The organism is Mesorhizobium sp. 01N446, assembly GCF_056399285.1.
The window spans coordinates 1-55,943 of record NZ_JBFTRA010000017.1; the positions used below are offsets into that span (position 1 = coordinate 1).

The 55,943-nt window shown below is 62.0% G+C and carries 54 protein-coding genes (1 of these 54 running past the window's edge); 19 read left to right on the forward strand and 35 right to left on the reverse strand.

Annotated features, from left to right (window positions below; all coding sequences use genetic code 11):
* The 5 genes from AC1DPX_RS33980 to eno form a co-directional block, all read right to left on the reverse strand.
* A partial coding sequence (locus AC1DPX_RS33980; RefSeq protein WP_477242324.1) for a biotin/lipoyl-containing protein occupies positions 1-740 on the reverse strand: 740 nt, incomplete at its 3' end.
* Between the two features lie 18 nt (positions 741-758).
* Complete coding sequence (locus AC1DPX_RS33985) at positions 759-2,144, reverse strand: pyruvate dehydrogenase complex E1 component subunit beta (protein WP_202354473.1); 1,386 nt, start codon at positions 2,142-2,144, stop codon at positions 759-761.
* Positions 2,145-2,157: 13 nt separating this feature from the next.
* Positions 2,158-3,195 carry a pyruvate dehydrogenase (acetyl-transferring) E1 component subunit alpha gene (gene pdhA / locus AC1DPX_RS33990; protein ID WP_202354474.1) on the reverse strand — a complete coding sequence of 346 codons (1,038 nt, stop codon included), beginning with the start codon at positions 3,193-3,195 and terminating at the stop codon, positions 2,158-2,160.
* 192 nt (positions 3,196-3,387) lie between these two features.
* Positions 3,388-3,711, reverse strand: a complete 324-nt coding sequence (locus AC1DPX_RS33995) for an FtsB family cell division protein (protein WP_477242326.1) — start codon at positions 3,709-3,711, stop codon at positions 3,388-3,390.
* A 159-nt stretch (positions 3,712-3,870) separates the two neighbouring features.
* On the reverse strand, positions 3,871-5,145 hold the full coding sequence (eno, locus tag AC1DPX_RS34000) for a phosphopyruvate hydratase (protein ID WP_202354476.1): 1,275 nt from the start codon (positions 5,143-5,145) through the stop codon (positions 3,871-3,873).
* 199 nt (positions 5,146-5,344) lie between these two features.
* Here eno and AC1DPX_RS34005 point away from each other — a divergent pair, with 199 nt between their 5' ends.
* Positions 5,345-5,470, forward strand: a complete 126-nt coding sequence (locus AC1DPX_RS34005) for a hypothetical protein (RefSeq protein ID WP_274609307.1) — start codon at positions 5,345-5,347, stop codon at positions 5,468-5,470.
* A gap of 61 nt (positions 5,471-5,531) precedes the next feature.
* Here the strand turns inward: AC1DPX_RS34005 and AC1DPX_RS34010 are convergent, their stop codons facing one another.
* The 6 genes from AC1DPX_RS34010 to AC1DPX_RS34035 form a co-directional block, all read right to left on the reverse strand.
* Entirely contained in the window at positions 5,532-5,897 is a 366-nt protein-coding gene (locus tag AC1DPX_RS34010; RefSeq protein ID WP_202354477.1) for a PRC-barrel domain-containing protein, read from the reverse strand.
* A gap of 84 nt (positions 5,898-5,981) precedes the next feature.
* Positions 5,982-6,185 (reverse strand): dodecin family protein, encoded by a 204-nt coding sequence (locus tag AC1DPX_RS34015; protein WP_027045027.1) that lies wholly within the window; start codon positions 6,183-6,185, stop codon positions 5,982-5,984.
* 84 nt (positions 6,186-6,269) lie between these two features.
* Positions 6,270-7,130, reverse strand: a complete 861-nt coding sequence (gene kdsA / locus AC1DPX_RS34020) for a 3-deoxy-8-phosphooctulonate synthase (RefSeq protein WP_202354478.1) — start codon at positions 7,128-7,130, stop codon at positions 6,270-6,272.
* Positions 7,127-8,017: a VOC family protein gene (locus AC1DPX_RS34025; RefSeq protein WP_477242328.1), complete on the reverse strand. Its 891-nt coding sequence runs from the start codon at positions 8,015-8,017 to the stop codon at positions 7,127-7,129. The genes kdsA and AC1DPX_RS34025 overlap by 4 nt, the downstream gene beginning before the upstream one ends.
* 92 nt (positions 8,018-8,109) lie before the next feature.
* Positions 8,110-8,400, reverse strand: a complete 291-nt coding sequence (locus AC1DPX_RS34030) for a Dabb family protein (RefSeq protein ID WP_202354480.1) — start codon at positions 8,398-8,400, stop codon at positions 8,110-8,112.
* A 168-nt stretch (positions 8,401-8,568) separates the two neighbouring features.
* A complete protein-coding gene (locus tag AC1DPX_RS34035) occupies positions 8,569-8,703 on the reverse strand; it encodes a hypothetical protein (RefSeq protein ID WP_257784390.1) in 135 nt (44 codons plus the stop codon).
* A gap of 282 nt (positions 8,704-8,985) precedes the next feature.
* Here AC1DPX_RS34035 and AC1DPX_RS34040 point away from each other — a divergent pair, with 282 nt between their 5' ends.
* Together AC1DPX_RS34040 and AC1DPX_RS34045 are read left to right on the forward strand one after the other, a co-directional pair.
* Positions 8,986-10,242, forward strand: a complete 1,257-nt coding sequence (locus AC1DPX_RS34040; RefSeq protein ID WP_477242330.1) for a class I SAM-dependent methyltransferase — start codon at positions 8,986-8,988, stop codon at positions 10,240-10,242.
* 176 nt (positions 10,243-10,418) lie between these two features.
* On the forward strand, positions 10,419-10,733 hold the full coding sequence (locus AC1DPX_RS34045; protein ID WP_477242332.1) for a hypothetical protein: 315 nt from the start codon (positions 10,419-10,421) through the stop codon (positions 10,731-10,733).
* Between the two features lie 66 nt (positions 10,734-10,799).
* On the opposite strand, the gene AC1DPX_RS34050 is transcribed toward AC1DPX_RS34045, so the two are convergent.
* Together AC1DPX_RS34050 and AC1DPX_RS34055 are read right to left on the reverse strand one after the other, a co-directional pair.
* Positions 10,800-12,779, reverse strand: a complete 1,980-nt coding sequence (locus tag AC1DPX_RS34050; protein WP_477242334.1) for a bifunctional 2',3'-cyclic-nucleotide 2'-phosphodiesterase/3'-nucleotidase — start codon at positions 12,777-12,779, stop codon at positions 10,800-10,802.
* 149 nt (positions 12,780-12,928) lie between these two features.
* Complete coding sequence (locus AC1DPX_RS34055; RefSeq protein WP_477242336.1) at positions 12,929-14,194, reverse strand: NAD(P)/FAD-dependent oxidoreductase; 1,266 nt, start codon at positions 14,192-14,194, stop codon at positions 12,929-12,931.
* Positions 14,195-14,358: 164 nt separating this feature from the next.
* On the opposite strand from AC1DPX_RS34055, the gene AC1DPX_RS34060 reads away from it, so the two are divergent.
* On the forward strand, positions 14,359-15,012 hold the full coding sequence (locus AC1DPX_RS34060) for a 5-formyltetrahydrofolate cyclo-ligase (protein ID WP_477242338.1): 654 nt from the start codon (positions 14,359-14,361) through the stop codon (positions 15,010-15,012).
* Here the strand turns inward: AC1DPX_RS34060 and AC1DPX_RS34065 are convergent.
* Positions 15,009-15,482 (reverse strand): Lrp/AsnC family transcriptional regulator, encoded by a 474-nt coding sequence (locus AC1DPX_RS34065; protein WP_010909317.1) that lies wholly within the window; start codon positions 15,480-15,482, stop codon positions 15,009-15,011. The two genes, AC1DPX_RS34060 and AC1DPX_RS34065, sit on opposite strands and share 4 nt — an antisense overlap.
* A gap of 157 nt (positions 15,483-15,639) precedes the next feature.
* Between AC1DPX_RS34065 and ald the strand changes: the two genes are divergently transcribed.
* Together ald and AC1DPX_RS34075 are read left to right on the forward strand one after the other, a co-directional pair.
* Positions 15,640-16,755 (forward strand): alanine dehydrogenase, encoded by a 1,116-nt coding sequence (ald, locus tag AC1DPX_RS34070; RefSeq protein ID WP_010909316.1) that lies wholly within the window; start codon positions 15,640-15,642, stop codon positions 16,753-16,755.
* Between the two features lie 223 nt (positions 16,756-16,978).
* Positions 16,979-18,256, forward strand: coding sequence for an outer membrane protein (locus AC1DPX_RS34075; protein ID WP_477242340.1), 1,278 nt, complete (start codon positions 16,979-16,981; stop codon positions 18,254-18,256).
* Positions 18,257-18,482: 226 nt separating this feature from the next.
* Here AC1DPX_RS34075 and AC1DPX_RS34080 read toward each other — a convergent pair whose 3' ends face one another.
* The 4 genes from AC1DPX_RS34080 to sseA form a co-directional block, all read right to left on the reverse strand.
* Positions 18,483-18,950, reverse strand: coding sequence for a DUF1203 domain-containing protein (locus tag AC1DPX_RS34080; RefSeq protein ID WP_202354491.1), 468 nt, complete (start codon positions 18,948-18,950; stop codon positions 18,483-18,485).
* 183 nt (positions 18,951-19,133) lie between these two features.
* Positions 19,134-19,691, reverse strand: a complete 558-nt coding sequence (locus tag AC1DPX_RS34085) for an OmpA family protein (RefSeq protein ID WP_477242342.1) — start codon at positions 19,689-19,691, stop codon at positions 19,134-19,136.
* Positions 19,692-19,807: 116 nt separating this feature from the next.
* A complete protein-coding gene (locus AC1DPX_RS34090) occupies positions 19,808-20,371 on the reverse strand; it encodes a GNAT family N-acetyltransferase (RefSeq protein ID WP_477242392.1) in 564 nt (187 codons plus the stop codon).
* A gap of 5 nt (positions 20,372-20,376) precedes the next feature.
* Positions 20,377-21,258 (reverse strand): 3-mercaptopyruvate sulfurtransferase, encoded by an 882-nt coding sequence (gene sseA / locus AC1DPX_RS34095; protein ID WP_477242344.1) that lies wholly within the window; start codon positions 21,256-21,258, stop codon positions 20,377-20,379.
* A gap of 193 nt (positions 21,259-21,451) precedes the next feature.
* Between sseA and AC1DPX_RS34100 the strand changes: the two genes are divergently transcribed.
* Genes AC1DPX_RS34100 through AC1DPX_RS34110 form a run of 3 tightly spaced genes read left to right on the forward strand, consistent with a single transcriptional unit; the run spans position 21,452 to position 23,561 of the window.
* Positions 21,452-21,883: a hypothetical protein gene (locus AC1DPX_RS34100; protein ID WP_477242346.1), complete on the forward strand. Its 432-nt coding sequence runs from the start codon at positions 21,452-21,454 to the stop codon at positions 21,881-21,883.
* Positions 21,883-22,743: an alpha/beta hydrolase gene (locus tag AC1DPX_RS34105; protein ID WP_477242348.1), complete on the forward strand. Its 861-nt coding sequence runs from the start codon at positions 21,883-21,885 to the stop codon at positions 22,741-22,743. Before AC1DPX_RS34100 ends, AC1DPX_RS34105 begins: the two co-directional genes overlap by 1 nt.
* A gap of 29 nt (positions 22,744-22,772) precedes the next feature.
* A complete protein-coding gene (locus AC1DPX_RS34110; RefSeq protein ID WP_477242350.1) occupies positions 22,773-23,561 on the forward strand; it encodes a Stf0 family sulfotransferase in 789 nt (262 codons plus the stop codon).
* Positions 23,562-23,570: 9 nt separating this feature from the next.
* Here the strand turns inward: AC1DPX_RS34110 and AC1DPX_RS34115 are convergent, their stop codons facing one another.
* Positions 23,571-24,773: a cytochrome P450 gene (locus AC1DPX_RS34115; RefSeq protein ID WP_477242352.1), complete on the reverse strand. Its 1,203-nt coding sequence runs from the start codon at positions 24,771-24,773 to the stop codon at positions 23,571-23,573.
* Between the two features lie 218 nt (positions 24,774-24,991).
* Between AC1DPX_RS34115 and AC1DPX_RS34120 the strand changes: the two genes are divergently transcribed.
* Positions 24,992-25,936, forward strand: a complete 945-nt coding sequence (locus tag AC1DPX_RS34120; protein WP_477242354.1) for an Lpg1974 family pore-forming outer membrane protein — start codon at positions 24,992-24,994, stop codon at positions 25,934-25,936.
* Between the two features lie 51 nt (positions 25,937-25,987).
* Positions 25,988-26,845, forward strand: coding sequence for an alpha/beta fold hydrolase (locus tag AC1DPX_RS34125; protein WP_477242356.1), 858 nt, complete (start codon positions 25,988-25,990; stop codon positions 26,843-26,845).
* A gap of 46 nt (positions 26,846-26,891) precedes the next feature.
* Here AC1DPX_RS34125 and AC1DPX_RS34130 read toward each other — a convergent pair whose 3' ends face one another.
* A complete protein-coding gene (locus tag AC1DPX_RS34130; RefSeq protein WP_477242394.1) occupies positions 26,892-27,635 on the reverse strand; it encodes an alanyl-tRNA editing protein in 744 nt (247 codons plus the stop codon).
* Positions 27,635-28,669: a cysteine synthase A gene (locus tag AC1DPX_RS34135; protein ID WP_477242358.1), complete on the reverse strand. Its 1,035-nt coding sequence runs from the start codon at positions 28,667-28,669 to the stop codon at positions 27,635-27,637. Before AC1DPX_RS34135 ends, AC1DPX_RS34130 begins: the two co-directional genes overlap by 1 nt.
* 226 nt (positions 28,670-28,895) lie before the next feature.
* Between AC1DPX_RS34135 and AC1DPX_RS34140 the strand changes: the two genes are divergently transcribed.
* Positions 28,896-29,717, forward strand: a complete 822-nt coding sequence (locus AC1DPX_RS34140) for an SDR family oxidoreductase (RefSeq protein WP_202354496.1) — start codon at positions 28,896-28,898, stop codon at positions 29,715-29,717.
* A gap of 93 nt (positions 29,718-29,810) precedes the next feature.
* Positions 29,811-30,785, forward strand: a complete 975-nt coding sequence (locus tag AC1DPX_RS34145) for an alpha/beta hydrolase (protein ID WP_477242360.1) — start codon at positions 29,811-29,813, stop codon at positions 30,783-30,785.
* 114 nt (positions 30,786-30,899) lie between these two features.
* On the opposite strand, the gene AC1DPX_RS34150 is transcribed toward AC1DPX_RS34145, so the two are convergent.
* On the reverse strand, positions 30,900-32,321 hold the full coding sequence (locus AC1DPX_RS34150) for a DEAD/DEAH box helicase (RefSeq protein ID WP_477242362.1): 1,422 nt from the start codon (positions 32,319-32,321) through the stop codon (positions 30,900-30,902).
* A gap of 397 nt (positions 32,322-32,718) precedes the next feature.
* Here AC1DPX_RS34150 and AC1DPX_RS34155 point away from each other — a divergent pair, with 397 nt between their 5' ends.
* Positions 32,719-34,251: an acyl-CoA carboxylase subunit beta gene (locus tag AC1DPX_RS34155; RefSeq protein ID WP_032930196.1), complete on the forward strand. Its 1,533-nt coding sequence runs from the start codon at positions 32,719-32,721 to the stop codon at positions 34,249-34,251.
* 40 nt (positions 34,252-34,291) lie between these two features.
* On the opposite strand, the gene AC1DPX_RS34160 is transcribed toward AC1DPX_RS34155, so the two are convergent.
* Positions 34,292-36,292 carry a hypothetical protein gene (locus tag AC1DPX_RS34160; protein WP_477242364.1) on the reverse strand — a complete coding sequence of 667 codons (2,001 nt, stop codon included), beginning with the start codon at positions 36,290-36,292 and terminating at the stop codon, positions 34,292-34,294.
* Positions 36,289-37,827 carry an NAD(P)H-hydrate dehydratase gene (locus AC1DPX_RS34165; protein WP_477242366.1) on the reverse strand — a complete coding sequence of 513 codons (1,539 nt, stop codon included), beginning with the start codon at positions 37,825-37,827 and terminating at the stop codon, positions 36,289-36,291. Before AC1DPX_RS34165 ends, AC1DPX_RS34160 begins: the two co-directional genes overlap by 4 nt.
* A gap of 355 nt (positions 37,828-38,182) precedes the next feature.
* Here AC1DPX_RS34165 and AC1DPX_RS34170 point away from each other — a divergent pair, with 355 nt between their 5' ends.
* A complete protein-coding gene (locus AC1DPX_RS34170; RefSeq protein WP_006205430.1) occupies positions 38,183-38,521 on the forward strand; it encodes a P-II family nitrogen regulator in 339 nt (112 codons plus the stop codon).
* A 61-nt stretch (positions 38,522-38,582) separates the two neighbouring features.
* Complete coding sequence (glnA, locus tag AC1DPX_RS34175) at positions 38,583-39,992, forward strand: type I glutamate--ammonia ligase (RefSeq protein WP_202354501.1); 1,410 nt, start codon at positions 38,583-38,585, stop codon at positions 39,990-39,992.
* Between the two features lie 786 nt (positions 39,993-40,778).
* On the opposite strand, the gene AC1DPX_RS34180 is transcribed toward glnA, so the two are convergent.
* Complete coding sequence (locus tag AC1DPX_RS34180) at positions 40,779-42,200, reverse strand: APC family permease (RefSeq protein WP_477242368.1); 1,422 nt, start codon at positions 42,198-42,200, stop codon at positions 40,779-40,781.
* Between the two features lie 148 nt (positions 42,201-42,348).
* On the opposite strand from AC1DPX_RS34180, the gene AC1DPX_RS34185 reads away from it, so the two are divergent.
* Both AC1DPX_RS34185 and AC1DPX_RS34190 read left to right on the forward strand, forming a co-directional pair.
* Complete coding sequence (locus tag AC1DPX_RS34185; protein ID WP_202354503.1) at positions 42,349-42,951, forward strand: TetR/AcrR family transcriptional regulator; 603 nt, start codon at positions 42,349-42,351, stop codon at positions 42,949-42,951.
* 42 nt (positions 42,952-42,993) lie between these two features.
* On the forward strand, positions 42,994-44,151 hold the full coding sequence (locus AC1DPX_RS34190) for a DmpA family aminopeptidase (RefSeq protein ID WP_477242370.1): 1,158 nt from the start codon (positions 42,994-42,996) through the stop codon (positions 44,149-44,151).
* 120 nt (positions 44,152-44,271) lie between these two features.
* Here AC1DPX_RS34190 and AC1DPX_RS34195 read toward each other — a convergent pair whose 3' ends face one another.
* Positions 44,272-45,312, reverse strand: a complete 1,041-nt coding sequence (locus AC1DPX_RS34195) for a glutamine synthetase beta-grasp domain-containing protein (RefSeq protein ID WP_477242372.1) — start codon at positions 45,310-45,312, stop codon at positions 44,272-44,274.
* A gap of 313 nt (positions 45,313-45,625) precedes the next feature.
* Between AC1DPX_RS34195 and AC1DPX_RS34200 the strand changes: the two genes are divergently transcribed.
* On the forward strand, positions 45,626-45,817 hold the full coding sequence (locus tag AC1DPX_RS34200; RefSeq protein WP_096445691.1) for a DUF2735 domain-containing protein: 192 nt from the start codon (positions 45,626-45,628) through the stop codon (positions 45,815-45,817).
* Between the two features lie 79 nt (positions 45,818-45,896).
* Here the strand turns inward: AC1DPX_RS34200 and AC1DPX_RS34205 are convergent, their stop codons facing one another.
* The 9 genes from AC1DPX_RS34205 to AC1DPX_RS34245 form a co-directional block, all read right to left on the reverse strand.
* Entirely contained in the window at positions 45,897-47,786 is a 1,890-nt protein-coding gene (locus tag AC1DPX_RS34205; RefSeq protein ID WP_477242374.1) for an MFS transporter, read from the reverse strand.
* Between the two features lie 180 nt (positions 47,787-47,966).
* On the reverse strand, positions 47,967-48,758 hold the full coding sequence (locus tag AC1DPX_RS34210; protein WP_477242376.1) for an ATP12 family chaperone protein: 792 nt from the start codon (positions 48,756-48,758) through the stop codon (positions 47,967-47,969).
* Between the two features lie 12 nt (positions 48,759-48,770).
* Positions 48,771-49,643, reverse strand: a complete 873-nt coding sequence (locus AC1DPX_RS34215; RefSeq protein WP_477242396.1) for a DMT family transporter — start codon at positions 49,641-49,643, stop codon at positions 48,771-48,773.
* 47 nt (positions 49,644-49,690) lie between these two features.
* On the reverse strand, positions 49,691-50,671 hold the full coding sequence (locus AC1DPX_RS34220; protein WP_202354508.1) for an RluA family pseudouridine synthase: 981 nt from the start codon (positions 50,669-50,671) through the stop codon (positions 49,691-49,693).
* Positions 50,672-50,732: 61 nt separating this feature from the next.
* Positions 50,733-51,107, reverse strand: coding sequence for a fluoride efflux transporter CrcB (gene crcB / locus AC1DPX_RS34225; RefSeq protein WP_477242378.1), 375 nt, complete (start codon positions 51,105-51,107; stop codon positions 50,733-50,735).
* A gap of 47 nt (positions 51,108-51,154) precedes the next feature.
* Positions 51,155-52,810, reverse strand: a complete 1,656-nt coding sequence (locus tag AC1DPX_RS34230; RefSeq protein ID WP_477242380.1) for a hypothetical protein — start codon at positions 52,808-52,810, stop codon at positions 51,155-51,157.
* Between the two features lie 246 nt (positions 52,811-53,056).
* Positions 53,057-53,887 carry an aspartyl/asparaginyl beta-hydroxylase domain-containing protein gene (locus AC1DPX_RS34235; RefSeq protein ID WP_477242382.1) on the reverse strand — a complete coding sequence of 277 codons (831 nt, stop codon included), beginning with the start codon at positions 53,885-53,887 and terminating at the stop codon, positions 53,057-53,059.
* Between the two features lie 176 nt (positions 53,888-54,063).
* A complete protein-coding gene (locus AC1DPX_RS34240; protein WP_477242384.1) occupies positions 54,064-54,735 on the reverse strand; it encodes a DUF930 domain-containing protein in 672 nt (223 codons plus the stop codon).
* A gap of 5 nt (positions 54,736-54,740) precedes the next feature.
* Positions 54,741-55,943: the 3' portion of a replication-associated recombination protein A gene (locus AC1DPX_RS34245; RefSeq protein WP_477242386.1), read on the reverse strand. It continues 105 nt past the right edge of the window; 1,203 of the gene's 1,308 nt are visible here — the last part of the coding sequence; its start codon lies beyond the right edge, outside the window; the stop codon is at positions 54,741-54,743.

Below are 55,943 nucleotides of genomic sequence, written 5' to 3' on the forward strand. Positions count from 1 at the left end.
AAATGCGGAATGGTGGATTTTGCCTCGACCAGGCGGCGCGCAATGGTCTTGCGCATATTGTCGTGCGGGATGAGGTCGTAGGAGCCCTGCTCGAACAGCTTCAGCACCTGATCGTCCGACATCGGTTTGACCGCCGGCGCGGAAGCAGCAGCCGGTGCGGCAGCCGGAGCCTTGGCGGCGGGTGCCGCCTTGGTACCACCACCTGCAATCGCCGCCTCGACGTCGGCCTTGACCACGCGGCCATGCGGGCCGGTGCCGGTCACGGCCGAGACATCGACGCCCGCGTCCTTGGCGATGCGGCGCGCGAGCGGCGAAGCGAAAGTGCGCTCGCCAGCCGCGTGGCCATTGGCGGCCGGAGCCGGCTCTGCCTTTGCCTGTGCAGGTGCCGCTGCGGCTGCCGGTTTCGGCGCCTCTGCCTTTGGCGCCTCGGCTGGCGGAGCTTCGGCTTTCGCCGGTGCGGCACCACCACCGCTTTTGGCGGCAGCGCCCGCATCCTCGCCCTCGGCGGCGAGCACGGCGATCAGCGCGTTGACCTTGACGCCTTCGGTGCCGGCGGGAACGATGAGCTTGGCGACGGTGCCCTCGTCGACGGCTTCGACCTCCATCGTCGCCTTGTCGGTTTCGATCTCGGCGATGACGTCGCCCGGCGAAACCTTATCGCCTTCCTTGACCAGCCACTTTGACAGATTGCCCTCTTCCATCGTGGGCGAGAGCGCCGGCATGGTGATGTTGATTGGCATTTTGTCCTCCCGGCCGGTTCAGCGATACGTGACGGCTTTGACCGCCTCGATGACCTCGCCGACATTCGGCAAAGCCAGCTTTTCGAGGTTGGCCGCGTATGGCATCGGCACGTCCTTGCCGGCAATGGTGATGACCGGCGCGTCGAGGAAATCGAAGGCGCGCTGCGACACCTGGTTGGCGATGTGGTCGCCGACCGAGCTCTGCGGGAAGCCTTCCTCGACCACCACAAGGCGGTTGGTCTTCTTGACCGAGGCGATGATGGTGTCGAGGTCGAGCGGCCGGATGGTGCGCAGATCGATGACCTCGGCGTCGATGCCCAGGCCGCGCAATTCGGCTTCGGCCTTGACCGCATAGGTCATGCCGATGCCGAAGGAGACGATGGTGACGTCCTTGCCTTGCTTGTGGATGCGCGCCTTGCCGATCGGCAGCACGAAATCATCCAGCTTCGGCACGTCAAAGGACTGGCCGTAGAGGATTTCGTTCTCGAGGAAGATGACCGGGTTCGGGTCGCGTATGGCTGCCTTGAGCAGCCCCTTGGCGTCGGCGGCGGTATACGGCATCACCACTTTCAGGCCAGGAATGTGGCTGTACCAGGCGGCGTAGCACTGCGAGTGCTGGGCGGCGACGCGGGCAGCGGCACCGTTGGGTCCGCGGAACACAATCGGCGCGCCCATCTGGCCGCCCGACATGTAAAGCGTCTTGGCGGCCGAGTTGATGATCTGGTCGATCGCCTGCATGGCGAAATTGAAGGTCATGAACTCGACGATCGGCTTCAAGCCGGCCATCGCAGCACCGACGCCGACGCCGGCGAAACCATGCTCGGTGATCGGCGTGTCGACGACGCGACGCGGTCCGAATTCCTGCAGCAAGCCTTGGGTGATCTTGTAGGCGCCCTGATATTCGGCGACCTCCTCGCCCATGACGAAGACATCGCCGTCACGGCGCATCTCCTCGGCCATGGCATCGCGCAGCGCTTCGCGCACCGTGGTCGAGACCATCTCGGTGCCTGCCGGAATGTCGGGATCGGCGGCAACCTCGGTCTTCGGGGCGGCCGCGACTGGTGCTGAGGCCTCGCTCTTGGCCGCAACCGGCGCCGGTGCAGCCGTTTCAGCCTTGGCGGGCTCTTCGCCGATGCCTTCGCCGGCTTGATCGGTGTCTTCGCCTTCAACCGCAAGCACGGCGATCACAGCGTTGACCTTGACGCCTTCGGTGCCGGCGGGAACCACGATCTTGGCAAGCGTGCCTTCGTCGACGGCTTCGACTTCCATCGTCGCCTTGTCTGTTTCGATCTCGGCGATGACATCGCCGGCGACGACCTTGTCGCCTTCGTTCTTCAACCACTTGGAAAGATTGCCCTCTTCCATGGTCGGCGAGAGAGCGGGCATGAGAATTTCGATCGGCATGTCCTGGCCTCCCTTACAGTACGATATCGGTCCAGAGCTCGGACGGATCCGGCTCCGCGTCGTTCTGGGCGAATTCGGCGGCGTCGGCGACGATGTCGCGAACCTCCTTGTCGATGGTCTTGAGCTCGTCCTCGGTCGCCCACTTCTTCTCGGTCAACCGCGCCTTGACCTGTTCGATCGGGTCATGCTCGGAGCGCATCTTCTGCACTTCTTCCTTCGAGCGGTATTTCGCCGGGTCGGACATGGAGTGACCGCGATAACGGTAGGTCTGCATTTCGAGGATGATCGGCCCGTTGCCGGCGCGGCACCATTCGGTGGCCTGATCGCCGGCGGATTTGACCGCACGCACATCCATGCCGTCGACCTGGATGCCGGGAATCTTGAACGAGGCGCCGCGATGGGAAAAATTGGTTTCGGCCGATGAGCGCGACACCGAGGTGCCCATGGCGTAGCGGTTGTTCTCGATGATGTAGATCACCGGCAGCTTCCACAGCGAGGCCATGTTGAAGCTTTCATAGACCTGGCCCTGGTTGGCCGCGCCGTCGCCGAAATAGGTCAGCGAAACATTGTTGTTCTCGCGATAGCGGTTGGCGAAGGCCAGGCCCGTGCCAAGCGACACCTGCGCACCGACAATGCCGTGGCCGCCGTAAAAATGCTTCTCCTTGGAGAACATGTGCATGGAGCCGCCCTTGCCCCTGGACAGGCCGCCACGGCGTCCGGTCAACTCGGCCATGACTCCACGCGGCGACAGCTCCATCGCCAGCATATGGCCATGGTCGCGATAGGCCGTGATCATCTGGTCGCCGTCGATCAGCGCCATCTTCATGCCGGTGACGACAGCCTCCTGGCCGATATAGAGATGGCAGAAGCCGCCGATGAAGCCCATGCCGTAGAGCTGGCCGGCCTTTTCCTCGAAGCGGCGGATGAGCAGCATGTGCCGGTAGGCGGCAAGCTCTTCATCCTTGGTGAATTCAGCAGGCTTGGGCGCGGAAAGCCCTGATTTGGCGTCGGATTTCGATTTGGCAGGCGCTTTTCTGGCTGCGGTGGCCATGCATCACTCCCTGTTGGCGTCTCTTTGCGGACATTAGGGCAGGATGACTCTGCCCTGGGAAGATCAGCTCTCCCCACCGATTTATGCAAGGCTAACACGCGTCACAGCGTTGCGCCATGACGAATTTGCATAGCTGGCATGCGCCTAAGCGATTAAAATCATTGAAAATATTGGCGATTAACTGAAATTCAGTTATTTAGATGTGACCGGCAACATGATGGTGATTTCGTCAGCCTGGGACAGGTTGAGCGCCTTGCGCGCCTGCTCGTCGAGCATGTCCTTCTCCAGCGTACCGTCATGCATGAGCCGAACGCGCCGTTCCAATTCCATCCGGCGCGCCTTGATCGCATCGAGCTGGGCCTGCAGTGCAACCGTCTGGGCTTCCAGCTGATATTTCGAATTGATGCCGAATTCGCCGTGATAGGCGTGGAAGCCGAAATAGGCCAGGAACACCACGCAAAGCGAAGGGATGATCAGCCGGCCGGTATTTCTCTGCTTGTGCTGACGCGTCCACATGACCGATTCCCCATGGCCGCAAACTCGAACGACCCGGACCCTTTTTCGCCTGATTGTGCTTAACGGACGGTTACGGAGACCGACCCGGGCGACCAGCGAAATGAAAAAGGGCGGGAATGATCCCGCCCTTCGCAATATTCGAGTTTCGGTGTCTTCCGATCAGCCCTTGATCACCGACTTGCCGGCGTAGCGCGCCTGCTTGCCGAGCTCTTCCTCGATCCGGATCAGCTGGTTGTACTTGGCCATGCGGTCGGAGCGCGACAGCGAACCGGTCTTGATCTGCCCGCAATTGGTTGCGACGGCGAGATCGGCGATGGTCGAATCCTCGGTCTCGCCCGAACGGTGCGACATGACGGCGGTGTAGCCGGCCTTGTGCGCGGTCTCGACGGCATCGAGCGTTTCCGTCAGCGAGCCGATCTGGTTGACCTTGACCAGGATCGAATTGGCAACCCCCATGCGGATGCCGTCGCGCAGGCGCGCCGTGTTGGTGACGAAAAGGTCGTCGCCGACCAGCTGCGTCTTCTTGCCGATCAGGTCGGTCAGGTACTTCCAGCCTTCCCAGTCGTCCTCGGCAAGGCCGTCCTCGATCGAGATGATCGGATAGTCGGCAGCGAGCTTGGCGAGATACTTGGCCTGCGCCTTGGGATCGCGCGTCTTCTTCTCGCCCTCATAGACGTAATTGCCGTCCTTGAAGAACTCGGTCGCGGCGCAATCGAGGCCGAGCGCGATTTCCTCGCCCGGTTTGAAGCCGGCCTTCTCGATCGATTCCATGATGAAATCGAGCGCTACAGGCGCGCTCTTCAGATTCGGCGCGAAGCCGCCCTCGTCGCCGACATTGGTGTTGTGGCCGGCATCCTTCAGCTTCTTGCGCAGCGTGTGGAAGATTTCGGAACCCCAGCGCACGGCTTCACGAAGCGTGGGAGCGCCGACCGGCATGATCATGAATTCCTGGAAGTCGATCGGGTTGTCGGCATGGGCGCCGCCATTGATGATGTTCATCATCGGCACAGGCAGGATATGCGCCTTGGTGCCGCCGACATAGCGATAGAGCGGCAGGCCGGCGGCGTCGGCCGCGGCCTTGGCCACCGCCAGCGAAACGCCGAGAATGGCGTTGGCGCCGAGCCGGCTCTTGTTGGGCGTGCCGTCGAGCTCGATCATAGTCTGGTCGATATGGATCTGGTTTTCGGCTTCCATGCCGCCGATTGCTTCGAACAGCTCGCCATTGACCGCCTCTACGGCCTTCAGCACGCCCTTGCCGAGATAGCGTGCGCCGCCGTCGCGAAGCTCGACGGCTTCGTGGGCGCCGGTCGAGGCGCCCGACGGCACCGCGGCGCGGCCCATCGAACCGTCTTCGAGCACAACATCGACCTCGACGGTCGGGTTTCCACGGCTGTCCAGGATTTCACGTCCGACAATGTCGATGATGGCGGTCATTGCGATGTCCCCGATTGATCTGACGAAAGGTCGCGCCCGTCTTAGCCAAAGCGACGCAAAAGGCAATCCGGCCATAGCCGAATAGTGCCGGCGGCCCGATTCACGAAGCGCAAATTTCTGTCATCATAAGTCATGCGGCGGGGCACGCATTCCGGGTTATGGCTGGTGTCGCGCGGGGCGAAACATGAGGAGTTTCGCCATGTCCGAGTTGAGCGGTATCGTGAGTCTGTTCCTGATCGCGGCGGCATTCCTGACGTCATGCGACAACAACCAGTCGCCACCGAAGGCCAGTGCGCCTTTACCGGCGTTGAGCACCAGCGAATAGGCGCTGGCGTTGAATCAAAAAGGGCCCCGTCGAAACGAGGCCCTTTTTGATTGTCGTGCCGTCAGTGCCAGTAGGGCGTGACCTTGTAGTACTGATAGGATGCGTCGCGCGCGCTTTCACCGTCGGCGCCGGCCAGTTCGTTGATCGAATAGGCGGGTGCGGCCTTCAGCTGCTCCTTCGAGAAGGGCACGACATAGCCGCCCTTGTCCTCGTCGTAGTCGAGACTGGCCCACGGAATGGCATGGTACTTCTCGCCGATGCCGAGAAAGCCGCCAAAGCCGATCACCGCGAACATGATGCCATTCGACGTCTTGTCGAGCATGATGTCCTCGATGCTGCCGATGCTCTTGCCTTCGGTGTTGTAGACGGACGTGCCGATGACGCGCGAAGCGGCGATGGCTTCGGTGTGGCCTGTCTGGGATGTCATGGTGTGCTCCTCGTTGTCGTTGAACTCTGCTTTGACAATGAGGCGCGTGGGTGAAAGTTCCCGACTTTTTTCGGCGTCGGCCGATCACTCCGCGAGGATGAAAGTCACCTTCATATTGACGCGGTAGGCAGCGATCTTGCCGTCCTCGACGACGATCTTCTGATCCTGGATCCAGGCGCCTTCGACGTTCTTGAGGGTTTTCGACGCGCGCGCGATTCCCTTCTCGATGGCGTCCTGAAAGCTCTTCTTCGATGACGAGGTGATTTCGGTGACGCGGGCGACGGACATGGCTTCCTCCTGCCAAAACGCTTATTTGCCGGCCAAGCGTACAACCGCCCCCTTCCGACCACAAGCACCGGCGGGAAGCGAGGCCTAGCGGCCCTTGGCTATCCGGTCGAATGCCATGAGCTTTTCCAGAAGCGCCGGCATATCTTTCAGCGGCAGCATGTTGGGCCCATCGGAAGACGTCGAATTATCGGGATCCTGATGGGTCTCGATGAAGACGCCGGCGACACCGACGGCGACGGCCGCGCGGGCCAGGGTCTCGACGAAACGGCGCTCGCCACCAGACGAACCGCCCTGCCCGCCCGGCTGCTGCACCGAGTGCGTGGCGTCGAAGATCACCGGCGCGCCGATCTCGGCCATGACAGGCAGTGCGCGCATGTCGGACACCAGCGTGTTGTAGCCGAAGGACGCGCCGCGCTCGGTGGTCAAGACGTTGGCGTTGCCCGAACCGGTGATCTTGGCGACCACATTCTTCATGTCCCAGGGCGCAAGGAACTGCCCTTTCTTGACGTTGATCACCTTGCCTGTTTTCGCCGCGGCAACCAGCATGTCGGTCTGGCGCGACAGGAAGGCGGGGATCTGCAGCACATCGACATGCGGCGCGACGATCGCGCACTGCTCCTCGGTGTGGACATCGGTCAGCACGGGAAGCGAGAATTCCTTGCGCAGTTCGTCGAAGACCGGAAGTGCGGCGTCCATGCCGGCGCCGCGCGTCGCCGACAGCGAGGTGCGGTTGGCCTTGTCGTAGCTGGTCTTGTAGACGAGGCCTATGCCGAGCTTATCGGTCAGTTCCTTCAGCGCGCCGGCCATGTCGAAGGCATGCTGGCGCGACTCGAACTGGCAAGGGCCGGCGATCAGCGCCAAAGGCGCATTGTTGTTGAAGACGACATTGCCGACGGTTACCGACGAATTGGGCGCCATTGGATTGGGCGCTTGGGGCTTGCTCATGGGATCTCCCGGAAGATGAATGCCGCGCCCTGCCCGGATGCCGGCGGCACGACAATGTCCGTGCCCGCTATATCGTACTTGATGGCATTGGCTGCAAGCAGGCTCAACGTGGCATCGAAGCTGCGGACGGCAAAGACGATCGCTGCGAAGCGCAGCTTCGTGGGTGAGCCTGCCGCAATACCAAAGCGGGCGGTGAGGGATTTGAGATCGAGCACGCTCAAGGTTGCATTCGGCAGGAAAAACGCCCCGCCCTCGCCGCTGGCGGCAGGGTCGTTCACCGCCACGGAAATCAGCCTGGTCTGTTCGGCGGGCTGGTCGCTGACCGCGACCACCTCGAGGATCCCGCCGGCGCCATTGGCGTGGGTCTGCAAAGCCGTACGGTCCACCTTTGGCGCATTGATCCGCTGGCAGGCAAACAGGAACGCATCGGTCGCGCCGCTGGCCGCAGCAAAGGCGAGTTTGAACGATGCGGTGTCGCTTTTGCCCGACGTATCGGTGAAAGCGCGCGAAAAGCTCAGCGTGTCGCCAGCCGACAGTCCGGTTTCGACATAGCGCGCATGGTCGGCATCGGCATTGTCGGTGCCCAGAACCACCGCGGAAAATCCCTCATCGCCGCGGCTTTCGCGATACAGGCGGTCGCGCGCGACGAAGACGTTGCCTGCGGCCGTCGCGTCGATCGCTGCCCGTTCATTGCCAATCGCGAGCGGTTCCAGATACGTGCCGTCGGCGAGGAAGACGCAACAGTTTTCCGTTCCAAAGGGATGGATACCGGTTGGCGCGACGACGAAGCCCAGCGAAGTGAGCCGGGCTCGCGCCACCTTGAGACTACCGGTCGGCAGAACGAGATGGTCAAGCGGATGCGTGCCGGTGGCTGGTCTGTCGGTCATCGGGGCGCGGTGTGCATCATTCCGCAGAGCGGTTCAAGGCTATTTCCCGTCGGCGGCCGCCGGCTTGTCGAGAACCAGAACCGCGGCCGGGATCAGCTGCCTGCCACGACGTCGGCGGAATAGCGCAGTTCGCGCATCGGTTTGACCTTGGCCGTGGTCTGCGCATAGAGCGGATGAGCCTTGTAGGCGGCCAGTGCTGCGTCATCGGCGAACTCGGCGTAGACGACGACATCAATTTCATCCGACAGCGGGTCGACCTTGGTGTTCAAAGTGACCTCGAAGAGGCTGGAATGAGGGATATTGCCGAGTGCCAGCAGCCCGGTGCGCACGGACTCCACATCCTCCTTGCGCCGCGCGCTGAAGAAAACGATATGCCGGATCAATCCCGCCTCCTCGATCTGAATGCGGGGGTCTTTTGTGACGGCGGTTTCCGCGCGTCAACCGTTCACGGCGCCACGCGTCCTTGCGACGCGCCCCAAACGGCGCGAACCCATCTCGCGGCTACGGGGACGTCGCATGACGTCCCAGACCGCTCTCTTCGGGAGGGATATTCAGGCTTTGCCGGTGACGTAACGCACCACGTGGTTGAGCTCCCTGACCGAGATGTCGAGATAGCGGCCCTGGTTGTAGAGACCGTCCCAGATCAGGAAAAAAGCGATTGCCGCAATGACGATTACATAACGCATGGCTAAAGCTATCGCACATGCTCTGCGGCGGCCATAGACGTTTTTTGATTGTAGACAGCAGCAACTTGACGCAAGGGGCGGATGGCAAACGCCACGTGGCACAGCCCAGCCAGTGGCCTGCCTCTTGAAGTTCCCCCTAATCACGTGGAAGATTGTGGCAGGCATTCGCTGGGAGCACTGGGAGCTACCGGGACCAGGCCAGACATTCGAACCTGGCGAATGATCCAAGAGAACCGTGACCCGGCAATTTACGCCGGCACCACGGAAATCCAGGGGCATGAAATGGCAGACGGGGACCATCACAGCGTAGCGCCGGGCGAAGCGGTCAGGCTCGACGAGTTCAATTTCGCCGAGATCGTCAAGGGCCTGCCGGCCAAGGCGCGCATGGTGCTGTCGGCGGCGATGAACCTGCCGCGCGGTTCGCTGAAAGTCAGGATGCCGGATGGCCGCGCGGTTCTCGTTGGGGGCAAGGGACCCGGTCCGGACGCCGAACTGGTGCTCAAGAACTGGCGCCTGCCAGGCCGCGCCTTTTCCGGCGGCACGATCGGCGTTGCCGAGTCCTACATGGACGGAGATTGGGAAAGCCCCGACGTCACCAGCTTCCTGGAATTGTTCGTGGTCAATTCGGTGATTGGCGAACGAGTCGCCGGCGGCGCCAGCTGGCTCATCAACACCGTCCAGCGCATCCGCCACTGGTTCAATGAGAACACACGCACCGGCTCGAAGCGCAACATCTCCGCTCATTACGATCTCGGCAACGCCTTCTACAAGGAATGGCTTGACCCGAGCATGACCTATTCGTCGGCGCTTTACGCGAATGGCGCCAACGACCTCGAGAGCGCCCAGGCCGCCAAATACCGGGCGCTCGCCAGGGATACGGGTATCGGCAGGAAGGATCATGTGCTGGAGATCGGCTGCGGCTGGGGCGGCTTTGCCGAATTCGCGGCCCGCGAGATCGGCTGCCGCGTTACGGGACTGACGATCAGCCGCGAACAGCACGACTTCGCCAAGGCACGCATTGCCAAGGCCGGACTTGCCGACAAGGTCGACATCAAGCTGCAGGATTACCGCGACGAGACAGGGACTTACGACCGCATCGCCTCGATCGAGATGTTCGAGGCCGTCGGCGAGAAATACTGGCCGGTGTTCTTCTCAAAGATGAAGGCTTGCCTGAAACCCGGCGGCACCGCGGGCCTGCAGATCATCACCATCAACGAAGCCGCCTACGACACCTATCGCGCCCGGCCGGATTTCATCCAGCGCTATGTTTTCCCGGGCGGCATGCTGCCGACGCCGTCGATCCTGAAGGCGCTCGGCAAGGACCATGGCCTCGCGCATCTGCGCGAGCGCGTGTTTCCCGATGACTATGCGCGCACGCTCGCCGAATGGCGCAACCGCTTCTGGGGATCCTGGGAGAAGATCGTGCCGCTCGGCTTCGACGATCGCTTCAAGAAGCTCTGGGAGTTCTACCTGCACTATTGCGAGGCCGGTTTCCGCGCCAGCTACATCGATGTGCGCCAGGTGGTCTACAAGGCGTAAACTCGCGCGGCGAGCATGTCCCCGCAGCGTTGAAATTGCAGGCTTACGCCAAAAAGCGCCAATCGCGACGTCTTGATGCGAGCGTGATGAAACCGGGATCGCATGGCGAGCGTTCTGCCGCATCCGACGCCCCGTGCCGAAACCACGCCGAGCGCCTCTACCTATAGGAGGCTTCCATGAAGCGAACCGTTGCCGCCATAGCCATCCTGATTGCCGCCATATCCGCTGCCGAGGCACGGCGCATAGTTCCACCAACGGTGATGAATGATCCGCTGGGCCGCAGCATCAGCCCGGCCATGACGCCTGGTGCGAGCGATCTCATCGACAACACGCCAACCTCGACCATCCACGAGGTGCACGCTCCGTCCGGGATGTCGCCCTTGACCGTGCCCAGCGACCCGACTGGCACATCGCTTGAGCCGACGCAGCCAATCAGCCCGCAAGCCCCAGCGACGGGCTTGCCGCAGACGCCGGTGCCGGCAACCAATTGAAGCCGTGCGATACGCACCGAAGAGATGGAGCCGTTCGGCGTTTCCGTGAGCCGCCGAACGGCCGGATCAGAGAAGGATGCGATACTTCGCGAATCCCGCTTCGCCCTCGCCCACCGGTTCGATCTTCAGCGACTTCACATCGGCGATGAAGTCCTTTGCCTTGACGCCTGTCTCGAACACGACACTGGTTCCCGGCAGCGGCGCGAACGACCAGTTGTCGTCGGCCGACGGGTTGATCGTGCCTTGGCTGACAATGTAGCGAACGATCACGTCGCGGTTGGTGTCCGGCGCCTCATAGATGATCTTCGAGGCATTGATGTCAGGGAAATTGCCGCCGCCGCCGGCCCGGTAGTTGTTGGTCGCGACGACAAATTTCTGATTGGGATCAATTGGTTTCCCGTCGAACATCAAGTCGACGATGCGGCTCGAACCAGCGTTCGCAACACCACCCTTGGCATCGTATTTCGGCGGCTGCGACAGGTCGATCTTGTAAGAGACGCCATCAATCACGTCGAAATTGTAGGACGGGAAATCGGTGTTGATGAGCGGCTGGTCAGCCTTTCCCGCCTCGATCCGGCTGAAGATGCCGGCCGACATTTCCAGCCATTCCTTCACCTGCGCTCCGGTGATTTCGACGGCACGCACGGTGTTGGGATAGAGATAGAGGTCGGCGACGTTCTTGATGGCGATGTCGCCGGCCGGTACGTCGGTGTAGTAGTCGGCGCCGTTGCGCCCGCCGGCCTTGAAGGGAGCGGCCGCCGACAGCAGCGGCACATCCTTCCACTGCGTGCTCTTGAGAATATCCTTCAGGTACCAGGTCTGCGCCTGGCTGACGACCTGCACCGAGGGATCGTCGGCGACCAGCGCGAAATAGGAATAGAGCGGCGCGGAGGTCTTGCCGACCGGACGGCGCACATAGGCCAGGGTCGCCTGGTGGTCTTGCTCGAGCGCGGCGATGATGCGTTTATCGTCTGGAACCGTCGGCTTGTTCTTGTTGTCGACGCGCTCGAAGATCGGCCGCGCCTCGGAGGTCGCGGACACGACCTTCCACTTCGATCCGTCACGCTCCAGCATCAGGTCGATGAGACCCATATGCGAGCCCCAGAAACCGCCCATCACGGCTGGCTTGCCCTGAAGCGTGCCCTTTTGCGTGTCGACGCCCTCGAGCGACTGAAAATCCTTCTTGCCGGGGAACACCAGATGCTGGTGGCCGGTGAACACGGCATCGATGCCTTCGACACCGGCCACGAAGAACGAGGCGTTCTCCATCATGTCGCCCTGCTTCACATCGATGCCGGAATGCGAGAGCGCGATGACGATGTCGGCGCCCTCCTCCTTCATCTGCGGCACCCAGGCCTTGGCCGCCTCGACGATGTCGCGCGTCTTGACGTTGCCTTCGAGATTCTTGAGGTCCCAAACCATGATCTGCGGCGGCACGAAGCCGATGATGCCGATCCTGATCGGCTGTTCGGCGCCCGAACCGTCCTTGATCTTCCTGTCGAGGATCACATAGGGCTTGAGATAGAGCTTGTCGTCACGCGGGTTGGCGGCAAGCGCGGTGCCGCGGATCAGATTGGCGCAGACGAAGGGGAAATTGGCGCCCGCCAGCACCTTGTCCAGGAACGACAGGCCGTAATTGAACTCGTGGTTGCCGAGCGTCGAGCACTCATAGCCCAAAAGGTTCATGCCTTTCATGATCGGATGCAGATCGCCATCCTTCAGGCCCTTTTCGTAGGCGATATAGTCGCCCATCGGGTTGCCCTGAAGCAGATCGCCATTGTCGATCAGCATCGAATTGACGGCTTCCTTGCGCACCGCGTCGATCAGGGAGGCCGTGCGCGACAGGCCCATCGTGTCGTTGGCTTTGTCGGCGTAGTAATCATAAGGCAGCACATTCACATGGATGTCGGTGGTTTCCATGATTCGAAGATGCGCCTGGTTGGCCTGCGCCCGGGCGGAGAAGGGATGAAGCACGATCAGCGCCCCTGTGGCTGCGGCGCCGGCGAGGAAACCGCGGCGGGAGACGGGATGGAGCAGTTGCGACATGTTTTCTCCTCATTGACAAGCTGACACGCCCTGCCCCGAAGCGAACTTCGCGCCGAAACCGGCTCAAGTCCACTCAACAAGTCGCGCGCATCCGCACATCACTCCATCAGTTGGAGATGACGCGCGGATGAATGGGACAGTGAAGAAAGTCAGGTCTTGTCGTCGTCGCCCTGGGTGATCAGCCGGGCGCTGCGCTGGCCGGTGACGTAGATCCATAGCCAGCTCAGGGAAACCGCAAGCCGGTTGCGGAAACCGATCAGGAAATAGATGTGCGCAATGCCCCACAGCCACCAGGCGAGCCAGCCCGTGAGCTTGATCCAGCCGAAGTCGATCGCCGCGGCGCGTTTGCCGATCGTCGCCAGATCTCCGGCATGTTTGTAGTGAAATGGCCGAGCGGTGTTGTCGCCGCCGAGCCTGGCCTTGATGGTCGCTGCGACGTGGCGGCCCTCCTGCTTGGCTGACGGCGCCACGCCGGGGACCGGCCGTCCGTCGGGCCGCAGCACAAGGGCTGCGTCGCCGATGACGAAAATCTCGGGGCTGCCGGGTACGCTGAGGTCAGGCTCGACGAGCACCCTGCCCGCGCGGTCCGCCTTCGCTCCCAGCCATTCGGCGGCGGGCGAAGCGGCAACGCCGGCTGCCCACAAAATTGTCTTCGCCGCCAATTGCTTGTCGCCAAAGGCAACACCTTCGGCGTCGCAGCGCGTGACAGCGCGGCCGAGCTCGACCGTCACGCCGAGCCGCTCAAGCGCCTTGCTGGCGTAGTCAGACAGTTTTGGCGCGAAATTGGCCAGGATGCGGTCGCCAGCCTCGATCAGCACCACGCGTGTTTGCCGCGTATCGATGTTGCGGAACTCGCCGCGCAGCGTCTCGCGCGCCAGCTCGACGATGGTGCCGGCCAGCTCCACGCCGGTTGGTCCGCCGCCGACGATCGCAATGGTCAGCAGCGCCTGGCGCCTGGCGGGATCGGTTTCCCGCTCGGCCTGTTCGAAGGCAAGGAGAATGCGGCGGCGAATGGTGGTGGCGTCCTCCAGCGTCTTCAGGCCCGGCGCGAAAGGCTCCCATTCGTCGTGGCCGAAATAGGCGTGGCGGGCGCCGGTGGCGAGCACCAGCGTGTCGTAGGCGACCGCGCTACCGTCATCGAGCAGCACGCGTTTACCGGCGCGGTCGACGCCGGCGACGTTGGCCAGCAGCGTCGTCACGTCCTTACGCTTGCGCAGGAGATGGCGGATCGGCCAGGCAACCTCGGAGGTCGCCAGCGCGGTCGTCGCCACTTGGTAGAGCAGCGGCTGGAAAAGATGATGGTTGCGCTTGTCGATCATGGTGATGCGCACCGGCTGTCCAGCCAGCGCGTGGGTGAGTTCGAGGCCGCCGAACCCCGCGCCGACAACGACGACATGATGGCTGGCCTGGCTCATTTCATTCACCCCTGACGGCGAGATTGCCTACCCAGGATGTAGGTATTTTTGTGCAATGCAACAACAGAAGGACGGTACCCGGGACTCGCCGTCCCATGTCGCGAATGCACAAGTTGTATCGTGTCGCGAGGTATAGCGTCACCGAACACGCTATGGGGTGACGCATGGCCAACGATCATGACGACCAGGGCCCGGCACAATATGCCTCGCCGCCCTGCTTCATGCACGAACTCGATCCAGAATTCCGGGCGCCGTTGGCCGACTGGACCGATGTGCGGCGCTGGCGCAAAGCCGAGCGTGAACGGCTGATTGCCGCGCGGCTCGCGGTTTCGGCCGATGCGCGAACGGCCATGTCCCAGCGCATCGCCGAAGGGCTCGACGCGATCATCGGCGAGATCCGCGGCCGCATGGTCAGCCTTTACTGGCCGTTCCGCGGCGAGCCGGATCTGCGGCCATGGATGGCGTCCGTCAACGAGCGCGGCGGACTCACGGCATTGCCTATCGTCGTCGAGAAAGGGCAGCCGCTGATCTTCCGCGCCTACAAGCAGGGCGACCGGTTGGAAAAAGGCGTCTGGAACATCCCGATCCCGGCCGAGGGCGACCCGGTGCTGCCTGATATCGTCATCTCGCCGATTGTCGGCATCGATCCGGCGAACTATCGCCTGGGCTACGGCGGAGGCTTCTTCGACCGCACGCTGGCTGCCATGCCGTTCAAGCCGCTGGTCATCGGCGTCGGCTACGAACTTCAGCGCATCGCCACCATCTATCCGCAGCCGCACGACATTGCGATGGATCGGATCGTGACGGAGGCCAGCTAAGCCATCTCCGGCTTCATGCCCATGGCGGTGCGGTCGACGATTTCGCGCAAGGCGAAGGACGAGTTGATCTTGGTCACATGCGGCATGGCCGACAGCCACTCCTTGTGGATGCGCTCATAGTCGACCAGGTCCTTTGCCGCGATGCGCAGGATGTAGTCGTATTCGCCCGACATCAGATGACATGACAGCACATTGGGGCAACGTTTGATCGCCGCTTCGAAATCCGACAGCGTCTTCTCGAACTGGCCCGACAGCGATATATGCACGATCGCCGTCATCTGATGACCGAGCGCTGCATTCGACAGCCGGGCGTGGTAGCCGCGGATGGTTCCGGATTTCTCCAGATTGTCGAGCCGGCGCGAACAGGCCGATTGCGACAGGCCAACCTTCTCGGCAAGCGCCGCATTGGGTATCCTGCCATCCTTCTGCAAAGTCTCGAGAATGGCGATATCGATCCTGTCGAGCGGCATTTTTCGTGAATCCTGCGAATATCATGCTATTTTGCGCAAGGATTATCGAAAGCCGCCTGCCCGCGCAAGCGCATTCGCAAACACTTGCGAGCCGATTCATGGTTCACTCCGACAATACAGGGAGTGAGCCCAAGAGGGCCCGGATCAGGAGAAGAAAATGCGCGTCGGCTGCCCCAAGGAAATCAAGAATCACGAATACCGCGTCGGCCTCACGCCGGGCTCGGTCCGCGAATATGTGGCGCACGGCCATGAAGTGCTGGTTGAGGCCGGTGCCGGCGCCGGCATCGGCGCCGATGACAATGCCTATCGCGCCGCCGGCGCCACCATCGCCAAGACCGCCGCCGACGTGTTCGCCAAGTCGGACATGATCGTCAAGGTCAAGGAGCCGCAGCCCAATGAGTGGGTTCAGCTGCGCGACGGCCAGATCCTGTACACCTACCTCCACCTGGCTCCGGATCCGGAGCAGACCAAGGGCCTGCTCGCTTCGGGCGTGACCGCGATCGCCTACGAGACCGTAACCGACGACCGTGGCGGCCTGCCGCTGCTCGCACCGATGTCGGAAGTCGCCGGCCGCCTGTCGATCCAGGCCGGCGCCACGGCGCTCCAGAAGGCCAATGGCGGCCGCGGCGTGCTGCTCGGCGGCGTGCCCGGCGTGCTGCCCGGCAAGGTCACCGTGCTCGGCGGCGGCGTCGTCGGCCTGCACGCGGCCCGCATGGCCGCCGGCCTCGGCGCCGACGTCACCATCATCGACCGTTCTATCCCGCGCCTGCGCCAGCTCGACGACCTTTTCGCCGGTCGTGTGCACACCCGCTACTCGACCGTCGAGGCGCTCGAGGAGGAATGCTTCTCGGCCGACATCGTCGTCGGCGCCGTGCTGATCCCCGGTGCCGCAGCCCCCAAGCTCGTCACCCGCGAAATGCTGTCGGGCATGAAGAAGGGCTCGGTGCTGGTCGACGTCGCCATCGACCAGGGCGGCTGCTTTGAGACCTCGCATGCGACGACCCATGCCGAGCCGACCTACGAGGTCGACGGCGTCATCCACTATTGCGTCGCCAACATGCCCGGCGCGGTGCCGGTCACCTCGGCCCATGCCCTCAACAACGCGACGCTGCACTATGGTCTGCAGCTCGCCGACAAGGGCCTGAAGGCGCTGGTCGACGACCATCATTTGCGCAACGGCCTCAATGTCCACAAGGGCAAGATCACGAATCGTGCGGTGGCCGAGGCGCTGGGCTACGAACTGGTCGAGCCGAAAGCTGTTCTGGCCGCCTGATACACCCAGAAATAGACCCAGAAAAAGTCAAGGTGCTGTTGTTGCCCGCCGGGTAGCCCCGGCGGGCTTTATATTGGCCTATCTGGGCGGTAAGCTTGGCTACTGGGCATATCCGTGTCCGCTGCAGGTGTAGGTTGCCCTAAACTGTTGCATATTTGTCATTCCTAATCTGGCCGAGTCCCTGCTAGAGGCGTGGCGGGCTTATTGATTAGGGGTTTGGGCTATGTTTCTTCGCGTTTCTGCGAAATCTTTCCTGTTGGGTGCCGTTTCTGTAGTGGCATTGATGTCTGTCGCGCATGCGGCTGATGTGGTGCAGCCTGTCGAGGCATCCGGTTTTAACTGGAGCGGCGCTTATGTCGGCGTCGGTGGTGGCTTCGGCGCCAGCGTGCACAAGTTCAGCGTTGCGCCAATTGTCGATTTCAACGGCATCGGCGGCAATGGCGTATTCGGCGAACTGACCGCCGGCTACGACTATATGGTCTCCGAGCGTTTCCTCCTGGGCGGGTTCATTGACGTCAACGGCGGCAACATCGGCCCATCGATCAGTATTCCAGGCGCCGACATCGACCTGACCAATTCTTACGGTTTCGACGTCGGCCTGCGCGCCGGCTATCTCCTTAACCCCAATACGCTCGGCTATGTGCTCGGCGGCTACAGCTGGCAGCATTTCAAGCTTGAGGGATCGGGCTTTGCCGACGGACTGGACTATACCGAAAACCGTGGCGGTTATGTTCTCGGCGTCGGCATGGAGACCGTGCTGCGTGGCAACTGGACGTTGAAAACTGAGTACCGGTACGCGGACTATGGTGATAAGTCGGTTATTGATTTTGGCGGCGGTTCTCTGAACGTCGAACCGTCCACCCACACCTTCCATATCGCCGCCAACTATCGCTTCGGTGCTCAGAACGGTGGCGGCGCTTCCTTTGCTGCTCCGACCTATAACTGGACCGGCTTCTATGTCGGTGGCGCGCTTGGCGCCGGCACGATGGTGCATGATCTGACGCTCGGCGGCGCACTTGAGCTGAACGGCATTGGAGGCGAAGGTGTCTTCGGCGAAGGCAGCGTTGGCTACGATCATGATTTCGGCTCATGGGTCGCAGGTGTCCAGCTTGACGGTCGCTACTCAGGCATCCGGACCAAGCTCGATATTTTTGGCGGATCGATCAAGGGTGACGCCGACTATGGCTTCGATGCGCTCGCCCGAGTCGGCGCCAAGGTTAATGAGTCGACGCTTGCCTATGTGATCGGCGGCTATAGCTGGCAGCACTTCAATCTGCATGCATCCGCACCCGGCGGCCCAAGTGGCGATATCTACGACTGGGGTTCCAGTGGATTTTCGGTTGGCGGGGGCCTTGAAACCGCTGTTTCCAACAATATGACCGTTGGCCTCGAATACCGCTACTCGCAGTATGCGAAGGAAGATTTCGGCTCTGGCGGCATCTTGGAAGATACCCCTTCGTTCCAGACCGTGCGTGTCGGCTTGAAGTACAAGTTCAACTAAGCCCTCCAGGCAAAACGACAAAAGCCCGTCAGCATCGCTGGCGGGCTCTCCCTTGCGCCAACCTCGGCGCAACCGCGGGCAACAAAAAAGCGGAGCCAAAGCCCCGCTTCCTCGATATCGAGATTGCCGCCGGTTCATCCGCGGTCGGCCAATCGATCGACACTCGACTTCTACCGCATCTATGCGACGGGAGTGCGACAGAATTTCCGCCGGCAATCGTTACGCCTCAAGCGCGCTCGATACGGCACTGATAGCAGTTGTTGCGCGCCGACCGGACATGCACGTAGGCAATGTCGTCGCGTTCGAACAAGGCCTCGGCCCGCGCAGCGATCGCCCCGGTTGGGATGACCCCACCGCTGCCATAGACGATACGGTCATCCCTTCCATAGCCGCGCACGATATAGTCCGGGCTTTCGAGAATCTCGGGAAGCGTTTCTGCCTCGGCGGCAGGCTCGCACTCTTCAGCGTGCAGGAAGATCGGCCCGGTTTCGGCATAGGGCTGAAGCTCCGGAAAGGGGCGGTAGGCAAGGATGAGATAAGCATCGCCGGCGGCGATGTTCTTCAGGCAATGCCGGCAAGGCATGCCGTCACCGTCTGAAATTCTGCGCTCGGGCGTCTGGCCATAAGCATCGGGACCGCCGCGCTGCAGGGTTCTGACGTGGTTGGTGGGTAGCGCCTTGAACTGAATGGCCATGGTGAAAACCTCCGGTTTGTTGACCGGAAATTACGCGCTCGGACCAATGCTTCCCACCCGATTCTTGCCAAAGGGATCGAGAGACCGACCCGATGTCGGTGGTCGGCCTCTCGATACATGGCACCGGCGAACGCGCCAAATCGACGAAGTAAGCCGGCTAACTAGATTCGGACCAACCCCGGATCACCGGATGAAGTCGTCGAAGCGCCGCAATGTCACCCTGCGGTTCTGCCAGTTTTCGTTCTGCGTCGGCACGAGCAGGAACTCCTCGCCGTAGCCCACGGTTTCCAGGGCATAGCCGGGCACGCCGAATTCGCGCACCAGCGTGCGTTTCAACGAAGCGGCGCGCTGTTCGGACAGGACCCGATTCGACTGGAAGGAGCCGACGGCGTCGGTATGTCCTTCGATCAGCACGCGGGCGCCGGGATCGCGGCGCAGGATGCGCTGCAGCGCGTCGGCGATGTTTTCGATCTTGTCGTATTGCGAACTGGAAATGGCGGCCGAGCCGAAGGCGAAATTGATCGACTGGATGTCGATCGAGCGCGCCATGCGGCGCAAGTCCGGCCGGCGCTTGAATTCGCGGATGGTGACGCGCTCGTTCGGCCGCAGCTTCACCCGGGGCGCGGCCTCGAGCTTGCGCTCGATCGTCGCGGCCGAGGGCGTCGTCGCCTGGGCGGAGGCAAGGCTCGGCATGGCAATCGCGGCGATCAGCGCGGCGGCAAGGGTACGGCGTGTCAGCATGTCTTTTCTCCTTCGGCCTCAGCCGCATTGACGATGCGGGCAACATGCCAAAGGCAGGCTGAAGCGCCGATGAACAGACGGTTCAGGTGCCGGCCGATCTCGGATTCCGGCTGAAATCAGGGCCGCATGACGCTGGCCGAGCGCTCGGCGAACGGCAGCGGATGCACGACCTCCTTCTTCTGCGCGACAGGCTTGAAGCCGAGTTTCTGGTAGAGCGGCAGAGCTGCCGGATGGTCAAGCGTGCAGGTCTGCACCGTCACCCGTTTCGGCCCATGCGACCAGGCGGCCGAAATCGCCGAACCCAGGAACCAGCGGCCAATGCCTTGCCCGGTGGCATGTTCCATCATGCCGAAATAGGCGAGTTCGACTTCATCAGGCAGATGCGGCTTGAGATCGAAGAAGCCCGCCGGCGCGCCGTCGAGATAAAGCACCCTGATGTCACGGTCCTCACGGTGGATGCCGGCCGCAAGCTCGTCGTCGTCCAGCCTGAGAACATTCACCCAGTGCCATTTGCGCCCGACCCGATCCATCAAATAGCGATAGAAATGCAAGGGAATTTCCTTGGTCTTCAGCAGCGCGACTTGGCGGTTGTAGGGCACTGGTGGCGAGACGGCGGGAGGGGCATGCATTTCGAGAAAAGTCACCGTGACTTCAATATCCTGCAGCACGCCGTTTTCCATCGCGTTCATTCCTTGCCGGCCTTAGCGGGGCCGTTCGTCGCGGGGCCAGTCACGGCAGGCGTGTCGGAGAGCCCGCCCCATTCCGTCCATGAGCCGTCATAAAGCCTGTTGTCGGTGTGGCCAAGCGTCTCCAGCGCCAGCGTGATCACCGCGGCGGTGACACCGGATCCGCAGGATGTGATGACGGGCTTCGACAGGTCAATGCCGGCGTCCTCGATCACCTTGCGCAAGCGGTCCTTCGACAACAGCATGCCGTTTTCCGACAGGGCGGAGTACGGCACGTTGCGTGCGCCCGGCATATGACCGGAGCGGATACCCGCGCGGGGCTCGGGCTCGGCACCGGTGAAACGGCCGGGTCCACGGGCATCGGCAATCTGGCTGGCGCTGGTCTCGACGATCCGGCGCATGTCGGCCAGGCTGGCGACGCGGCCGGCGTCGAAATCGGCATGGAACACACTCGGCGCGATCTTCGTCGGTTCGGTCGTTACCGGCCTGCCGGCGGCTTTCCAGCCGTCGAACCCGCCGTCCAGAATATAGGTCTGGAAAACGCCCATGATGCGGAACATCCACCAGGCTCGCGGTGCCGAGAAAAAGCCCGGACCGTCGTAGACGACAATGGTGTCGTCGGCAGACACGCCCATCGAACCGACATATTGCGCGAAATGCTGGGGCGAAGGCAGCGTGTGCGGCAAGGAAGCGTCGGGATCTGAAACCGCGCCCTGATCCAGGAAGCGGGCGCCGGGGATGTGGGCTGCGTTATATTCGGCGCGCGCGTCGCGCTTTTGCGCAGGCAGGTACCAGGATGCGTCCACAATGGTCAGGCCCGGCTGACCGAGGCGCGCCTGCAGCCAGTCCGCGTCGACGATGAAAGGACTGTCTTCGGCCATTCTCGTTCTCCTGCTCATCTTCGGCAAAACGTTGTTTAGCTTGGCAATTTGGATGCATTCGAGCACGCGACATTCGCTTTGGATAGGCGACGGGACCGGCCGCCGGGTCCGTTGATTCCGATTGTTTTCGTGTTTCGTGACGAGTACGGATTGATCGTTATGATCTGGGGTGGGCGGGGTCAATAATCTCGGCATGAGCAATCTTCTGTTTTCCCGTATTCCCAGCAATCCGGTTTCGCTGGGACTCGTGTGCAACTTCATCGCGCATTATCCGCCTTTTGACGGCTACGAATTCGGCCTGATGGTGAAGACGTTGCGCTATCAGCTGGATCAGCAGACCCATATGATCGGCTCGATCGACGACGCCATCGTCGCTTACCTCGGCTGGATCCAGACCAGCCGCGAAATAGCCGAGGCCTGGGCGACGAATGGCGGGCCGCTCAACCCCTTCCCCGGCGGCGACGCCACCGCCGTGACGGTGCTGGCGGCGCGGTCTTCGTCCCACATTCTGCCGATGATCAAGGAGGCCAAGCGCATCAACCTGGACAAATCGGTATTCTGGAAGCGCGACTTCATCGACAACCGCGGCTCGGTCAAACGTGCCGTCCGCAAGCGCAACGTCTGATGGATCCGGCCGCCGAGACGCTGACGCAAGAAATCCTCATCCGGCTGGATGACCGCTATGCCGCGATGTTCGTGCGCATCTGGCGACCGGCCGGCACGCCGCGCGCAACGGTGTTCTGCCTGCACGGCTTTACCGGCAATGGTGCCGACTTCGATTTCCTCGCCACCTTCCTGTGCCGCAATGGCTTCCTGGTTATCTGTCCCGATTTGCTGGGGCGCGGGCGCAGCGCCTATCTGGGTTCGGGATACGACATCAACGTCTATTCCAAATGCCTGCGCGCACTCGGCGAGTTCGCCGGTACGGAGAACCACTTCATCGGCACATCTTGGGGCGGCTCGATCCTGCTGCTGTTTCTGCAGATGACCCGCTCCAAGGCCGCGAGAATCATCCTCAACGACGTCCCCATGCTCGGCGGACCGAAGGTTGACGCGATGAGACACGAGGTCTTCAAGGAAAGCATGCTTGCGTTCAAAACCCGGGCGGCGGCCAAGGACTATCTGATCGCCACCAGAGCGGCCATGGGCCCGGTCGAAGACACGGTGTTCAACCGCTATGTCGAGAACCGGATCGCCGCCGGTCCCGATGGCTTCCGGCTCGCCTACGACCCTGCCACGACGGGAAATTTCGACGCCCTCGCCGGCCGCGAATACGATCTCTTCCCAATCGCCGCCAAGATCGACGCCCGTATCCTGCTGATGTACGGCCGCGACAGCCAAGTCATTGACCGGCAGGCTATCGAGCGCGCACGGCTGAAACGGCCTGATCTGTGGCTTGTCGACAACATCGATGCGGGCGATCCGCCATCGCTGATGACACTGGACCAGGCTCTGCTCATCCTGGGCTTCCTGTCTGCTACCTGAAACTTGGCGTGTCGTGGTGGGTTCCGGAAATGCATTTCGACGATTTGTACAGTGAATATATCGCCGCGACCCATGATCGCCAAAGCTCTGCCGAAAACCCTGCCAAGATACTGATCTGCACGACCCCGCGAACGGCGGGGCATTCCTATTGTCAGGTCTTGCGGCAGTTCGGCCTGGGAATACCCACCGAGTATTTTCAGTGGCAATATGCCTTGCCGCTGATGAGACGGTGGTCGGCAGACGACACCATGGACCTCGAAAAACTCAATCAGCAGGCGCCGGCCTATGGTCGCCATCTCCTGGCGAGAAGGACCGAGAACGGCGTATTCGCAGCCAAGATCTTCTTTGAAAACCTGCCATTCGCGCGCAGTTCAATCGGCGATGACGACGGCAACTCGTTCTATGTCTTCCTCTCCAGGAGAAACAAGGTCGATCAGACCATAAGCCTGCTCTCGATGCTGCATACGGGCCAACCGTTCGACAGCCAGGAGACGCTGCCTGGAATTCCGACGGTGTCGACTTTGACCGAGAGGGTTGTCAGGGATGCCGCCCAGTACATTTTCGACAGCGAGATCAGGTGGAAAAATTACCTGAACACTCTTGATGGGCGCAGAGTGGCCCAAGTCTGCTATGAGGACTTTATCGCGAACCAGCAGGAAAATGCTTCAGCCACAATGAGCAACTGGTTCCCAAGCTTCGAACTGAAATCAAAAGCCGTATCGGCAAGCACGCGCTATGCGCATGATGTCGAGTTCAAGACGATGATAAAAAGGCAATTTGGGGACTACGTCAGGCGGTTTTGGCAGGACCACACCTGACCCGGCGTTTCATCGACGCGAAACGCTGACCGAAGCCCCCTGGGCCGGGCGCAAGGCCAGCGCATAGTCGAAACGGATCACATCGTCGGCCCGGCTGAAAGCGAACTGCCGCACAATGGCGAGGACCGCCTCCCTGACCTCCAGCCGACCGAGGCGCGCGCCACCACACATGCGCGGTCCGGTAAGGAAGGGAATAAAGGCCCGTCGATCAAAGCTGTTCTCGAGGAACTCCTTCCGGCTCGCGTCGAAGACACGCGGGTTTGACCAGAAGGCCGGATTCTGGTGCACGCCGACGATCGATACCATGATCAGTTGCCCAGCATAGAGGTTGTGGCCGTCAAGAACCGTATCGGCGCCGACTTCCCGAGTCAGGAACGGTATCGGTGGGAAATAGCGCATCGTCTCGTTGATCATGCAATCGGTGTACGGCGTTTGCGCCTCGCCCGAGAGGACCTCCGTATGGATACGCTCCTGCACCTGCTGGTTGGCCCCCAGCCGGTCGATCACCCAAAGAGCGGTGGTCACCGTCGTCTCGACCCCCGCGAAGAAGTTCATGACGAACTCCTCTACCGGCGAGAAGTCCTCCAGGTCGGAAGCCAGATTCCTGAAACGGTCCATCTCAGCGGCCGCCCGGGGGTCCGCCATAAGCAGCGATGTGAAATCGGCAACCACCGCGCGGGCGTCCTGGATAACATTCGCCCGCTCGGCGCTCGTCGGCGACACCCAGGAATAATATTGGAGGCGCCTCAGCACGTCGCGGACCCTGTCGAGCAGAAGGAGCGTCGCTGCCATGTCGGGAACAAGGCCGAAAGCCCGGTAAAATATCGTCATCGACGCCGCGAACAGGGCTTGCTGGATGGAGGGCAGCGTTGCGTCGCTCCCGGAAAGACTGGCGGCGTAGAGTTCCGCCATAGGCTGCTGCTGCGCCGGCCTGGCTGCCACCAGGTAGGTATCCTGGGTGATGGCGCGCCGAACCGACCAATCCTCGCCATTGGTGTTGAAGCGGCTGAAACCGAGTGCCGAGATCAGGGAGAAGTTCTTGCGGAAGAGCTCCGGCGCTTTGACGATTGTGTCAACGGCTTCCGGGTTGTCGAAGACAATCAGGTTGCCGAGGCTGCTGGCCTTTCCATTCGTTTCCATCTGCCCGCTTTGGGCGAAAAGCGCATAGGCGAGGTTGTTGAGAACGCTTTCGATTTGCGCCTGATTGTCCATCAATTCTCCCCGGCAGTCCCGAACGCCACAGGCGTCGCCCCAACATTTCGCCTACAAAACCCGCGGCTATCTTATTTGATTCTCAGGGAGAAAAAGCCAGCTGTGGCAAACGCGTAACACTGCCTGGGCAAATTATTATAACAGCTATCTCGCGAGATACCGCTGCGGTAATGTGCGAGTGGGCTAATAGTTATTCAGTAGATTCCAGGCGGGGAAAAATGCGAAATCACGTTTCAGGCAAGCTTCTTGCTACTGTTGCGGCGTCGGCTGCTGCGGTGACATCTGTTGGTGTGGTGGCGGCTCACGCCGCTGACGCGCAGGCAGTGGATCCGGCAGTGGTGGATTCCCGTATCAAGATCGCCTTCGAAGGCGCGGTCTATCAGTCCAATGTGGACAAACTTGGCGACACCACTGACAAACTAGGCAGCAACAATGGCTTTGGCGATCTCTACGGGTCGGTCGCTCTGACCAAAGCGATTTCTCCGGATGTCGATTGGCGCCTCGCCGGGTCTTTTCATGCAGGGCAGGACAATGACACCAGTTTTGACATACCGATAACGGGCGGTGACCCGGGCAACGTGAATCTTTCGTTTGGAAACAGCTACAATTTTCAGACGTTGGACTTCGATATCGGCAAGCACGTCCAGGCACAAAGTGCCGACATCCGCTTCTTCGGCGGCTTGCGGCTGCTGCACTCCAAGGAGGAAATCAGCCTGCACGAAGGCATTACCCGGGATAACCCGGCGGACAAGTCCGGCAGCGCAGACAAGCTCGGCTCGTCCGAATTTTACGGCATCGGTCCTCGCCTCGGCGCAGAAGTCTATTATCCCCTGGGCGAGACATGGGGTCTGACTGGCGCGGTTTCCGGTTCGGCCATGTGGGGCCGGCGCACGAACAAGATCAGCCTGAGCGCGACGCAGCACGATCCGGGTGCTATCCCGCCAGATCCGGTCGATCAGACCTTCAATGCAAGCGAAAGCCAGCATTCCAGCGAAGTGGTGACCAATGTCGACCTTTCCGGTGGCGTGACTTTCAAGCCGTGGGAAAACACCACGTTCACTGCCGGCTATCGGGTCGAGCAGTGGCACAATCTTCTCCAGCTCTCCGATAAGAGCACCCAGACGTTCAACGGGCCGTTCCTGCGCCTCGAAGTCAAGATGTAAGCCCGGCTGTCCGGGCTGCCGAGCCCGGACGCAGCATTGAATGGATTGCAATTGACTGAACTGGAAGTGGCGTTTGAATCGAAGTTTGCTGTAAACGGCAATGTCAAACTGCACTACACGGCGGCGGGCTCAGGCCCGCCGATTGTGTTTCTGCACGGCTTTCCAGATCACGGCATGGGTTGGCGCCGGCAGTTGGAAGCACTTTGCCGTCGCTACCGCGTGATCGCGCCCGACCTGCGAGGTTTCGGACAAAGCGATGCGCCGCAGGGTTACGGCAACTATGTGCTGGCAAACCTGGTCAACGACGTGCTGGCCGTTCTCGCGGCCGAAAAGCTGACCCAGGCCGCCGTTGTCGGCCATGACTGGGGCGGCATCATCGCATGGTGGCTGGCCATACGCGCGCCGCAGGTCGTGCGCCATCTCGTCCTGCTGTCGACCCCGCATCCGCGCAATCACCTCAATGCCATTGCCGATCCGGCCAATGCCGAGATGATCGCCTACATACGCAGCTTTCAGGTACCCGGCGCAGCCCAGATGCTGAACATTGACGACCTTGCGACCTGGGTCGCCGATCCGCAGGACAGGCAGGCGCTGACGGACTCGCTACGGCGATCCAGTCCGGAAGCAATGCTTGGCTATTACAGAGCCAACATTCCGCTCGGCAAAGTGCCAAGTCTGGGACAATTGCCACTCGTCAAGGCACCGACCCTGGTCCTGTTTGGCACCGACGACCCCTATGTGCCGGTCAGCGCTTTCGAGGGCACGTTCCGCGAGGTCGACAATGTGACCGCGCTTATAGCTCTGCCCGGCGCCGGTCATTTCATCCACCATCAGGCGGCGAAGTTCGCCACCGAGCAGATCGAAGCCTGGGTGGAGAGACCGCCATCCAGTTTCCGACACCTTGCGTAAGCTGTGTCACGACCGCCTGAAGTAGCAGGCCGCCCACCGTCTGACTTCACGCCGCCGGGATCGGTCCGAAGCGGATGCGGAAGCGCCTGTTTTCGCGGCCCTTCTTTTCGATCTTGCCGATGTGGATTTCGCCGATTTCGCCGGTGCTTTTGACATGTGTGCCGCCACAGGGCTGGCTATCAACCGCGCCATTCTCACCAATGCAGACCAGGCGGATCTTGCCGGTGCCGACCGGCGGCCGGACATTCTTGGACTTGACCAGGCCAGGGTTCGCGGCGAGTTCCTCGTCGCTGATCAGCCTGGTGAAAATCGGATGATCGGCCCGCACCAGATCCATCAGGCTTGCGGTCACCTCTTCCTTCGAGAAACTGGCGTCCGGAATGTCGAAATCGACACGGCTGTCGTCCTCGGAAACCGCGGCACCCGTGATTGGAAATGGGCAAACAACCGTGAGCAGATGGCAAGCCGCGTGCATGCGCATCAACAGGTGCCGACGTTCCCAGTCGATGGCGAGTTTGACCTTTTCGCCGACCGCGAGGGCCGCCTGCTCCGGCGTCGGCACATGGATGATCTCGTCCTTGGTCTCGCCCGTGATGGTGGCGGCAACGGCGACACGGCTGCCGTCGGCACGTTCGAGATAACCGGTATCGCCCGGCTGTCCACCCGAGGTGGCGTAGAAGATGGTCCGGTCGAAAACGATGCCACCACGATCATTGACGGCAACAACCGTCGCATCCGCCGTGCGCAGGTAAGCATCGTCACGAAACAGCGCTTCCGTCTTGTGCGCCATCATGCGACCTTTTCGAAAGGCACCGAAATCTTGCTCTGCAGTTCTATCCAGCCCGGCACCGGGAGATTCTTCTCGCGCAGGAACTCCGGATTGAACAGCTTCGACTGGTAGCGTGTGCCGTAGTCGCAAAGGATGGTCACGATCGTGTGGCCCGGGCCCAGTTCCCTGGCGAGCCGGATGGCGCCGGCAATGTTGATGCCGGTGGAGCCGCCGACGCACAGGCCTTCTTCCTGGATCAGGTCGAAGACGATCGGAAGCGCGTCCTCGTCCTTGATCTGGAATGAGAAGTCCGGCGTGAACCCTTCGAGATTGGCGGTGATGCGCCCCTGCCCGATGCCTTCGGTGATCGAACTGCCTTCGGACTTCAACTCGCCGCTGGTGTAGAAACTGTAGAGCGCGGCCCCAAGCGGGTCGGCGAGCGCGACTTTCACATCCTTGCTCTTGGCCTTCAGCCCGAAAGCGACGCCGGCCAGCGTGCCGCCGGAACCCACCGCCGAGACGAAACCGTCAACCTTGCCGCCGGTCTGGGCCCAGATTTCCTCCGCCGTGGTGCGGATATGCCCATCGCGGTTGGCGACATTGTCGAACTGGTTGGCCCAGATGGCGCCGTTCGGCTCGGTTCTCGCCATCTGCTCGGCCAGCCGTCCTGACAGCTTCACGTAATTGTTTGGGTTCTTGTAGGGCACGGCGGGCACCTCGATCAGCTCGGCGCCGAGCAGCCGGATCGTGTCCTTCTTTTCCTGGCTCTGCGTATCGGGAATGACGATGACCGTGCGATAACCCAGCGCCTTGGCGACCAGCGTCAGCCCGATGCCAGTATTGCCTGCCGTTCCCTCGACGATGACGCCACCCGGCTTCAACAGGCCGCGCTGTTCGGCGTCGCGGATGATGAAAAGGCCGGCGCGATCCTTGACCGATTGCCCCGGATTCATGAATTCGGCCTTGCCCAGGATCTCGCAGCCGGTTTCTTCCGACGCTTTGTTGAGGCGGATCAGAGGCGTGTTGCCGATCGCGTCGATCACAGAACGGGGCATTCAGGATTCCTTGTTTGCGTGCGCCGAAACCCTAGAAACCCGAAGCTTCGGTTTCAAGGCAAGAATTCGCCTGGTCCACTCGCATTTCCGGCACTGCTGTGCATCCACAGGCCCTCGAGCGGGCTCGATATCCCACAGTTCATTTGCACCCGTCGTCGAAAAGCACTCTTTTCATTCGATTTCCTGACCGCTAGAGCAAGGCACCAACAACTCGACAGGGCGCAGCATGACACTCTATCGGGCCGATCCGAAACACGGCGTTGCCTGGGTCACGGGCGGCAGCAGCGGCATTGGCCGTTCGCTGGCCAGGGATCTGGCGTCCCAGGGCTACGCGGTGGCGGTAACGGCACTGGACGACGATCCGATCGACACGCTCATCGTCGAGACCGCGCAGATGCCAGGCAGCGTCACCGCCTTTCCCTGCGACGTGACCGACGAGCCGCGCATGGCAAGAACGGTGGCCGCGATCGAGAAGGAACTTGGCCCAATCGTGCTCGCCGTCTTCAATGCCGGAAACTACATTTCGACGCCCGGAGAGGCTCTCGTCGTCAAGGACTTCCGCAAATCCTTCGAGGTCAACTATTTCGGCATTATCAACGGCTTGGTGCCGGTCGTGGAGTATATGCGCGTGCGGTCGCGCGGCCATGTCGTGCTGGTCGGATCGGTCACCGCCTATTTCGGCTGGCCAACCACAGCCGCCTATGGCGGCACCAAGGCGGCGATCAACATCCTGGCTGAGTCGCTGAAGTATGATTTCGACAAGATGAACATCCGCGTGCAGGTGATAAACCCCGGTTTTGTCGACACGCCGCTGACCGAAAAGAACATGCTGCCGATGCCGGGCCTGATGCCCGTCACCCGCGCGACGCGCCGCATGGTGAAGGCAATCAAATCCGGCGGCTTCGAAGTCACCTTTCCTTACCGCACGAGCTGGCCGCTGAAAGTTCTCGCCATGTTGCCGAGGCCGCTGTGCAGAGGCGTGATCAGCCTTATGACCAGCTGGAAGGCAAGGCCGCTGAACTACGACCGCAGGCCACCCCACGAATAGGATGCCCACAGGATTGGCGGTGTGGCTGCCTGGGCGGCCGTTGCCTGTTCAGGGCCATCGCCCTAGGCTTGATGTTGTTGCGTGGAGTCTGCAATGGGGCGACGGATCGTGCTTGCTGTGCTGGGCCTGATCGCCGTTCTTGCATTGGCCTTCGTCATCGGCCCACGCGTTCCCGTCGACACCACGATCCGCTTCGATCCTTCCCTCATCGGTGACGACCCGCAGGCCTATGTGGCAAAGGTGGAAGCCGCCGTACCCGGGATCCGCGACGGGCTGGAAAAGGAGATCGTCTGGGCGAACCCTATGGTGCATGCCAAGACGCCGCTGTCGATCGTCTACATCCACGGCTTCTCGGCTTCCAAGGGCGAGGTCCGTCCCCTGCCCGACGAGGTGGCCGACCAGCTCGACGCCAATCTCTTCTACACCAGGCTCACCGGTCACGGGCAGGACGGCGCGGCGATGACGCAAGGCAGCGTCAATGCCTGGATCAACGACTATGAGGAAGCGCTCGCCATCGGCCGGGCGATCGGCGACAAGGTGATCGTCATCTCGACCTCGACCGGTGGCTCGCTGGCGGCGTGGGCGGCAACGCAGCCGGGTGCTTCAAATGGCGTGGCTGCCATTGCATTCATCTCACCCAATTTCGGCGTGAAGGCATCCGGCGCCGAGATCCTGACCATGCCATGGGGCAAGCAGATCGCCGAACTGGTGATCGGCAAGGAGCGCAGTTTCGTGGCGCGCAACGCGCTGCACGAGAAATTCTGGACCACCAGATATCCGGTTGCCGCGACGCTGCCGATGCAGGCGCTGACGGAACTCGCCTATGGGGCGCCGGTGGAGAAGGCTGATATCCCTGCCCTGTTCATTTTCTCGGATTCGGACAGGGTGGTGCGGCCGGACCGCACCCGCGAAATCGCCGGGCGCTGGGGCGCACCGCACGAACTGGTGCCGGTCGACGACACCGGCGACCCCGACAACCATGTCATTGCCGGCGATGTGCTGTCGCCATCGACTACGGCATTTCTCGCGCAACGGATTGCCGTCTGGGTCGAGGCGGTGGCGAAGTAAGCTGCGCAGAGACGAAAAGGGCGGCTGAAGCATCGCTTCAGCCGCCCTTTTCTTTGTCAATCAAGCAACTAGCCAACCGCTAGACTAGGGTCGGCTGACCACCGCGAGACACGGTTAAGCAGCCCGCGCCGCCGGCCGCTTGCCGCCGAAGCGGCGCTTGTTGTTGCCCTTGAAGGGTTTTGCGCCTTCCGGCTTGCGCTCGCCGGCGAAGGCCGGCTTGTCGCCGAAGCGCTTCTTGCCGAAGCCGTTGCCCTTGTTCTCGCCGCCCGGCCGCCTGCCGTCGCGACGGCCATTCCGGTCGTTGCGGTCGTTGGCGGGCTCGAAGCGCTCGTTCTTTTCAGCCGGATTGCGCTGCGGATCGGGGCTGCCGAGATGGTCGGCAACGATCGGCAGCTTGGTGCGGATGATGCGCTCGACCTGGCGCAGCTTGCTGTTTTCTGAAGGATCGCAAAGCGTGATCGCAATGCCGTCCATGCCGTTGCGGCCTGTGCGGCCGATGCGGTGGACATAGCTTTCGGCCTCGTCCGGCAGGTCGAAATTCACGACATGGCTGATGCCGGGCACGTCGATGCCACGCGCCGCGATGTCGGTCGCGACCAGAATGCGTACCGATCCCTCACGGAAATCGTTCAGCGCCTTCTGACGGGCGTTCTGCGACTTGTTGCCATGGATGACGGCGGCCTTGAAGCCATCGCGCTCGAGGTCCTTGGTCACCCGGTCGGCACCATGCTTGGTGCGCGAAAAGATGATGACGGACTTCATCGCCTCGTCGGCGAGCATCGTCGACAGCACCTGGCGCTTTTGCTTGGTGCGGGCGAAAACCACGCCCTGGGCGATTTCGGCCGCCGCGGTGCTTTGCGGCGAGACTTCGATGCGGACGGGGTTCTTCAACAGGCCCTTGGCCAGTTCGGCGATCTCGTCCGGCATGGTGGCCGAAAACAGCGCCGTCTGGCGATCAGGCGCGGTCGCCTTGGCGATGCGCTTGACGTCGTTGATGAAGCCCATGTCGAGCATGCGGTCGCCCTCGTCCAGCACCAACCATTTGGTGTCGGAGAGGATGAGGTCGCCCTCGCGAACGAGGTCGGTCAAGCGGCCGGGCGTGGCGATCAGGATGTCGACGCCGGGAGCAACCTTCTTCACCTGGCTGAAGCGCGAGACGCCGCCCAGCACCAGTGCGGTGGAGACATGCTGGCCTTTTGCGAGGATCTTGATGGTGTCTTCGATCTGCACGGCAAGTTCACGCGTTGGCGCCAGGATCAGCGCACGGGCCGTCTTGGCGCGCCGCTTGGTGCCGAGCGCGATGATCTTCGACAGGATCGGCAGCGCAAAGGCCGCAGTCTTGCCGGAGCCGGTCTGCGCAATGCCGAAAATGTCACGGCCTTCCAGCTGCGGCGGGATGGCCTGCATCTGGATCGGCTTCGGTTCGGTGAAGCCGGCATTGTGGGTGGCCTTGAGCAGCGCGCCCGTGATTCCCAGCGCCGCGAAACCGGAGAGTTCCACGGTGTCGTTGCCGGGCAATGTGTTTTCGTTGGTCAAAATAATCTTCTTTCACGCGGCTTCTTGGCCGCAAACATCAATGGCGGCAGGGCGCAACCTGCCGTCGAAAAACTTGATATGAAACGACAAGGCGGGCGGACGTATGCGTCCACTCGGCTGCGCTGTCGTGCCCGCAGGCATCATGCCACGGGGCTTTTTCGCCGCCTTGCCAACCAATCGGGGGCCGATTTGCCGGAAAGAGGGAAAACAGACGCAACCAGTCTCATTTGTCGAGAAGGCCGGAATCTCCCGGCCCAAGCGCCTATGGGCTGCATATGGCTGAGTTCGCCCCGGAATGCAAGGGGCATCATGCTGCAGTGCAGCAAAACCAGCGACGCTTGCGCTCTCCGGCGGGCATCATTACCACAAATGCAGCTTCTATTTTGAGGACCAAGCGATGAAGGACGTGCTGAAGGAACTCGAGCGCCGGCGCGAGATCGCCCGCATGGGTGGCGGACAGGCGCGCATCGACGCCCAGCACAAGAAGGGCAAGCTTACCGCCCGCGAACGCATCGAGGTGTTCCTCGACGAAGGCTCGTTCGAAGAGTTCGACATGTATGTCGAGCACCGCTCGACCGATTTCGGCATGGAGAAGACCAAGATCGCCGGCGACGGCGTCGTCACCGGCTGGGGCACCGTCAACGGCCGTCCCGTCTATCTCTTCGCCAAGGATTTCACCGTGTTCGGCGGCTCGCTGTCGGAAGCCCATGCCGAGAAGGTCATCAAGGTGCAGGAGATGGCGCTGCGCAACCGCGCGCCGATCATCGGGCTCTACGATGCCGGCGGCGCGCGCATCCAGGAGGGCGTGGCGGCGCTTGGCGGCTATGCCGAGATTTTTCAGCGCAATGTGCTGGCCTCCGGCGTCATCCCGCAGATTTCCGTGATCATGGGCCCCTGCGCCGGCGGCGATGTCTATTCGCCTGCCATGACCGATTTCATCTTCATGGTGCGCGACACCTCCTACATGTTCGTCACCGGTCCGGATGTGGTGAAGACCGTCACCAACGAGACGGTGACGGCCGAGAGCCTCGGCGGCGCTTCCGTGCACACGACCAAATCCTCCATCGCCGACGGCGCCTATGACAATGACGTCGAGGCGCTCTTGCAGATGCGCCGGCTGGTCGATCTCCTGCCAGCCTCGAACACATCTGATATTCCAGAGATCGAATGCTACCAGTCAGTGACCGACCATGATTTGTCGCTTGACCGGCTGATCCCGGACAATGCCAACAAGCCCTACGACATCAAGGAACTGATCCTGAAGGTCGCCGACGAGGGCGACTTCTTCGAGATCCAGCAGAGTTTCGCCAAGAACATCGTCACCGGCTTCGGCCGCGTCGAGGGCCGCACGGTCGGCTTCGTCGCCAACCAGCCGATGGTGCTGGCCGGCGTGCTCGATTCCGACGCCAGCCGCAAGGCGGCGCGCTTCGTGCGTTTTTGCGACTGTTTTTCGATCCCGATCGTCACCTTCGTCGATGTTCCAGGCTTCCTGCCGGGCACCGCGCAGGAATATGGCGGGCTGATCAAGCATGGCGCCAAGCTGCTGTTCGCCTATGCCGAGGCGACCGTGCCGAAGATCACCGTCATCACCCGCAAAGCCTATGGCGGCGCCTATGACGTCATGGCTTCAAAACATCTGCGCGGCGACATGAACTATGCCTGGCCGACGGCGCAGATCGCGGTCATGGGCGCCCGGGGCGCGGTCGAGATCATCTACCGCAAGGACATTGGCGACGCGGAAAAGATCGCAGCCCATACAAAGACTTACGAGGATCGCTTCCTGTCGCCCTTCGTGGCCGCCGAGCGCGGTTATGTCGACGAGGTGATCATGCCGCACTCGACCCGCCGCCGTATTGCGCGCGCGCTCAGAATGCTGCGCAACAAGGACATGCAGAACCCCTGGAAGAAGCACGACAACATCCCGCTGTAAGGCGACCGATGGGCGTCGGCCAGCGGTAGCCGTCAAACACTCATTCCTCTTCCGCCGCGCCGAACCCCGCGTCCCTGGGCGCGCTGGTAGCGCTCGCCCAGGGTGTTGCGTGGTTGTCGATGCGCATCTGGAAGATGAAATAGGTCGGCGAGCAGAAGCCGATGCCCTTGACCTTGGCCACGCCCGGCGTGTCCGGCGGCAGCGACTGGCACATATAGTCCTCGCGGCAGAAATGATCGGCGGAACATGCCGGCCGGTTGCCGCGATTGACCGCGCCGCCGAGGCACTGGTCGAAATTGTTGGTCGCCACGCACGTGTCGAATTTCTTGCCGCCGACCATCCCGCAGATTTCGTTCGGCATCGGCTTGCCCTTCTTGAAGGCGGCAAAGTTGCGATCCTTGTCGTCGCAAGCGCGGTAGGCGATGCCGGCCGGCACGCCGATCTTGGGCGGCCGGCAGGTATAGGCGGTCCGCGAAACTCCCGGCGCGAAGGCGGCGAATTGCCCAGTGATCTTGTAGCGATCGTTGAAGGGCTGCGACGGGTTGCTGGCGATCGACCCGGTCAGGCAAGGGTGGCCGGAGAACATCTTTTCACTGTCCTTGGGCAACAGACATTGCGCCAGAGCGGTGCGCACGCCTGATGCGGTCGCCAGCGGCGTGCAGACCGTGCCGCCGCCGCATGCCCAAGTCGCGCCGAAGCGCGCGGCATCGTCAGGCATCAGGCATGGCATCGCCATTTCAGCCGGCGCATAGTCGACGTCGCCTGTATCGGTCCAGGTGGCTGGCGGTGCGAAGGACAGCGGCCGGTAGCGATTCGGCTCCTTGCCTTGTTCTGTTGCGCGCAGCCAGGCCTGGCGCCGGGGAATCTCGGCATGGAGATGCGGCGAGTTGCCGACCTCGATGCGGTTGAGCGGCGACGTCGTCCTGTCGTCGAGGCCGATGAAGTGGAAGCCGGCTGTGGAACCCGCCTGGTGACAGCCCTGGCAGGCGCCATTGTCCAGCCGCTCGACCAGGGCCTCGGGCGTGCGCACCAGCTTCGTCGAGGAATAATCGAGCGATCCGAACTCCTCGGGTTGGAATATTTGCGTAAACGGATGGTTGGCTTGCCGCGCACTGCCGAAGGTCGACCACGAGATGACCTTCTTCGCAAGGAATTCATCCGGAATTTCGTAGACGCCGAGATCGACCGCCGCGACATTCGCGCTGACATAATCGGCAAGCCGCTTCTTCATCGCGGCATCTTGCGAGAGTCGCCCAGTGTCTGGCGTGTTCTCCAGCGGCTTCTCGCGGACGGTCGCGCCATCGATGCCGAATATCCGCATGAGGTAGGCGGCCTGGCCGCCGAATTCGGTCTCCTGGCCGGAGGGAAAGCGCACGACCTGCGCATTGAGTTCGAGCTGCTTGAAGGTCAGCTCGGCCGGGTCCAGCGGCCCGCCGCTCAGCCAGCCGGCATCGACGGTCTCGTCGAGTTGCGGCGTCCAATGCCCGGCAACGCCGACGCAGCCGCCATCGGCATCTGGTGCCACGCTGTAGACGGCGTTGAAGTTGAACGGCAGCCGCGAGGCCAGCACCTTGCCGTCCTTCTTGAAACTGTAAGCCAGGCGATAGATGAAACGCACCTCGCCGCAGCTGTTGTCGCCCTCCAGGGCAGCGAAATCACGCCGGTCGAGCCGGTTGACGACGCCGACCAGCCGAAAGCGCGCCGCCTCCGTCTTCAGCCAGCGCATATCCATAATGCGGCCGACATTGCCGTCCGTCACCTCGTAAAGCGTGCGCCCGCCGGCCTTGATCTCGGCGCGCAGGGTGGCGATATCTGATGCCACCGTATCGACGATCGCATGATAGGCCGGCGCTTCGTCATAGAGCGCCTTCAGATCATCCCCGCCATCGACATGAAAAATGCCGGCGAAGCCGAACCCTTTGGCGTCGAAGGCGGCGAGCACTGCCGGATCGTCGACGATGGTCACCGGCTGCCCGGCGCGCACGCCATGCGATGCGAACAGCGCGATGACGACCGCGACGGCGAGCGCGAAACGCTTCATTCGACGTGCACTTTGCGACGTGCCTCGACCAGTTCGCGCAGCGCCGGCACCAGCGCCAGCGGCAGATCCTCGGCGATCAGCCCGGGACCGAACCGGCTGCCGGCCTCGGCATGGATCCACACTGCCGCGCAGGCCGCTTCGAACGCCGGCATGGCTTGCGCCAGCAAGCCGGCTGATATGCCGGACAGCACGTCGCCGGACCCGGCGGTCGCAAGCCAGGCCGCGCCGTTGGAATTGATCGCCGCCCGGCCATCGGGAGCAGCGATCACCGTGTCGGCGCCCTTGTAGACGATAACGGCATTGGCACGTGCGGCCGCCGCGCGCGCCTTGTTGAGCTTGGACGAGGCGTTGTCAGAGGCGATGTCGGGAAACAGCCTGCCGAACTCACCGTCGTGCGGCGTCATCACCAATGCTGGCGCATGCGGGCTGCGCGCCGCTTCGAACAAGATTTCCGGTGCCTCGCGAAAAGAGGTGATCGCGTCGGCATCGAACACAAGGCCATCGACCTGTGCGGAAGCATCCCGCGGCTCGCCAGAGGCGAGGAGTGCCAGCCCAAAGGTCCGCGTCTTGTCACCTACGCCGAAGCCGGGACCAAGAACGAAGGCCGAAGGCCGGCGCTCGCCGATAAATTCCCCGATGTCCGAGACGTCATCAGTCTTGCGCAGCATGATCGAGGTCAGATGGCTGGCATTGACCTGCATGGCGTTGCCCGGCGACAGCACGGTCACCGCCCCTGCCCCGCTTCGGGCCGCCGCAAGCGCGGCCAGTCGCGCCGCGCCGGTGGCGCTCGGCCCTCCGGAAAAGACGCCGACATGGCCGCGCCTGTATTTATGCGCGTCGACAGCCGGCACCGGGAAATCGCGCAGCCAATTTGCCGGTGTGTTCTCGAACGTCCGGGGCTGGAGCCGCGCAATGATGTCGTCGCCGATGCCGATATCGGCAAGCACGATCTCGGCGCATCGCTCCCGTCCCGGCAGGAGCAGATGGCCAGGCTTCTTGCGCGCGAAGGTCACAGTGGCGGCTGCGGTGAACGCCACGCCTAACACCTTGCCGCTGTCGCCGGAAACGCCCGAGGGCAAATCGACCGCGACAACCGGCAGACGCCGATCGGCAGCGACGCCGACCGCCCTGGCGGCATCGCCGGACAGCGGCTTGGACAGCCCTGCCCCGTAGAGCGCATCGACCACGATCGAGCCGGGCGAGGCTTCAAAGCCCGACAGCGGCCGCGGCGCGATCGGGCATTCCGCCGCGGCGAGTGCGGCGTCGCTTTGCGGCTTCGGCGCACCGGATGCCCAGACCGTGACGGCGGCGCCGCTGCCAGCCAGGATGCGGGCGACGACATAGCCGTCGCCGCCATTGTTGCCGGGACCACACAGAACGTGGACATGTGTCGCCGAGGGATAACGCCTGAGAACTTCGGCCGCCACCGCTTCGCCGGCGCGGCGCATCAGGCCGATGCCGTCGACCGGGCCGGCGGCAATCGTCAGCCGATCCGCCTCGCCCATTTCGGCGGAAGTAAGAAGTTCATCGCTCATGGATTGCCGATCCGCATTCGATCAAGCATTGTCCAGTTTTCGAGCCGAAGCAAACAAAGAGGACCTCATCACCAACTGCGGCCATGTCGCCGGGGCAGGCATCAAGGCAAAACCGCACACCAGACGAGCATCCTGCCTAATTGTTAGGCAGACGCAAACCCGGGACCTGTGTAGGCTTCAGTAGGCCATGCCGCATCCGATGCAGTGAATGACGCGAATTTGCATCTCGGCGCGGCATGGGTTGGAAATCGTATGAAACCGCTTCGAATCCAGTTATCTGGCACAGTTCGTGCTTGATGGAGGCGCAAGCGGGGGTTCACAACCCGTTTTTTTGGCAGTGGAGGCCACTTTTTACATGAAAAAGATCGAAGCGATCATCAAGCCATTCAAGCTGGACGAAGTGAAGGAAGCGCTTCAGGAGGCCGGACTGCAAGGCATCACCGTAACCGAGGCCAAGGGCTTCGGCCGTCAGAAAGGCCACACCGAACTCTACCGCGGCGCCGAGTATGTCGTCGATTTCCTGCCCAAGGTGAAGATCGAGGTCGTGCTCGGCGACGACGCGGTCGAAGGCGCCATCGAAGCCATCCGCAAGGCGGCCCAGACCGGCCGTATCGGCGACGGCAAGATCTTCGTCTCCAACATCGAGGAAGTCGTGCGCATCCGCACCGGCGAGACCGGAATGGACGCCGTCTGACGCGACCGTCCTCCAAGAAACGTCATCCATCAAAAAACGTCATCAAACAGGGATACATGACATGACGACAGCCAAAGACATCATGAAGCAGATCAAGGACAACGACGTGAAATTCGTCGACCTGCGCTTCACCGACCCGAAGGGCAAGCTGCAGCACGTAACGATGGATGTCGTCGAGGTCGAGGAAGACATGTTCGCCGACGGCGTCATGTTCGACGGCTCCTCGATTGCCGGCTGGAAGGCCATCAACGAGTCCGACATGGTGCTGATGCCCGATCCGGACACGGTCCACATGGACCCGTTCTTCGCCCAGTCGACCATGGTCATCCTGTGTGACATCCTCGATCCGGTCTCGGGCGAATCCTACAACCGCGACCCGCGCGGCACGGCCAAGAAGGCCGAGGCCTACATGAAGGCCGAAGGCATCGGCGACACCATCTATGTCGGCCCGGAAGCAGAGTTCTTCGTGTTCGACGACGTCAAGTACAAGGCCGATCCCTACAACACCGGCTTCAAGCTGGACTCCACCGAACTGCCGTCCAACGACGACACCGACTACGAGACCGGCAATCTCGGCCACCGTCCACGCGTCAAGGGCGGCTATTTCCCGGTGCCGCCGATCGACAGCGCGCAGGACATGCGCTCCGAGATGCTGACCGTGCTCGCCGAAATGGGCGTGCGCGTCGAAAAGCATCACCACGAAGTCGCCGCCGCTCAGCACGAGCTTGGCATCAAGTTCGACACGCTGGTCCGCAACGCCGACAAGATGCTGATCTACAAGTATGTCGTGCACCAGGTCGCCAACGCCTATGGCAAGACGGCCACCTTCATGCCGAAGCCGATCTTCGGCGACAACGGCTCGGGCATGCACGTCCATCAGTCGATCTGGAAGGGCGGCAAGCCGACCTTCGCCGGCAATGAATATGCCGGCCTGTCGGAAAGCTGCCTGTTCTACATCGGCGGCATCATCAAGCACGCCAAGGCGATCAACGCGTTCACCAACCCGCTGACCAACTCCTACAAGCGTCTTGTGCCCGGCTATGAAGCGCCGGTGCTGCTCGCCTATTCCGCGCGCAACCGCTCCGCCTCCTGCCGCATTCCGTTCGGCTCGTCGCCGAAGGCCAAGCGCGTCGAGGTCCGCTTCCCCGATCCGGGCGCGAACCCCTACCTCGCCTTCGCGGCCATGCTGATGGCCGGCCTCGACGGCATCAAGAACAAGATCCACCCCGGTCAGCCGATGGACAAGGATCTCTACGACCTGCCGCCGAAGGAGCTGAAGAAGATCCCGACCGTCTGCGGTTCGCTGCGTGAAGCCCTCCAGAGCCTCGACAAGGACCGCGGCTTCCTGAAGGCTGGCGGCGTCTTCGACGACGACCAGATCGACAGCTACATCGAGCTGAAAATGGCCGAGGTGATGCGCTTCGAAATGACCCCGCATCCGGTCGAATACGACATGTACTACTCGGTCTAAGAACCCCGTACGAATAGCGTCGAAAAGCCCTTGAAGGATTTCCCCTTCAAGGGCTTTTTGCTGTCTCGACGCTTCGCGATGAATCGCTTGGCCACCCAACAGCGTGGCGAACTCTTTTGGTTTTAAGGATTGTTTGATGGTCTGATTTGCCTGGGCCAGTGCCCGGCAGAAGACTCAAAGGAAAGCTAACGAGCAGCCATTTCCGGCGCGGCGAAACGCCAGGAGCGAGCGGCGCACTGCCTCAGGCTGCAATGCCCGCTCGTCCGGCGCCCCCGCCAATGCCGTCGTTCAAGAAACCCCGCCCCGTTCGAACAGCATCGCTTTGGCGTAACCCCATGGCGTGAATACGCATGCCGCAACGTGATCTGTCAACGTCGCCGGGCGAAGGCATGAATCGCCAATTTCGATGTATGAACAGAGGCTTATAGAGAGGATCATTGGTGTACGGATGAGCCGGAACAGGCTGTTTTCCGGGCTTTTTCGACGAACTCGGAAACGCACGACACCAATGGCGCCGACGGGGGTCAGTCAAAAGCCTCCCCGTCCGGTGAATTTGTTCGATCCTTTTCAGCTTGACTTTTTTTGGGGGTATTTCAATCCAGACCGTACTTCGCGAATTGTCGGCAAGAGGTCGTGGCAAATGGCCTACAAGGCTCGGCAATGCAACCCGGCCCCACCACCCGAATCGGCTGATGCACCAGGGTCACGCGGATCCCTCGCCGTGACAAAAGAGAACCCCGACCGAAGCCGGGGTTCTTGCAGGGACAAGAGTCGGAGGGTGACGCCTTATCCGGCAAGTTCGTCGGGGCCGTGCAGGTTCCAGTCCGTTCGCCTGGCCAGCACCAGCACATAGTAGATCGCCGCCACGACCATGATGAGCAGCGTGGCGATCAGGCTCGGGCGGCCGAAGGCGGCGTCGAGCAGGTTCTGGTAGGCGACATAGACCAGCGCCACGAAGGCCAGGATGGCCGGGACCGGAAACAGCGGCATGCGGTAGTGCCCGCCTGCCGTGCTGCCGTTGCGGCGGCCGGCAAACACCGCCACGCACAGAAGCGCGTAGATCACCACCAGCGACGTGCCGCTGACCACCAGCAAGAGGTTGATGTCGATGAAGCAGGCGACCGCCGCCAGCACCGACACGACGATGGTGGCGATCCAGGGCGACGCATAGCTGCCGTGGACGGAGGCGACCGCGGCGTTGATCGGGCCGAACCAGGTCTTGTCGCGGCCGGAGCTGAACAGCAGCCGCGCCGCCTGCAGGATGATGGCGATGACCGCGTTGAAGATGGCAACCGCGATGGCAAGGCTGATCAGCACCGTCAGCGCATGGCCGCCGCGCGCCTCGAGGAAATATTCTATTTTCTGCGGAGCCGCGAGCAGGCCCGGCAGATCCGGTGAGCCGAGCAGCACGGCGGTCAGCGGAATGAGTTCCGCAGCGACCGTGATCAACAGCGCCCACACCACGATCTTGCCGATGTTGCGCTTGGCGTCCTGCGTCTCCTCGCCGAAATAGGCAGCCGCCCCATAGCCATTATAGGCAAAGAGCGAAACAGCGGTGGCCGCAAGGATGATGCCGGCCGACGCCGGCACCAGCGTGTTGGAGGCATCGAGCAATTGCGGCGAGGTGAACAGGCTCGACAGCGGCCGCTCGACATGAGCGAAGCCGAGACCGGTCAGGATCAGCAGCGCCAGCATCTCGATGCCAAGGAAGATGCCGGTGACGAAGGCGTTGAGCTTGATGCGCATGGCCGCGACCGTACCGGCCAGAGCGATCGTCACCACGCCGACCCATTGCGGGCTGAGATTGGGAATGAGAACGCCGAGATAGGTGCCGACGCCGAGCGCTATGACGGCGACGATCAGCACGATCGACACGAACACCAGCACCAGCGTGACAAAGCCCCAGAAGCGGCCAAGCGTGCGGCCGATCATGGTGTATTCGCCGCCGGCCATCGGGTAGGCCGACGACAGCTCGGCATAGACGAAGGCCATGAACAGCCCGATGACCGCGGCAATGACGAAACTGAGGAATGAGCCTGTGCCGGCAAGCGCAATGACGCCCGGCACGATGATGAACACCGAGGATGCCGGCGTCACCGCCGACAAGACGATCATCAGCGTGCCCAGCGCATTGAGCGCCCGGTCCAGCCCCTTGGCGGTTGGCGCGGCCTTGTCGACCGGCCCTGTGGTTGCTTCGTTTGTAGACATCGTCCTCCCCTTTTTTTAATAAGATAAAAATTATCCTCCGCTGCGGAACCTATCGACGGAGTCAGATATCGTCAACAAATATGGCGCTATGGTGCTTGCAAAATTTTGTATGCCAGTTTTAAACTGAATCAAATTCAGGAAACCAAAAATGGGACGACCCAAAACCCAGACCGATCGCCGCCTCACCCTCGTCGCGGCGGCGGAATCGATGATCGCCAGGCGCGGCCTTGCCGGCGTCACGCTGCGCGACGTCGCCAATGAGGCGGGGATGAGCTCGAGCGCCCTGCTCTACTACTATCCCGGCCTCAAGGACCTGCTGGACGATGTGCAGCGCAAGGCTGTCGAACGGTTCTGCACGATACGCGCGGCGTCGGTCGCCGAGATCGCCGATCCGCGGCTGCGATTGAAGACGATGATCGAGAGCGGGCTGCCGACCGACGCGGACGACCAGCTCTGCCGGCTGCTGCTCGAGCTCGGCGCCTATTCGCGATCGGATGCGAGCTATGCCGCCCGCCACATCACTTTGTTCGAACGGCAGGTGTCGATCTATGTCGGCATCCTGGAAGCGGGTGCGGCCACCGGCGTCTTCAAGCTGCAGACGGCCAGCGAGACGATCGCGCGCAGCCTCGTGGTGCTGGAGGACGGGCTGGGGCTGCATCTCGTCAATGTCGTGCCTGCGGTCGATCAGCTTTCGGCGCTGGCCATCCTGACCAGCTACGCCGAGCTTGCCACCGGCTGCAGCCTTCGCTGAGCCGGCTTTGTATCAACGGAGCAAATCCCAAGCATGGACCAAATGCCGACCCAGACCACCACGCCAGCCGGCAGAGCGAGAGCCCGGGCGCTCGCCATTCCGTTGCAAGGCACGCCCGGCCCCGCCAATGCCATCACCGATGTCGCCGGCGTCCTGGTCGGTTACTCGACGATCATCAAGGGCGAAGGCGAGCTCAACCTCGGACACGGACCGGTGCGCACCGGCGTGACGGCCATCCTGCCGTTCGGCCGAGACGGCGTCGGTTCAGCCTGCGCGGCCGGCTATCATTCCTTCAACGGCAATGGCGAGATGACCGGCGCATCGTGGATCGAGGAGGCCGGCAGCATCAGCCTGCCGATCCTGATCACCAACACCCATGCGGTCGGCCCCTGCCATCGTGGCGTTATCGACTGGGTGGCGCGCCACAAACCCGACGTCGCCAAGCAATGGCTGCTGCCGGTGGTGGCCGAAACCTGGGACGGCTATCTCAACGACATCAACGGCTCGCATGTCACGGTCGACCACGCCATCGCCGCGATCGACAATGCAGCGAGCGGACGCATCGAGGAGGGCTCGGTCGGCGGCGGCACCGGCATGAACTGCTATGCCTTCAAGGGCGGCTCCGGCACGGCCTCGCGGATCGTCGACTACGGCCATCGTTCCTACACGGTCGGCGTCTTCCTGCAGGCCAATTTCGGTTCGCGTCGCGAACTCACCATCGCGGGCGTACCGCTTGGGCATGAGCTTGCGGATGACAATCCGATGGAGTCCTACTTCAGCGGCAGCCCGACCGGCGCCGGTTCCTGCATCGGCATCATTGCCACCGATGCACCGCTACTGCCCGGCCAATGCAAGGCGCTGGCCCGGCGCGTGCCGCTCGGCCTGGCGCGGACGGGCACCACCGGCTCGCATTTCTCCGGCGACATTTTTCTCGGCTTCTCGACCGCCAATCGCGATGAACTCAATGGTCGCTTTCCCAGGGGTGCCCCGACCGAGCAAAGCTATAGCCATATGGATTTCATCCCTTGGGGGCGGATGGACGATTTCTATGCAGCCGTCGTGCAGGCGACCGAGGAGGCGGTGCTGAATGCGCTGGTCGCCAACAGTGACATGACCGGCCGCGACGGCAACCGCACGCCTGCCTTGCCGCATGGCAAGGTTTTAGCGGCGCTGAAGACACGTGGGGCTGTCGCCGGCTGAGAACGGCAGACGCACCCGCGCCTCGCAAAGACGAAAAAGCCCTGACGTTTCTCCGCCAGGGCTTTTTGTTACCGAGTTCTGGTCGCGGCGAAGACCTTGCGATCCGCGCCGCGAAAACAATCAGGCGGCGGCGGAAACCTTCGCGTCGGTCGCAACCTGCGAGATCGTCTTCAGCACCTGCGAGGCGATCTGGTAGGGGTCGCCCTGGGAGTTCGGACGGCGGTCTTCCAGATAGCCCTTGTAGTCATTCTTGACGAAGGAGTGCGGCACGCGGATCGACGCGCCACGGTCGGCGACGCCATAGCTGAACTTGTTCCACGGCGCGGTCTCGTGCTTGCCGGTCAGGCGCTTGTCGTTGTCGGGGCCGTAGACGGCGATGTGGTCCATCAGGTTCTTGTCGAACTGCGCCATCAGGGCCTCGAAATAGGCCTTGCCGCCGACTTCGCGCATGAACTTGGTCGAGAAGTTGCAGTGCATGCCCGAGCCGTTCCAGTCGGTGTCGCCGAGCGGCTTGCAGTGGAACTCGATGTCGATGCCGTATGTCTCGGTCAGACGCAGGAGCAGGTAGCGCGCCATCCAGATCTGGTCGGCGGCCTTCTTGGAGCCCTTCCCGAAAATCTGGAATTCCCACTGGCCCTTGGCCACTTCGGCGTTGATGCCTTCGTGGTTGATGCCAGCCGCGAGGCACTGGTCGAGATGCTCTTCGACGATCTTGCGCGCGACGTCGCCGACGTTCTTGTAGCCGACGCCGGTGTAGTACGGGCCCTGCGGCGCGGGATAGCCGCTCTCGGGGAAGCCGAGCGGACGGCCGTCCTTGTAGAAGAAATACTCCTGCTCGAAGCCGAACCAGGCGTCCTCGTCGTCGAGGATGGTCGCGCGGCTGTTCGATTCATGCGGCGTGACGCCATCGGGCATCATGACCTCGCACATGACAAGAATGCCGTTGGTGCGGGCCGGATCGGGGTAAAGCGCCACCGGCTTCAACACGCAATCGGAGCTGCGGCCTTCTGCCTGCATGGTCGAGGAGCCGTCGAAGCCCCACAGCGGCAGCTGTTCGAGCGTCGGGAATTCGGCGAATTYCTTGACCTGCGTCTTGCCGCGAAGATTGGGGACCGGGGTGTAACCATCGAGCCAAATGTACTCGAGCTTATATTTCGTCATTCTAGCCTCTCGTTGCTTGTTCACCGAACACCAAACGGCGACACGCGTCCGCCGTCGGCAGCCGGCGCTGCCGATCCTTAAAATGCAATTCGTGTGCCACTCCGGAGTCGGCGGGTGCGGCAAAATGGCAGGGATATCGCGTTGAATTTGCTGAGCCGCCTCATCACTGGGCCCATATCAGTCAAACGCACATCATGCATAAATATTAGGCAAACAATGATCTTTTCGTAGGCATATTGCCTAAAGGAATCGCAGCGCCTATCTTTGGAGAAAGCTGAATCGACAAGCTCCTGAAGAAGAAAGGAGATCGCCCATGGAAGTCGTCCCATCCCGTCCGTCGGCAAAAATTCTGATGTTCCCTCTGGCAGCGCGCAACTCTGCCTCAAATTTAGGCGCAAAGGCGAAATTCGCGGCAGAGCTCGCCTCGCTGCGTTACACGCATGCCGATTTTGACGGCTGGTATCACGAAGCGGCCGTCGAAGAAGAAAATCAGCGCAAGAGCTGACCCGCTTCTTCGGGTCTCATACATGAAAAGCCCGGCGTGATCGCTCACGCCGGGCTTTCTGTTGCCGATGCTCCGTCCGCTAGTCCTTGTCGTGAAGATCCGTGCCAAGCGTGTCGCGAACGAAGATCATGCCGATGACCAGCGTGATAGCCGCAATCACCACCGGATACCAAAGGCCATAGTAGATATCGCCCTTATAGGCGCTGAGCGCGAACACCGTCGCCGGCAGCAGTCCGCCGAACCAGCCATTGCCGATATGATAGGGCAGCGACATGCCGGTGTAGCGGATACGGGTCGGGAACATCTCGACCAGGATCGCGGCGATCGGCCCATAGACCATGGTGACGAACAGAACCAGGATGAACAGGATACCGATCGTCATCGGCCAGTTCACCGCCGCCGGATCGGCGAACATCGCGAAGGCACCGCCGCCGGGTATGTTGTAGACGGTGACCTCAGGCGCGCCCGCTGCCTCGTCTGCGGTCAGAATCTTGTCCTTGATCGCCTGCTCGGTTGGCACGGCTGCCTTCTCGCCGCCACGGATGGCGGCGGCATCGAGCTTCAGCTCCGGATTTGCCGCGATGAAGGCGTCAAGCTTCTGGTCCGCGACCTTGATCGCCGCGCGCTTCAGTGGATAACCGCCGTCCTGCAGCGACATGTTGACGGCCTTGACGAAGGCAGCGTCCTTGGCCTTGGCCTGATCGCCCGCGGCGACCGCGTCATAGGACGCCACCGTCTCGTTGCCGATCTTGACCGACGCAGCCGTTCCGGCCGCGGCGGTCGACACCACGTCAAAGGGAACCGAGTTCTTGGTCAGGAACGAAGTCGCGATGTCGCATGACGTCGTGAACTTGGCGGTGCCGACCGGGTTGAACTGGAACTTGCAGTCGCCAGGGGCCGCCGTGACCGTCGCCCTCGTGTTCTGCTGCGCCTTGGCAAGCGCCGGATTGGCGGCCCAGGTCAATGCCTTGAACAGCGGGAAGGTGCAGACGATGGCGAGCGCAAGGCCAGCCATGATGATGGGCTTGCGGCCGATCTTGTCGGAGAGCCAGCCGAACACCACGAAGAAGATCGAGCCGAGCGCCAGCGCGATGGCGATCATGATGTTCACCGACTGCGCATCGACCTTCAGCACGTTCTGCAGGAAGAACAGCGCGTAGAATTGGCCATTGTACCAGACCACGGCCTGGCCAGCAGTGAGGCCAAGCAGCGCCAGCAGTGCAATCTTGGCGTTCTTCCACTGACCGAAGGCTTCCGAAAGCGGTGCCTTCGAGCCTTTACCTTCATCCTTCATCTTCTGGAAGGTCGGAGACTCCGACAGAGACAGTCGAATCCAGATCGAAACCGCGAGCAGTACGAAGGAGACGATAAACGGAATACGCCAGCCCCAAGCGGCGTAGGTTTCCTTGCTCAGAGAGCCCTGAACAATCAGAATGACGATCAGCGACAGGAACAGGCCAAGCGTCGCTGTCGTCTGGATCCATGAGGTGTAGAAACCGCGACGGTCGTCAGGCGCGTGCTCGGCGACGTAGGTTGCCGCTCCGCCATATTCGCCGCCGAGCGCCAGACCCTGCAGCATGCGAAGGATGATCAGGATCACCGGAGCCGCGATACCCAAGGTCGCATAACCGGGCAGCAGACCCACCAGGAAGGTCGACAGGCCCATGATCGTCATGGTGACGAGGAAGGTATATTTGCGGCCTACGAGGTCGCCGATACGGCCAAACACCAGAGCCCCGAACGGGCGCACGAGAAAGCCGGCGGCAAAAGCCAGCAGCGCGAAGATGTTGCGCGTCGCCTCGGGAATGGTCGGGCTGAAAAAGGTCGAGCCAATGAAGGCGGCCAATGAGCCGTAGAGATAGAAATCATACCATTCAAAAACGGTGCCGAGCGAGGAAGCGAAGATAACTTTCTTCTCCTCCCGCGTCATGCCGCGGCTCGTTCCGCCGGCGGTCGATGCAATTGCCATTGCCTTGTCCTCCCGTGAGACCCTTGTCCTCGATGCTGCGTTCAATCGTCCGCGTTCTCCTCCGAGCACGGACTCACGACAGCCATCACCGAAAAAATGACAGAAAGCGTCCCACGACGGCAGAGCGACGATGGGATTATGACTTTGGTATTAGGTGCGGTGCGGCAATCGCCGTAAGGATCAGGCCCTGAGCGCTTCGAGAAGGCTGACGGCAGCCATCATGTCGCGTTTGCGGGCGGCGCGGCGCGCGACCGCTTCGGCGTCCTGCCCCCAATGCTCGATCTGCCAGTCCTCGTCGACATGGCCGGCGGCCCAGGCAGAATCGGCGTCGAGTTCGCCAAAATCGACGGCCAGCGCCAGCAGCGCCGAACCGGTCAGCGAGGTCATGAGGTGGATGGCGGCCAGCCGCAATGGCTCGGCGCGCTGATTGAGATGACTGCCCAGAACGGCGATCGTCTCGCGCGGCTGCTCGACATGGATGATCCCCTCGGCAAGGTTGAAGCGAGCCCCCAATGCAGTGCGCGCCCAATCGACGACCGGATCCCACTGCCCGTTCTGCCGCTCGACCAGCCCTTGAGGCGCGTCGGCGCGGTAACAGAGCAGATCGGACGAGGCAAAACGCAATATGTCTTCCAGAACCGCCTGCGGATCGCTGGCAACGCCGTCGATGGCGGTGTTGACCAGACGCATCACCGGCATCGTCACCGGATTGATCGTCTCGCCCTGTTCGGCGAATTCGTCGGCAACCAGCAGCGCCGCCGCCTCGGTCGGCAGCGCCAGCAGCGCCTTGCCCGGCGTGCGCACCGGCTTGCCGTCGAGATGCACGGCAAAACCCTCCTCTACCGGCGCAACCGAAGCGGTCTTGTAGAAGCGCTTGGGCAGCGGCGTCTTCATCTGGATCTGGGCGCGGCGCACCGGATCCGGATCGGAAAGATACTTGCCCGCTTCAAGGTCGTTGAGGATGTCACGCATGAAAACTCTCTCTCACACCGGTGTCAGCTTGCGCGCCGGCCGGTTGACGATGATCAGGCCCGCCGCAATCAAGCCAAGTGCCAGAAAAATGCGAATGGTCAGCGGCTCGTTCAAGATGAGCGCGCCGCACAAGACACCGAAAACCGGCGACAGGAAGGTGAAGCTGGACAGGCCGGAGGCCGGATAGCGGCGCAGCAGCCAGAACCACAGGACATAGGTGAAGGCAACGATGTAGATCGCCTGGAAAAGCAGCGCCAATGTCGGCAGCAAGGACGGGTCACGCACCGGCGGCCCGGCGAGAGGCAGCACCAATATGCCGACGATCGCCGCGCCGGCGAGTTGGTAGAGCAGCAGCTTCTCGGCGCTCGCCTCAACCAGTTTCGACCGTTTGATGAGGATGTTGGTCAAGGCCCAGAAAAACCCGGAGCCGAGACTGAGCAGATCGCCGAACAGCATATCCCCGCCACCGCCAAGCTTGTCGGAAAAGACGGCGGTGAGGCCGGCAAACGCCAGCAGCAGGCCGAGGAACTTGCGCATGGTGATCTGTTCGCCAAGCAGGAAGTGACCGCCAATCAGCATCCAGAACGGCATTGAATTGACCAGCAGCGTGTTGCGGGCAACGGTCGTATGCTCCAGGCCGACATAGAGGCAGAGGAACTCGATGCCGAAAAGCACGCCCACGGCGATGCCGGCGAGCAATGTGCCATCGCGCGCGAACAGCGCTATGCCGCGCCAGCGGCACCAGAGGAAGACGCAGAAGCCGCCGATGATCGAGCGAGCGATCGACAGGAAGACGGGGTCGTAGCCGGCATAGGAGATTTTGGCGGCGACGTAGTTCAGGCCCCAGGAAAAGGTCAGACCGACCATGATGGCGACGGCGGCCATGTCGACTGTATCGCGCCGATCGAGCGCGTCGGTGGCGCCGCTCAAGATCAATCCTCCGCGCTGGCGTCGTCGAAGCCGATCAGGTTCCAGCTCTGGCGCATATGCGGCGGCATCGGCGCGGTGACGTCGATGACGCCCTTGTCGGGGTGCGGAATGACGATGCGGCGCGCATGCAGATGCAGGCGGTTCTGGATGCCGCCGGGGAAATCCCAGTTGGTGTCGGCCTCGAAATATTTCGGGTCGCCGATGATCGGACAGCCGATATAGGCGGCATGGACGCGAAGCTGGTGCGTGCGGCCGGTATAGGGCTCCATTTCCAGCCAGGTCATGGTCTGCGCCGCCTGCTCGATGATGCGGTAGTAGGACACCGCATGGTCGGCGCCTTTTTCACCATGCGCGGCGACCCGGACACGATCGCCGTCCTCGGTGGGCTCCTTGATCAGCCAGGTCGAGATCTTGTCCTCGCGCTTCGGCGGCACGCCCTTGACCAGGGCCCAGTAGGTCTTCTTCGTTTCGCGGGCGCGGAACGATTCCGACAGCTTCATGGCGGCCAGTCTCGTGCGGGCCACGACCAGCACGCCCGACGTGTCGCGGTCGAGCCGGTGGACCAGCCGCGGCTTTTCGCCCTTCTGGTTGCGCCAGGCTTCCAGCATGTCGTCGACATTGCGAGTTACGCCCGAACCGCCCTGCACCGCAAGGCCCGCCGGTTTGTTGAAGACGAAAACCTTCGGATCCTCATGGATCAGCATTTTTGCGAGGACGTCGGCATCGCCCTGGTTGCGGATCGAATGGCCGGTCAGCGCGCTCTCGCCCTTCTTGTCGACCTCAAGCGGCGGGATACGCACCACCTGGCCGGGCTCGACACGGCTGTCGGCCTTGACGCGGCCGCCATCGACGCGGATCTGGCCGGAGCGCAGCAGCTTCTGCAGATGGCCGAAACCAAGGCCCGGGAAATGCGTCTTGAACCAGCGATCGAGCCGCATGCCCGCCTCGCCGGCCTCCACCGTGATCTGTTCAACGCCTGCCATTTTTTCTTCGCTTATCCGTTTCCAAAGCAGGGCTCGGCCTGCGCTTGGCGCGGCAATAGCACTAAGGCAGGCTTCTTGCGAGCCAAAGTCCCAGAAACAGGGCGACAATGGCGCCAATGACGCTGGCCAGCGCATATCCAAACGCCGGCAGCGTGGCTCCCCGCTCCCACAGCGTCGCGAAATCGAGCGAAAAGGCGGAAAAAGTCGTGAAGCCGCCAAAGATGCCGGTGGCGACGAACAGCCTGACTTCGTTCGACCCGCCGCGGCGCGCCAGGGTGGCGATGAACAGGCCCATGGCGAAGGAGCCGACAATGTTGATGGCCATCGTGCCCCAGGGATAGTTGGGGCCGACAAAACGCAGCGCGCCCATATTGGTGAGATGGCGGATGCCGGCGCCGATGCCGCCGCCGACGACCACGAGAAGCAGATTGAACATCGTGGTCTACTGCCCCGGTTGAGGCGGTGGCGTCAATCCCTTCGCCGTCACCATTCAGGTACTGCCCAATCCGGATACTTCTTCCTGAATTCGGCATAGAGGGCATCGACCTCGGCTTTGCTGACCGGGCGCACCTGCTCATAGAGATAGCCGACGACACCGCCGGACAATCGGTATTCCGCGATGCGCCTGTATGCGGCGCCGATGCCCTTGCCTTCAAGAATATGCTGGTTCGGGATCGTGACGCAGATCTGAGCGCCCGGTTGCAGATGCGTGACCGGCCGGTCGGTCACGACGACATATCTGGATTTCAATGCGTCCGGTTGGAACCGATCACGACTGTCCACCTGGCAAATCCATCCGACATGGGCAACCAGGTCCCGGTTCATGCCGAACAACAGGGCGTCGCTCATCACCGAACCCGACGCAAATACCGAAAAGCGGTCCTCCGGTCCCATCCTGGCGATGAGGTCATCGATAAGGCGCCCGTATTCGGGGAGATTGTCGAGGTGAAGTGGAAGCGTGGCCTCCCTGGCGAAGACAAAGCCAACCGGGGACAGCAGCTGACGGCCGGCCGGAAAAAACGTACCCAAAAAAGCCAGTCCGGCGACAACGGCGATGGCGGCGGTCGACCATCGTGACTTCAGCCCCGGCACGGAGACGATCGAAACGATCGCCTGGGCATAGGCGGGAAAGAGCCAGAGAAACATTGGCAAGGAATGATGCCGTTCCGGGTCCTGCGTCCGGATGAAAGCCAGGAAGGTGAGCACCGAGGCCATGGCACAGAACAATGCAAATCTGTTGTGGCGCACAATCGAGATGTAGAGGCCCACGACAATCAACGCCCAGTTCAGATAGCTGAGCCGGGATCCGACACCACCGAGCTGGGTGACGAAGGTCGTCTTGTATCCGCTGTAAAGGTCGGCGTAGCTGGTTTGCAGAATCTTGGCGATCAGCGGCAGCTGGAAATTCAACGCCGTTGCCGCAATGAGGAAAACCGCGCACACGCCGCCCAGAGCCGCGTTGCGGAAGGCGGCAAAGTCTCGGTCCCTCGCGATCCGCAGCAAACAGAAAAATGCCGCGGAAACGGTGATCCCTATGGCGGCATAGGCATACCAGCGGCGCAGCATGAACGCCAACCATAGGCACGCGCCGACGGATATTCCTGATATCACCGGTTCGCGGGTCAGGAACCTGGATTTCCAGAGAAAATAGGTTGCCGCGGTCAGGGCGAGACAGCCGGCAACGTCAGGCATTCCCCGAAGCGTCGGCGCCCAGAACGGCGTGTACAGGAAGGCCGCGATCCAGACGGCGATCCAGCTTCGGGACGGTGTCTCGGAGACCGCCTCCCGATAGCTTATCCTGCCTATCAAAAGGACTGCCGGGACCAGGTAGACCGCGACTATTCCGGCGACGAAGGAAAGCCTTGAACCGCCGAAAACAAGGTGAAACGGCATCAGGGGCACCAGGATCGCCACGCCGTAATCTTCCGTCGCGATGGAGGTGTCCAATTGGCTCAGCCATTCGGAAGGGCTCTCGACCAGGAGCGCGCCCTGCTGGTTGAACATGTTGAAATAGGCCGCGAAGTCCCAATAGTAGACGGACTCTTCGAGATTTATGTACGCGGCGCTGAGGGCAATCCCAAGCAACACGGTGCACAGGTAGGTACCCGTCCAGAATCCGAAGATCTTGTTCTTTGTCACTTGAGGCCGCCAGGGAGGAAGAGACAGAACTGCGGGACCAAAACCGGAGCCATCCCAGACACTGCCAGGACCCGCTCCGGCGAATCTTGTGACAAGATTCATATAATGAAGTGTTGAGAGCCCAAATGGACAGTTGCTTGAACGAGCATCTCGCAAGCAAGGAGAAGGCCCTGAAGGGCCGCCACGAAGCAGCCGGCGGAGATGCTTGCTTGCAACCGCCGCCGGCAGCGTCGACGGATTCTCAGTTCAGGTGGTTTCGACCTTCTTCGGCTTGGTCGAGCCGATCATCTTCCAGTTCTTGTAGAACATCGAATTGATGCGTTCGACGCTGACCGAAACAACAGCGAGCATGCCGGCGATCAACCTCGGGAACGGGGACGGCCTGATGATGTCCATGAACACGCAGTAGCGGCGGCCGTCATATTCGTTGACCGAACGGTGCAGCAGCGTGTCGTCGAAAATGAACTGCGGATTGTCGTACCAGTAGTTCTTGACGTTGCCGCATTCGACGAAGATTTCCGCCTTCACCGGGATCAGGTTGTAAAGGATGCGCAGGCTGAGCCGCAGCGGTCCGAAGTGCCAAGAGGTCGATTCGCGCTTGCTGAAAACCGACACGGCGATGGTCTTGATGTATTTGAAATCCTTGTTGAACTCGGCGATGTTGTCGATCTTGTGCTTGCCGTACCACTGGTAGACATACATGCCGCGCCGGCCGGCGCCGAAATTGGCGTCGATGTCGGCGATGATCTCTTCCTTGCGTGCCTTGAAGATGTCCAGGACCTCATTGACCTCGCGCTGATAATCCTGCGGAAACTGCTCCAGCTTCCAGACGCCGTGGTTCCTGTAGCAAAGCAGATCGACCAGCAAGTTGAACGGCGACAAGAGCCAGGTGAACAGGCCGTTGCCGAGGAAATAGCCCGAGAACAGCGCCATATCCTTCCTGTCGTTGCGCAGCACGTCGATCAGGCCGCAGACAACGAAGATCGTCGTCAGAATGGGGATGAAGTAGAAGCCAAGGGCGAAAAGCGGGACGGCGATGGCGAATTTGCGAAGGGATTTGCGAAGGGCTTTTGTCATTTTTCCACGCGCGGAGCGCGATCCTGTTGCGAATGAGTTTGCCAAATCACGGCAACGACCACCGCCCGGTCGTGCGCCTTGATAAGGTTTTTTGGGTCGCCGCACAACGCCACGACATCGTGGCCTGGCAGTTGCCTGGTGGAATTTGCCAGACTTCGGTCAATGCACCTCTGGGGTCAATGCACYGCTGGCAAGCCGAGCTCGTCCCATTTCTCCCTGGCCACGGGATCGCCGACCAGGAACTCAAAGCCGATGACGCTTTCGCCGTCTCGTGCGAGCTGGCATTTGAACCTCAGACTATACCAGTTTTTGCGACTGCGGAAAGCCGCGCCATCGGCGGCGATAGTGGTGCCGCGGATCTTCTCCTCGGCCGTTGCGTAAGGCACGACGCGTTCCGGCCGAAAGTCCGCGCGCCAACGCCGGATCTGGTCCATGGCCTCGAGATTGCACAATTGCACCATGCGTTCGTCGGAAGCGAAGGTCGCGAGATCGGCGCGCGCCTGCCGGCTGCGCGGATCGGCGAGCGTCTTGGCCGACAGCATTTCGGTCGGCCGAATCATGGCCGGCGCTGTGGGCGGTGCAGGTCGAGGAGCGCTCGGCGTTGGTGCCGGCGCGGGCGCCTGTGCCTCGGGAGGCGGTGCTGGCGCCGGCGGCGGCCTTGTCGAGGCCTCGAACTGCTGCGGCGTCAGAATATCGACCGACATCCGTTCCTCGTCCAGCCGCTTCGGCCGCTTTGGCAGCGGCATGAGCGCCAGCATGGCGGCCAGCAGCGCGTGGAGAGCAACTGAGGTTGAGATGCCCCATGGCGAGGCCTCGCTTCGAAGCGTGACGACCACCGGGCCACGCAAATCCGCTATTCCCGTTCCTTGCGCAGCTTCGCCCAATAGTCGAGCCGCTTCCTGATGTCGCGCTCGAAGCCGCGCTCGGGCGGATCGTAGAATGTCTGGCGGCCCATCTTCTCCGGAAAATAGTCCTGGCCCGAAAAGGCGTCCGGTTCATCATGATCGTATCGATAGCCCGCGCCGTAGTCCTCTTCCTTCATCAGCTTGGTCGGCGCGTTGAGGATATGCTTTGGCGGCAGCAGCGAGCCATGCTCCTTGGCAGCGCGCGTGGCGGCCTTGAAGGCGGTGTAGACGGCGTTGGATTTCGGCGCGGTGGCAAGATAGACGGTGGCTTCGGCAAAGGCGAGTTCGCCCTCCGGAGAGCCCAGATAGTCGTAGGCGTCCTTGGCGGCGTTGGCGACGACCAGCGCCTGCGGATCGGCAAGGCCGATGTCCTCCATCGCCATGCGCACCAGCCGGCGGCCGAGATAGAGCGGATCCTCGCCGGCGTCGAACATGCGCGCGAGATAGTAGAGTGCCGCATCGGGATCGGAACCGCGCACCGATTTGTGCAGTGCAGAGATCAGATTGTAGTGGCCGTCCTGGCCCTTGTCGTAGATCGGCGCGCGGCGCTGGACGATGCGCTGCAATCCTTCGGGGTCGAAGACCTCACCAGGCTTGGCGGCACGCCAGACCTCCTCGGCGAGCGTCAGCGAGGCGCGTCCGTCGCCATCGCTCATGCGGATCAGCATGGCGCGGGCCTCGTCATCGAGCGGCAGCGCCCTGCCCTCCGTCTCTTCCGCCCGCACCATCAGCTTGGCGATGCTCTCCTCGCGGAGCGAATGAAAGACCATGACGCGCGCGCGCGACAACAGAGCCGCGTTGAGTTCGAAGGACGGATTCTCGGTCGTGGCGCCGACCAGGACGACCGTCCCATCCTCCATGACCGGGAGAAAGGAATCCTGCTGGGCGCGGTTGAAGCGATGGATCTCGTCGACGAAAAGCAGGGTCTGGCGGCCGTTGGCGCGGCGAAGCTTGGCCGTCTCGAACACTTTCTTCAGGTCGGCAACGCCGGAAAACACCGCCGATATCTGCTCAAAGGCAAGGCTGGTCTCACCGGCCAGCAACCTTGCCACCGTGGTCTTGCCGGTGCCCGGCGGCCCCCAGAAGATCATCGAACCGAGCGAGCCGGAGCCGATCAGCCGGGTCAGAGCGCCGTCGGGGCCGGTCAGATG

What these genes read in the sequence shown, in the direction of transcription:
- AC1DPX_RS33985 (WP_202354473.1), bottom strand. Translation starts at nt 2,144, where the DNA reads ATGCCGATCGAAATTCTCATGCCCGCTCTCTCGCCGACCATGGAAGAG.
- pdhA (WP_202354474.1), bottom strand. Translation starts at nt 3,195, where the DNA reads ATGGCCACCGCAGCCAGAAAAGCGCCTGCCAAATCGAAATCCGACGCC.
- AC1DPX_RS33995 (WP_477242326.1), bottom strand. Translation starts at nt 3,711, where the DNA reads ATGTGGACGCGTCAGCACAAGCAGAGAAATACCGGCCGGCTGATCATC.
- eno (WP_202354476.1), bottom strand. Translation starts at nt 5,145, where the DNA reads ATGACCGCCATCATCGACATTGTCGGACGTGAAATCCTGGACAGCCGT.
- AC1DPX_RS34005 (WP_274609307.1), top strand. Translation starts at nt 5,345, where the DNA reads ATGTCCGAGTTGAGCGGTATCGTGAGTCTGTTCCTGATCGCGGCGGCA.
- AC1DPX_RS34010 (WP_202354477.1), bottom strand. Translation starts at nt 5,897, where the DNA reads ATGACATCCCAGACAGGCCACACCGAAGCCATCGCCGCTTCGCGCGTC.
- AC1DPX_RS34015 (WP_027045027.1), bottom strand. Translation starts at nt 6,185, where the DNA reads ATGTCCGTCGCCCGCGTCACCGAAATCACCTCGTCATCGAAGAAGAGC.
- kdsA (WP_202354478.1), bottom strand. Translation starts at nt 7,130, where the DNA reads ATGAGCAAGCCCCAAGCGCCCAATCCAATGGCGCCCAATTCGTCGGTA.
- AC1DPX_RS34025 (WP_477242328.1), bottom strand. Translation starts at nt 8,017, where the DNA reads ATGACCGACAGACCAGCCACCGGCACGCATCCGCTTGACCATCTCGTT.
- AC1DPX_RS34035 (WP_257784390.1), bottom strand. Translation starts at nt 8,703, where the DNA reads ATGCGTTATGTAATCGTCATTGCGGCAATCGCTTTTTTCCTGATCTGG.
- AC1DPX_RS34040 (WP_477242330.1), top strand. Translation starts at nt 8,986, where the DNA reads ATGGCAGACGGGGACCATCACAGCGTAGCGCCGGGCGAAGCGGTCAGG.
- AC1DPX_RS34045 (WP_477242332.1), top strand. Translation starts at nt 10,419, where the DNA reads ATGAAGCGAACCGTTGCCGCCATAGCCATCCTGATTGCCGCCATATCC.
- AC1DPX_RS34050 (WP_477242334.1), bottom strand. Translation starts at nt 12,779, where the DNA reads ATGTCGCAACTGCTCCATCCCGTCTCCCGCCGCGGTTTCCTCGCCGGC.
- AC1DPX_RS34055 (WP_477242336.1), bottom strand. Translation starts at nt 14,194, where the DNA reads ATGAGCCAGGCCAGCCATCATGTCGTCGTTGTCGGCGCGGGGTTCGGC.
- AC1DPX_RS34060 (WP_477242338.1), top strand. Translation starts at nt 14,359, where the DNA reads ATGGCCAACGATCATGACGACCAGGGCCCGGCACAATATGCCTCGCCG.
- AC1DPX_RS34065 (WP_010909317.1), bottom strand. Translation starts at nt 15,482, where the DNA reads ATGCCGCTCGACAGGATCGATATCGCCATTCTCGAGACTTTGCAGAAG.
- ald (WP_010909316.1), top strand. Translation starts at nt 15,640, where the DNA reads ATGCGCGTCGGCTGCCCCAAGGAAATCAAGAATCACGAATACCGCGTC.
- AC1DPX_RS34075 (WP_477242340.1), top strand. Translation starts at nt 16,979, where the DNA reads ATGTTTCTTCGCGTTTCTGCGAAATCTTTCCTGTTGGGTGCCGTTTCT.
- AC1DPX_RS34080 (WP_202354491.1), bottom strand. Translation starts at nt 18,950, where the DNA reads ATGGCCATTCAGTTCAAGGCGCTACCCACCAACCACGTCAGAACCCTG.
- AC1DPX_RS34085 (WP_477242342.1), bottom strand. Translation starts at nt 19,691, where the DNA reads ATGCTGACACGCCGTACCCTTGCCGCCGCGCTGATCGCCGCGATTGCC.
- AC1DPX_RS34090 (WP_477242392.1), bottom strand. Translation starts at nt 20,371, where the DNA reads ATGGAAAACGGCGTGCTGCAGGATATTGAAGTCACGGTGACTTTTCTC.
- sseA (WP_477242344.1), bottom strand. Translation starts at nt 21,258, where the DNA reads ATGGCCGAAGACAGTCCTTTCATCGTCGACGCGGACTGGCTGCAGGCG.
- AC1DPX_RS34100 (WP_477242346.1), top strand. Translation starts at nt 21,452, where the DNA reads ATGAGCAATCTTCTGTTTTCCCGTATTCCCAGCAATCCGGTTTCGCTG.
- AC1DPX_RS34105 (WP_477242348.1), top strand. Translation starts at nt 21,883, where the DNA reads ATGGATCCGGCCGCCGAGACGCTGACGCAAGAAATCCTCATCCGGCTG.
- AC1DPX_RS34110 (WP_477242350.1), top strand. Translation starts at nt 22,773, where the DNA reads ATGCATTTCGACGATTTGTACAGTGAATATATCGCCGCGACCCATGAT.
- AC1DPX_RS34115 (WP_477242352.1), bottom strand. Translation starts at nt 24,773, where the DNA reads ATGGACAATCAGGCGCAAATCGAAAGCGTTCTCAACAACCTCGCCTAT.
- AC1DPX_RS34120 (WP_477242354.1), top strand. Translation starts at nt 24,992, where the DNA reads ATGCGAAATCACGTTTCAGGCAAGCTTCTTGCTACTGTTGCGGCGTCG.
- AC1DPX_RS34130 (WP_477242394.1), bottom strand. Translation starts at nt 27,635, where the DNA reads ATGGCGCACAAGACGGAAGCGCTGTTTCGTGACGATGCTTACCTGCGC.
- AC1DPX_RS34135 (WP_477242358.1), bottom strand. Translation starts at nt 28,669, where the DNA reads ATGCCCCGTTCTGTGATCGACGCGATCGGCAACACGCCTCTGATCCGC.
- AC1DPX_RS34140 (WP_202354496.1), top strand. Translation starts at nt 28,896, where the DNA reads ATGACACTCTATCGGGCCGATCCGAAACACGGCGTTGCCTGGGTCACG.
- AC1DPX_RS34145 (WP_477242360.1), top strand. Translation starts at nt 29,811, where the DNA reads ATGGGGCGACGGATCGTGCTTGCTGTGCTGGGCCTGATCGCCGTTCTT.
- AC1DPX_RS34155 (WP_032930196.1), top strand. Translation starts at nt 32,719, where the DNA reads ATGAAGGACGTGCTGAAGGAACTCGAGCGCCGGCGCGAGATCGCCCGC.
- AC1DPX_RS34160 (WP_477242364.1), bottom strand. Translation starts at nt 36,292, where the DNA reads ATGAAGCGTTTCGCGCTCGCCGTCGCGGTCGTCATCGCGCTGTTCGCA.
- AC1DPX_RS34165 (WP_477242366.1), bottom strand. Translation starts at nt 37,827, where the DNA reads ATGAGCGATGAACTTCTTACTTCCGCCGAAATGGGCGAGGCGGATCGG.
- AC1DPX_RS34170 (WP_006205430.1), top strand. Translation starts at nt 38,183, where the DNA reads ATGAAAAAGATCGAAGCGATCATCAAGCCATTCAAGCTGGACGAAGTG.
- glnA (WP_202354501.1), top strand. Translation starts at nt 38,583, where the DNA reads ATGACGACAGCCAAAGACATCATGAAGCAGATCAAGGACAACGACGTG.
- AC1DPX_RS34180 (WP_477242368.1), bottom strand. Translation starts at nt 42,200, where the DNA reads ATGTCTACAAACGAAGCAACCACAGGGCCGGTCGACAAGGCCGCGCCA.
- AC1DPX_RS34185 (WP_202354503.1), top strand. Translation starts at nt 42,349, where the DNA reads ATGGGACGACCCAAAACCCAGACCGATCGCCGCCTCACCCTCGTCGCG.
- AC1DPX_RS34190 (WP_477242370.1), top strand. Translation starts at nt 42,994, where the DNA reads ATGCCGACCCAGACCACCACGCCAGCCGGCAGAGCGAGAGCCCGGGCG.
- AC1DPX_RS34200 (WP_096445691.1), top strand. Translation starts at nt 45,626, where the DNA reads ATGGAAGTCGTCCCATCCCGTCCGTCGGCAAAAATTCTGATGTTCCCT.
- AC1DPX_RS34205 (WP_477242374.1), bottom strand. Translation starts at nt 47,786, where the DNA reads ATGGCAATTGCATCGACCGCCGGCGGAACGAGCCGCGGCATGACGCGG.
- AC1DPX_RS34210 (WP_477242376.1), bottom strand. Translation starts at nt 48,758, where the DNA reads ATGCGTGACATCCTCAACGACCTTGAAGCGGGCAAGTATCTTTCCGAT.
- AC1DPX_RS34215 (WP_477242396.1), bottom strand. Translation starts at nt 49,643, where the DNA reads ATGGCCGCCGTCGCCATCATGGTCGGTCTGACCTTTTCCTGGGGCCTG.
- AC1DPX_RS34220 (WP_202354508.1), bottom strand. Translation starts at nt 50,671, where the DNA reads ATGGCAGGCGTTGAACAGATCACGGTGGAGGCCGGCGAGGCGGGCATG.
- crcB (WP_477242378.1), bottom strand. Translation starts at nt 51,107, where the DNA reads ATGTTCAATCTGCTTCTCGTGGTCGTCGGCGGCGGCATCGGCGCCGGC.
- AC1DPX_RS34235 (WP_477242382.1), bottom strand. Translation starts at nt 53,887, where the DNA reads ATGACAAAAGCCCTTCGCAAATCCCTTCGCAAATTCGCCATCGCCGTC.